This is a genomic window from Roseburia sp. OM03-7AC (assembly GCF_003462625.1).
Lineage (GTDB): Bacteria > Bacillota > Clostridia > Lachnospirales > Lachnospiraceae > Roseburia_C > Roseburia_C amylophila.
This window is the reverse complement of the sequence record NZ_QTZJ01000013.1, coordinates 1-41,293: the sequence shown is the minus strand read 5'-3', so window position 1 is coordinate 41,293 and position 41,293 is coordinate 1. Positions and strand designations below refer to the sequence as shown.

Genomic DNA, 41,293 nt, shown 5'->3' with positions numbered 1-41,293 from the left:
ATGTGGCTCAATTGGCAGAGCAGCTGATTTGTAATCAGCAGGTTATCGGTTCGAGTCCGATCATCGGCTTTATACAATTATATATTGTATAGAAATGGGCAGATTCCCGAGTGGCCAAAGGGGACAGACTGTAAATCTGCTGCAAATTGCTTCGGTGGTTCGAATCCACCTCTGCCCATTCTTCTTTTTAGAAGATAATTGAATAACGCGGGATGGAGCAGTCTGGAAGCTCGTCGGGCTCATAACCCGAAGGTCACAGGTTCAAATCCTGTTCCCGCAACTCTTGCCCAGTTAGCTCAGTTGGTAGAGCAGAGGACTGAAAATCCTCGTGTCTCTGGTTCGATTCCGGAACTGGGCATTCTCAGAAAACCTGAGAAATGGGATATTAGCTCAGTTGGTAGAGCACTTGACTTTTAATCAAGTTGTCCGGGGTTCGAATCCCCGATGTCTCAGTCGTTGAAAATGGCGGAAATGCTGATAAATACAGTATTTCCGCCATTTTTGTGAGTAATCGGAAGTAGTGCTAAGTAAGCCTAAATATTCATCTTCACCCCATCTTCAAGGGCATTTTTGAATCCCTTCGTCTTTATTTCATTAAAAAAAGAAAGTCAAAAAGTAATTCATAAAAGAAAGCTAAAGATAAGCTATATACATGCGAAACAATAATAAGTATAATATGATATATAAATTGTTGTGGGTAAATAGAAGTTAAAAACAAGAAGAGCGCAAAAAACGGAGGTATTTTTATGAGAAAATTTAAAGCAGTGGATGCAGTTTGTATTATGGTACTTGCGGGAATTGTAGGTTTCTTTATGGGGGATTTTTTGGACAATTCAATGGGAGGAGCTATTTTATTTTCGATGGTTGCGGGATTTGCCTGCGTTGTTCATGCAATCGGTGATAGAGAAGAGTGAATGAAGAGGAAGAGTGAACGGAAAAGAAGAGAGAACGCAAAGGAAGTGTAAATGAAAAGGAAGATTAAAAATAGAATGAAAAACAAGATTACAGGGAAAATGAAAAGATTTGGCATAGTATGTATTTTAGTTATGGGGCTATTGCTTACTGGCTGTAATAATAAATTTGCAAAAGAGCAGTACGATTCAGATATTCAGATAGCAGAGGGTGGGGACCGGTATGCTAAAACAAATAGTGTATTGAATAATTATGGAAATAATGTGACATACACCGTTGGAAAATTTGATGGCAGGGAGACACTCTGGGAAGCGAATTGCAGCAGCGCGACGTGGGTAGATATAACGCTTGTGTTTACGCTGGATGAAGGAAAAGCAAAGCTGGTGCAGATTGATGAGGATGGAAATGTGTCAACGGTGGTGGAATGTACGCCGGATTCTGAAGTGAATGAACTGACTACCTATTCTATTCAGTTGAAAGAGGGAAAAAATCGACTGAAGTTCGTAGGATATGATTGTAAGAATGTGACATTTTATATGGAAATCAAAGAATCATAAAAAATTAAGTATTATTTCCTCCGTTCTGTGATATGATACTGCTGTACGAAGAAGACAGAAAAAATGCGACCTGGAGGAATGATTATGATAACATATATGAATGCGTCACGAAGAGATATGGAGAATCTGATGAGTACCCGGCTGGAGATGCTGCGGGAAGTAAATGATTTGTCAGAGGATTATACATTTCCGGATAATCTGGTCGACAGCAGCAGACTGTATTTTGAAGATGGTAATCAGACGACAATTCTGGCAATGGATGGAAGAAAAGTAGTTGGCTGTGCGTCGGTCAGCTATATTGAGGTCATGCCGACATTTGCCCATCCTACCGGAAAACGTGGACATATTATGAATGTATATACAAAGAAGGACTATCGTGGACAGGGGATTGCCCACCATATGATGGAACTTCTGATAAATGAAGCCAAATTGCGTGGCGTGACAGAACTGATTCTGGATACAACGGAGAGTGGCAGAGCCTTGTATCATGCCTGCGGATTTACCGAATCTAAAGAATGTATGGTTTTAACAATAGAGCGGGAATAATAAAAATTTCATAGAAACCCATGCACAAGGAGGACAAGTATGAGAAAAATCTTGGTAACTGGTGGCACTGTATTTGTGAGTCGGTTTATTGCAGAGCATTATGTGGCAAAAGGTGATGAGGTTTATGTGTTAAATCGAAACACCAAACCGCAGTCGGCGGCTGTAAAACTGATTCAGGCAGACCGGCATGCGATCGGTGATGCACTGCAGGGACTGCATTTTGACCTGGTAATTGATACCGCATATACCAGGGAAGATGTGGAGGATTTGCTGAATGCATTGGAAAGTTACAAAGATTATGTTCTTATAAGTTCAAGTGCCGTATATCCGGAATATGCGCCGGCACCATTTACGGAAGAAATACAGCTTGCAGAAAATGTGCACTGGGGTGCATATGGAACAAATAAAATAGCGGCTGAGGCAGCACTGATGCAGAGAAATCCGAAGGCATATATCCTTAGACCGCCTTATTTATATGGACCGATGAATAATGTATACCGGGAAGCCTTTGTATTTGACTGTGCATTGGAAAACCGGAAATTTTATCTGCCACAGGAGGGCGGCATGAAGCTGCAATTTTTCCATGTGGAAGATTTGTGCAGATTTATAGATATTCTAGTGGAAAGACACCCAAAGCAGCACATTTTCAATGTTGGAAATAAAGAGAGCATATCCATTCGTGACTGGGTGACACTGTGCTATCAGGCGGCCGGAAAGCAGGCAGAGTTTGTGGAAGTTACAGCGGAGGAAGAGCAGCGTAATTATTTCAGCTTTTATAATTATGAATATGCACTGGACGTTGCGAAACAGCTTGCACTTATGAGTGGGACGAAGCCACTGGCGGATGGATTAAAAGAAGCTTATGACTGGTATGTGGTAAATCAGGATAAGGTAAATAAGAAACCATATCTTGCATACATAGAGGAACATCTGGTATAAAAACAGGGAATTTCTTTCGATTAGAGCTCCTGTGGTTGCAGAGAAAAGAGCAAAATAGTATAATAAACGAAATAAAAATCTGTGACAGGCGCAGATTTACAAGACACAGGATAGAACGGAGAAAAACATGAGTGTATTTCAGGTAGAATTGAAGAAGGTAGTTGATGACAGTTACGAAATCGAGATAGGCTACCAGCTTGAGAACCGGTTAATAGAAGATTTGAAAAACGGTTTGGTTGGAAAGATTAAGAAATTTGCAGTAATTACTGATAGCACTGTAAAGGAACTTTATGCAGATCACATTGTAACATTGTTGCAGGAAGCCGGATATCAGGCAAAAGAATTTGTCTTTGCGGCAGGAGAGACCAGCAAGACCAGAAAGACGAAAGAAGAAGTAGAAGATGCCATGTTAGAGGCAGGTTTCCGGAGAGACTGCTGCATCATTGCCGTTGGTGGTGGTGTGGTAACCGATTTGTCTGGATTTCTGGCAGGAACCTATGGCAGAGGAGTGCCATTCATTAACTATGCTACGACACTTTTGGCGGCGGCAGATGCATCTGTTGGTGGAAAAACCGCAGTAGACACACCACTGGCAACGAATCTGATTGGACTTTTTAACCAGCCGGAGAAAGTATATCTTGACATTGCAGCATGGAAAACACTGCCACAGCGACAGTTATCCAGTGGTATGGCAGAGACAATCAAGCATGCCTGTATGGCAGATAAGGAAATGTTTGAATTCCTGGAAAAACATATGGAAGATATTTTTGCGGGAGACAGAGAAGCCTGTGAATACATCGCAAAGAAGAACTGCCAGATTAAATATGCTGTGGTAATGAAGGATGAAAAGGAGCAGGGCTTAAGAGAAATCTTGAATCTGGGACATACGGTAGGACGTGCCATTGAGACAGTCAGTGACTACAGACTGCTTCATGGAGAAGCACTTTCCATTGGAATGGTAGCTATGACAGAACTGGCACACCGACTTGGTTACATGACAGAAGAAGAAAAAACAGCAGTAAAGAATCTGTTAGAGAAAGCGAAGCTGCCGGTAGAGATTCCGGAATACATTGACCGGGAAGCCCTGGTTAAGAAATTATATACGGATAAGAAAGTCCGGGACGGAAAACTCCGTTTCGTTGTAGAAAAAGGAATCGGTGGAATCGTAGAGTTTGAGGAAGGCGTATTTGCCACACCGGTGGACGAAGCCGTTGCAAGAGATATCATTATGAAAATGAAATAGTGAGCGATGAAAGTTAATGATAAGCTGATTGGCTTATCATTAATTATCATATAATGAGCGCAAAAGGGAACAAGCCCCTGTCAGATTGACAGGGGTATTTTTTATGTCAGTGGTCTGGTGCTTTCTCCCTGGATGATAACAGGAAGCGTTGTATAGCTTTGGATGAGAAGTTCCGGGTTCTGAAGCTTACGGATCATCATGGAGCCAGCCTGCACACCGGTATCATAGACATTGATATCTACAATGGTAAGCTGTGGGTCGATGATGCTGGAATATGGGTAGACGTCAAAGGTAAGTATGGCAATGTCATCCGGGATGGAAAGCTGCCGGTCTTTGACTGCCTGGATGACACCTAATGCGAGGGTGTTATTTTCACATACAATAGCGCGAGGCGGTACAGGCTGTGTCAGCATATCAGAAGTAACGGAATAAGCGTGCTGACGGCTGGAATCAGTATTTCCGATACGGGCAGCCGGAATGTGAAAGCCTCTGTCTAACATTCCTGCCATGAAGCCTTTCTGACGCTGGGCGGAAATATAATCAGTTTTGCGTTCTCCAATAAAGGCAACATCTGTATAACCACAGGCTATCATGTGGGCAGCGGCATATTCACCGGCAAGGGCGTGGTTGGTATCTACCCAGCACAGCCGGCTTTCAAATCCCGGATGACCGATGATAATATGTGGGAAGCCGGCATCCAGGATGAGATTTGCAATCTCTTTATTAATAGCGGAGCCATGGATGATAAGACCATCTGAAGACCGGCTGGTGATTACTTCACTGACTTTTTCACCAGGATAATGCTCCTCGGATGTATTAACCAGGGTCAGAGAGTAGTTATTTTCGGATAAAGTATGATGCACGCCACACATGATATCAAACATATGCGGATTCCGATAAGCAGTATCTTTCTCCAGATTGGTAAGATAGACAATATTGGAAGTGGCACCTTTTGCAAAGCTTACAGCCCGGGAGTTAGGGGTATAATGAAGCTTTTCAATTGCTGCATGAACCTTTTCCACAGTGGCTGGGGATATGGTGGTCCAGTGATTTAAAACTTTAGAAACAGTGGATTTGGAAACACCGGCTTCATTGGCAACATCATTGATGGTAACAGACATAAAATACCTCCTGAAAAAATGTATAAATTTACAAATATAGTATAGCGGTTTCCTAACAAAGTCAATCATTTTTGACAAATAGACATTGTAAACAAGGGAAAAAAGTGATAAATATAGACTTAGCAAGAGGAACCAATTGCAGAAAAAAAAGAAAATAAAGAAAACGGTTTCCTAAAGAAACCGGAAAACGGAGGTATTTTTATGAAGAAAAGGGTGTTGAGTCTGTTGCTCTGTACCGCAATGACAATCGGCACATTATCCGGTTGTGGAAAAGAAGCAGGAAATGACGAAGGAAAGACTACAGAAGTACTTGGAAATGATGCAGAGGATGAAATGACAGAAGTAAAAATCTGGCATGATGGGGATGAGAATATCATGCAGACCATTGCGGATTGTGCGAATGAGAAACTGGCAGAGGATAATATCAAGGTTACCTTTGAAAAGAAGAGCGGTCTGACCGACCAGCTTCAGTTATATGGAAATGATGAATCCAACGGACCGGATATGTATCTTTATGCACATGATTCATTGGGAACATTTGCAGAAATGGGGATTTTAGCTCCGATTACGGATGTTATCAGTGAGGATGTAATGGCGGATTTATTACCGATGACCGTAGAAGCAGGTAATTATAAGGATACCCAGTACCTGATGCCGGTTTATTATGAGACATTGCTCTTTATGTATAATAAGGCAAAATGGGAAGGTGATGTGCCGGAAACAACAGATGAACTGTATGATTATATGGTAGCGCATACCGATGTGGATGCAGGAACTTATGCGCTGGTAAATCAGCATTCTACCGCATACAATGTGGCACCGGTGATCAATGGTTTTGGTGGATATATTATTGATAAAGATGCAAATCCTGGATTAAATACACAGGAAACCAAGGATGCTATCGCATACAATCAGAAATTTGCAGCATTGGAGGCAGATGGAGATTACAACACTGTAACTGCATTATTCAATGAAGGCCAGGCAGCAGCAATCATCGGTGGACCATGGCTGGTATCCGGAATCAAGGCAGCGGGCATTGACCTTGGTATTAAATCCTTGGCGGATTTTAAACTTCCGAATGGAAACGGACTGGCACCATATTCAGGTGTACAGAGCATTGGTGTCTTAAAATATGCAGCAGAAAATAAGAAAGAAGCAATTGCAAAAGTATTAGAGACAATTGCAAGTCCGGAAGTAGGTATTGCATTGGCAAATAAATCAAACTGTGCACCGGCAAACAGCAAAGCATATGATGACGCAGATGTTGCTGCAAATGAGATGATTATGGCAATGAAAGCAACTGCAGAAACTGCACAGCCTATGCCAAACATTCCGCAGATGAGCGTTATGTGGGGTCCGGCAGAAGCATTTTTGGCGGCAGTCAACAAATCCGGGGAGGATATTGATACTGCAGCAGAAACTTATCAGCAGGAGGCATTGGATGCTATTGCAGATATGCAGTAAGAAGGAGTTTATTTAGAAGCAATAAAGAGGAAAATTAGGAAGAGAAGTGTGTATATGAAGAATAAACGGAAATTAACGCCATGGCTTTACAGTATGCCGGCACTGATATTGATTGGAATGGTTATCGTATTCCCAATTATTTATACGGGCTATATATCACTGACCAATATGAATCTTTTTCACTGGTCAAATTATGAATTTATCGGACTATCCAACTATAGCAGGGCATTATTAAAGGCAGACTCCGGTTTCCTTGGAGCACTGTTTACAACATTACTTTGGACCACATTAAATATGGTGATACAGGTAGTTGTGGCATATTTTATTGCATTGGGATTTCAAAGAGAAGATTTAAAGGGAAAACGTGTATACAAGACTCTTTTGATGTTCCCGTGGGCAATGCCTGCTTATGTGTCCATTCTTTTGTGGAGGGTAGGCATTTATAACACAGAGTTTGGTCTTCTGAATAAGATTCTGGTGGCACTTGGCTTTGGAAAGGTAAATTTCCTTTCCACCAATGTGCCGGCATTTCTCTCCTGCATGACCTTAAACCTGTGGATGGCATTGCCGTTTATGATTATGATGATAGACGGTGCACTGTCCAGCATTGACCGCAGCTATTATGAAAGCGCAGAACTGGATGGAGCAGGTTTCTGGTCAAAGAACATCCATATTACCGTTCCGGCAATGAAAGGAATTATTGCACCGGCGGTTATTATGACGACATTTACCACATTTAAGCAGTTTGATATCGTATATCTTCTTACGATGCAGAAGGGAGCATATTCAGGGGCAACCTTACAGACCGTAATTACTTATGCACAGCAGAATGCGTTTGTTTCAAATAACTATGGGCTGTCCTCTGCGGTATCCATTATTATCTTTTTCCTCATCATGGTATTTTCGCTCTTTACCAATCGAGGGGTAAAGGAGGAAAATTATGACTAAGAAAAAGAGAAAACAGATTTTACAGCTTAGCGGATTACATATTTTTTATATTATACTGTGTCTGCTGGCACTGGTACCGATTTTATATGCGTTGAATCTTTCCTTTGAAAGGGGAAGTGGAGCATTGTCCTCCGGATTATCTTTGGTTCCAAAGGAATTTACACTGGATAATTATAAAAATATACTGACGCAGAAGCCATTTTTGCGGTGGTTTTATAACTCTGCCGTATTAAGCTTCTTTACAATGGTCATTGCTATCGGATTTGCCATGGTGTCATCTTATGCATTTTCAAGATACCGTTTTAAGGGAAGAAATGGCATTTTAAAATTACTGCTTCTCTTAAATGCATTTCCACAGATCCTGTCCATGTTTGCATTATTCCGTCTTTTAAAACAGATGAATATGCTGGACACGAAACTGGGACTGGTGATTATTTATGCGGGAAGCATGTGCATCTTCTCTATCTGGAATATGAAAGGGTATTTTGATACCATTCCGATAGAAATCGAAGAAGCATCGAAAATTGACGGTGCATCGGATTTCCAGCTGCTGTGGAAGGTAGTAATGCCGCTGGCTCGTCCGGCAATCATTGTAACTTCTGTGATGGTACTTATTTTTGTATGGAATGAATATCTGTTTTCCACAACATTTCTACTGAATGAAAACAGTTATACACTGGCAGGTGGATTATATCAGTTACAGTCCAACGATTACACCAGAAGCTGGGGAATGTTCTCCGCAGCCGCTATCCTGGTATCTGTTCCGGTGCTGATTATTTTCTTCTGTATACAAAAGTATATGGTATCCGGTCTTACTGCAGGTGGTGTGAAAGGATAGAAATAAAATGGAAAAAGAAGCAATTTTGCATATTCCACTGTCACAATTTGCTTTTGCAGAAAAAGAAGACCGGCTGGTAATAAGAATCCGTTGTAAAAAGGGCGATTTAAAACGGTGCGTGCTGCTTTGGGGAGACCGGGTGGCGATGGAAGAGCCACTTCCGGTGAAACAAAGTGAAATGGAATATGTGGCATCCGATATGCTTTATGATTATTATGAAGTTAAGATTACATCTCCGTATACCAGGGTATGCTATTATTTCCGGTTAGAGGACGATATAGAAAGCCTTTATTATTATGGAAGAGGATTTGCAGAGAAACTGTCCTGTGGCAGGGCAGAATATTTTCAGTTTCCATATATTAGAAGAGAGGATATTTTAGATATCCCGGAGTGGGCAGAAGACATTGTTATGTATCATATTTTCCCGGACAGTTTTGCAAATGACAGACGGGAACTGACGGAAAAAGCGACAAGGCATATGCTTTTGCCGGATGAAAAAAGCGACAGCGATGGAAAAATTTTACCGGACCGGATTTGTAAGAATCATCTGGGTGGTACACTGAAAGGAATTTGTGAAAACCTTGACTATATCGAAAAGCTTGGAATTAACTGCATTTATCTGAATCCGATTTTTGAAGCAGCGTCTTATCATAAATATGATACCATTGACTATTTTGAAATCGACCCCTGTCTTGGAAATAAAGCGGATTTAAAAGAACTGGTGCAGCAGTGCCACAAGAGAGGAATCCGGGTTATTTTAGATGGTGTATTTAATCATTGTGGAGCAGATTTCTTTGCATTCCGGGATGTGCGGCAGAAGGGAAAAGCATCAAGATATTATAACTGGTTTTATCACCTGCCGGAAACGATACAGTACGCTGATCCGCCGAATTATGAGGCGTTTGCCTATGTAAAGGAAATGCCAAAGCTTAATACCGGAAATCCTGAAGTGGTGGAGTACCTTTGCAATGTTGGAACTTACTGGATTCGGGAAGCAGATATTGACGGCTGGCGCTTGGATGTGGCAAATGAAATCAATCATGAATTCTGGAGAGCCTTCCGCCATGCGGTGAGAGCGGTAAAAGAGGATATATTTCTAATAGGCGAAATCTGGGAAGAAGCAGGCATCTGGCTTCAGGGAGACCAGTTTGATTCTACGATGAATTATACTTTTTCTTATCTGTGCCGGGATTTTTTTGGAAAGGGAGAACTTTCGGTCAGTGAATTTGATGCCCAGATGCAGCAGATGATTTACCGCTACCCATGGCAGGTGAGCCTGGCACAGATGAATTTTCTGGATTCCCATGATATTCCGAGATTTTTAAGCTATTGCAATGGAAATAGAAAGAGAATGGAGCTGGCATTTTTCTATCTCTTTATGGGAGTGGGCGTGCCATCGGTATTTTATGGGGATGAGGTATATATTGATGGTACGGAAGAATCAGAATACAGGGCAGCCATGGACTGGCAGAGAGCATCCGGACAATCAGATGAAACTGAACCACAGTCTTTATTGCCGTATCAGGATAATTTAATCGGAAAATTCAAGGAGTGGATAGCACTTCGGAGAGAGCATCCGGCATTACGCAGGGGAAATTATCGCACCATCTATTGTAATGATGTTACCGGTGTTTATACATTTTCCCGCTGCTATGAAGAAGACCGGGTGCTGGTAGTGCTGAATACAGGCCCTGACAAAGTGGAACTTACTTCGGCAGAAATACAGGAGCTGCAGGAAAAAAATATAGAACTGTCTCCTTATGAAGGAAGACTTGTGGCATTCTGAAAAAGACAAGTGACATTACAAAATACTTGTGTTATACTTGGAAAAACAAAGTGATGCAGGGAGGGTGTTTACTATGGTTGTTTTAATTGGAATTATTATATTTGCAGCTGTTATTGGATTTTATGCCTGCTTCGGACGTAGAATCAATGAAAATATTGGCTCTGGATTCGGAAAAGAGTATATGAAAGACAAATGGGGAATGGACGAATAATGAAAGAATGCCGGATGGTTTACCATCCGGCATTTATATATGTCATATACATTCTTTCCTTCGGAAGGATGATATGAAATCAGACTTTCTTGATGCTGCTGCGACGTTTTGCTTTCTCCTCGTAGAGGATTGCATCAGAGTGCTTGAGAATGTCTGTCAAGTCCATCTGCGGATTGCAGTAGAATTCGTAGATGCCGACAGAGATTTCTACATAGAAAGGTTTATCGCATACGGTATTAAAAGCATCACTCTCTGTTTTCAGATTCTTTAAAAGCTGTTCTTTGAAATCCGGTATATCTGTTAAGATAAAGGATACAAATTCATCTCCACCGAGTCTTGCAGTAATGGCATCTTTCGGCAGGCATTTCCGGAGCCGTTCAGATACGGTACGCAATGCAAAATCACCGGCAAGATGTGAGAAACAGTCATTGATTTCTTTTAAGTGGTCTAAGTCACCAAAGAGAAGATAAGCCTTTTTGCCGGAATTGGATTCTATGGCATGGGATGCCCGTTCCATAAATCCACGGCGGTTCAAAAGCTGGCTTAAGTCGTCATATTCGGAGATATAGCTTAAGATGCTGTTCTGCTCCTGAATGACTTTCATGGAATCCTGCAATTCTTTTTGAATCTGACGTTCGCTGGCATTTAACTGAATGAAATGCAGAAGTGCACCAATCTGGAGACTGCAAATCTGCATAAAGGAAATATCTTTCTGTTCCACTTCGCAAAGCAGCAGACCGAACTGTTCATCTCCGGAAAAGAGGATAAATGATGTATAGCAGTGGCTGTGTTCCTTTGGAAGAAAACTGGAAAATCCATTGGCAGTCGTTACTTTTGGACGTTTGCCCGGTTCATGGTAGACTGATTTTTCATCATGGTAATATGCTGCCAGATAGATTTCGTCCGGATACTCTGCAAGCTCATTTTCCTGATGAATGACCGGTTTGTCAAAGAAGAAAAAGAAGGAACTTTTGACATTCATCAGATGCAGCCGCTCCATGATATGTGTAATCGTTTCTTTGAAATTGGCACCGGAGTTAATCAAATCTCTTGTAAAGGAAGGTACAAACCAGGCTTTCCGGTTAGAATCCATGATTTCTTTTTCCAGCTGGAAGACATCCGCAGAATGAACGTATTGCTGGGTAAAGGATAAAATGCCGGAAAGCTGTGTCTGCAGCAGTTCCTCCTCCGAGAAGTTAATCAGTGTACGGAGTAATGAAGTAAGTTGCTCTAGGAGCATTTCTCCGGAAATATGGGGATATGCAGTAAGCTTTCTCAGATAACGAATCAGAGGCTCGTTGGAGAAGTCAGTTCCCTTCCGGATAAAGATTTCTTCATATATATTTTCAAAATATGCATGTAGAACTTCGGTATAGTAATTACGATCTTTTTCGTATGAAATGGAAGAGAATAATTCCTCAGCCATAGCATCGACCTGCTGGTGTATAAAATCGTGCAGCTGCTCCATGCTGATATGACGCAGTGTGGTAAAGCCGGTGTGCAGCTGGCAGCCGCAGGAGCTTCTCTGGTGAAAAATGGCTGACATCCGGCAGGATTGTGGCTTCTTTCCCTGACAGAGCATAAGCGCATTCTGTAATGCCTGGTAGCTGAACTGGAAGCTGCTGTGGGAAACACTGGTCAGTGGTGGCTCCATGGTTTTTGCGTGGTCAATGTCGTCAAAACCGGTAATGGCAATGTCATGTCCCACCAAAAGGTCTCTTGCAGCACAGACGCGGTATCCTGCCTTTGCCATATTATCATTTGCAAAAGCAATTGCCTCTAATTCCGGGTTGTGGTCTAGGATATATTCCACCTGCTCGGTGACAAGCTCTGAGTAGTTGCCGTAGACGACCATATCATTCGTGACCGGAAGCTGATGTTCCGCCATAACATCGCGGTAGGCTTTCAGCCGTTCATTGGAGTCTTTGTTGTTAGCTGGTCCTGCTACAAAAGCAATCTTACGATAGCCATGGACATTCACAAGATGTTCGATACATTGCCGCATACCGTTGTAGTTGTCAGCAATCAGATATGGAATGTCCGGATCGTCTGGTGTGTCCTCTAACATCAGAAATGGAATATCTTTATAATGGGAAAGAAAGTCTGCCTTTACCTGGTTACTTTTAAAAATAGAAAGAGAACCATAGGTAATAATGAGTGCGTCCGGTCTGGTAAAATGCACATAATCATAAATCGTATCAAACTGATAATTATAGTCTCCATCAAAACTGCAGGATAAAATATCTTTACAATATTGTGGCATCTGAGGTCCCATCAGAAAAATAATATTGATATCTTCTTCTCTGGCACAGGTATAGAAGCCCCGAAGTAAGTCTTCTGAGTAGCTGGACTGGGTGTCACCTAACATAATTGCAATTGTTGGTCTCTGGTTGTTCTCCATAATGTGCCTTTCTCTGGTAAAAAAAGTTGTTTCGGAATTGTAAAAGCCGTTCTTATGATTAACTTAAGTATAACATAAAACGATTAAGTAGAAAAGAAAATAAAAATATTACTGGACAAAAAATGTGATATATGCTAATATAGTTGAGCGTGTGAAAGAACTGAATAACGATGCGTGGCTCAGCTTGGTAGAGCGCTGCGTTCGGGACGCAGAGGTCGCAGGTTCAAATCCTGTCGCATCGACGAAAAAAACGAGTACACTGTTAGGTGTGCTCGTTTTTTATATGAAGATTTCTACCCCAATATTGTCTGGAATCATCTTGTCATGTTATAATGAACGTAAGCAAGTCAACATATAAGCGTGATTGGCGAGCTGCAATTGTTTATCAGGAGTTGATTTTCACTTGATAAATGAAAAGGTTGGAAAATAATACAATAAAGGAGAAGACACAATATGAGTATGGAACCGGATTTTCTTACTTTGACAATCGGAAAACAGAAAAATATTGCATTGATTGCCCATGATGGGAAAAAGGCAGAACTGATTCAGTGGTGTAAAGACAATGCAGAGACTTTAAAGAAACATTTTCTGTGTGGAACAGGAACAACTGCAAAGATGATTACAGACCAGACGGGACTGCCGGTTAAGGGCTATAATAGTGGCCCGCTGGGTGGCGACCAGCAGATTGGTGCCAAGATAGTAGAGGGAAAAATAGACTTCGTTATTTTCTTTTCAGACCCGCTTACTGCAGCACCTCATGACCCGGATGTAAAAGCGCTGCTTCGTATTGCACAGGTATATGACATCCCGATTGCAAATAATAAGGCAACTGCAGATTTTATGATTCATTCCGAGTTGATGGATGAAGAATATAATCACAATGTGATTAATTTTAATAAGAATATCAGACAGCGGGCATCGACGATAAAGTAATGTCAGCTAAACTACGAGAAACACGCAAAGCGTGTTTCTTACATAAAAAGGAGAGGCGGTGTGAATACTCACACCGCCCCTTTTTCCTTTTAATTATCCTGGTATTATCCCTCAATGGAAATATATTTCTTTTCTTCCACTGCAGGTTTTGCTTCTTTCTTCGGAACGGTCAGAGTCAGGATGCCATTTTCAAAACCGCCTTTGATGTCATCCTGAGTAACGCCATCTCCGACATAGAAGCTACGCTGGTAAGAGCCATAGTAACGTTCTTTACGGATATATTTGCCATCTTTGCCTTTTTCGTCCTTGTTGTCCTGGTGTTTGGCATTGACGATGAGGTATCCGTCTTTCAGCTCAGCCTGGATATCTTCTTTCTTAAAGCCCGGAAGTTCAAATTCCAGTTCATATCTGTCGTCAAATTCCTTAACGTCAGTGTTCATGGCAGCACGGTTGTCTGCTGCAGGAGCATTGTAAGCTCCGAATGGAAATACATCATCGAATATATCATCTACAAAGTTGTTTGAAAAAATACTTGGTACTAACATAAGTCATTCCTCCTGAAAATAATTGTTGTAATTAATAATAATGTTTTTTATTTCTGTGAGCTTCTCTGGCTTCTTCAACAGCCTCATGGTCGGCTACATTAATTTTTGCTTTTACTTTCTTCTTCTTTAATGGATGTTTTGGATTTTTATCTGACATAATAACATGCTTCCTTTCTTTTACATCATCAGATATCTGAAATACAATGTCTGAAATTATCCTTCAATTGCAATATATTTGTGGTCTTCTACTGCAGGTTTTGCTTCTTTCTTCGGAACGAAGAGTTTTAAAATACCGTGTTTAAATTCGCCCTTGATATCTTCTTCGGTAACGGCATCGCCAACATAAAAGCTTCGGCTGCAGGCTCCGGAATAACGTTCCTTACGGATGTACTTGCCGGATTTCTTATCTTTATCATCCTCATCCAAGCCTTTGGCGGCACTGATGGTCAGGTAACCATTTTCTAAGGAAGCACTTACTTCGTCTTTCTTAAATCCAGGTAAATCAATGACCAGTTCGTAACCATTGTCCTGCTCCTTTATATCTGTCTTCATCAGACGTGCGGCTCTACGACCGTAAAGTTTTTTCTCAGTTTTTTTCATATCCATGTTATCGTCCATCCATGGAAAATCCTCAAAGAAGTCATCAAATAAATTCTCTCCAAAAATACTAGGCATCAACATAAGTCATCTCTCCTTTTTTAAATAAATCTATCTATGCTTGTTTACCTTGTTTCTTTGGAACTGGGATGTTTTAGGAACCTCTTTTTGTTCCTCTCCTTTGTTCTGACTACGTTATAGCACCAATTATTAGCACTGTCAAGAGGTGAGTGCTAATAAAATTGTGAAAAATTTGTGAAAAAACACAAATTGTGCAAAAACAAAGAAAAAACATGGAAATGCACTGTAAAAACAAATGAAATATATGGAGATATAATGCAGAAATATAGGGGGAAATAAGGGGTAGCATGATAAAAAGGAAAGAATATTGCAGGAACTATGAGACTGTGTTATGATTTCTATAACTTTGCGTCATGGAAATTATGAGTTTAGGAGAAAAAACAAAATGAAGACACAGAATGAGAAAAGAAGTACATTTTCGGGGAAGATAGGGTTTGTATTATCAGCAGCAGGCGCTTCTGTGGGACTGGGAAACATATGGAGATTCCCATATCTTGCGGCAAAGTATGGGGGAGGAATCTTTCTGCTGATTTATATTATACTTGCACTGACTTTTGGATATACGATGATTATGGCGGAGACTTCTATCGGAAGAATGACGAAGAAGAGCCCGGTGGGAGCATATCATACCTTTGGAAAATCCCGCTGGCTCTCTTTCGGTGGCTGGATAAATGCGATTATTCCGGTTTTAATCGTGCCATATTATTCTGTAATTGGCGGCTGGGTAATGAAATATCTGGTGGAATATATCAGGGGAAATGGCAGTAAGCTTGCATCGGATGGATATTTTTCCGATTTCATTTCCAGCGGGCTTTCCACAGAAATCTGCTTTGCTTTTTTTGCAGTATTTACGCTGGGGATTATCTTTGCCGGAGTCCGGAATGGTATTGAGCGGGTATCCAGATTTATGATGCCGGTGCTGGTTGTTCTTTCTATATTAATAACGGTTTATTCCGTAAGCAGACCGGGAGCATTAAAAGGAGTTAAATATTTTCTGATTCCAAATCTTGAAAATTTTTCATGGATGACGGTAGTAACAGCCATGGGACAGATGTTTTATTCCCTGTCCATTGCCATGGGAATTCTCATTACTTTTGGTTCTTATATGAAGAAGGAAGTTTCTATTGAGGAGTCCACGAAGAACGTGGAAATCTTCGATACAGCGATTGCCATGATGGCAGGGCTGATGATTATTCCGGCAGTCTTTGCATTTTCCGGTGGAAATCCGGAAACACTGCAGGCGGGGCCATCATTGATGTTTATTACGATTCCAAAAGTATTTGACAGCATGGGACTTGGAACCGGAGTCGGAATTTTGTTTTTTGTACTGGTGCTGTTTGCAGCAATCACAAGTTCTATTGCATTAACGGAAAGTGCAGTATCGACTTTTGAAGATGAACTGGGCTGGGAAAGACGGAAAGCAACGGTAATTGTCGGCATTGTAATGCTTCTTCTGGGAAGTCTTTCCACACTGGGATATGGACCATTGGCGAATGTAAAAATTATCGGAATGCAGATTCTTGATTTCTTTGATTTCCTGACGAACTCCGTGATGATGCCGATTGCAGCTATTGCAACCTGCCTTCTGGTATCAAGAGTGGTGGGAGTGCAGCGGATTGAAGAAGAAGTAACCCGGGGCGGCAACCCGTTCCGCAGGAAAAAGATATTTACGGTGATGATAAAATACCTTTGTCCGATCTTTGCAGCGATTATTTTAATCAGTTCCATAGCAAATGCTTTTGGATGGATTCAGATGTAATTAATGACAAATTAAGAAAATACAGAAATGCAACTACGAGAAACACGCTTTGCGAGTTTCTCGAGTTATCGCGGTGCTCGTCAAATCTGCATGCAAGCATGCGATTTTTCTCGCTACTCGCGTAATCAAAAAGAGCGTTCTTTCCTAATTAGGAAAGACGCTCTTTTTGGACAGAACCATATTATGAATTTGCCATATTCTTAACGGCATTCAATGCCTTCTGGACTGGTGGCAGACAGATAATGATTAATGTAATAAGTGCTTCTGCACCAAGGTATGCACCGTTGTAAGCAAGAGAGTATACCACTGCATTCGGGAATTCTTCCGGAGCATACATGCCGAAGAAAATCCAGCCGGAAAGGAATGCGAAGAAGTATCGGCCTAATACACCAGCGATATAACCTTTGATAAGTCCATGTTTGGATTTGCTGAAAAGTCCGGAAAGTCCTAATGCACCAAAGGCGAAGAGGTAGTCCACTAACATCTGTGGAACACTGATGATGTAAGGGTCCACGACTAACTGCAGAATTCCGTAAGCAAAAGCTGCGGTTAAGCCGGCACCCAGACCGTACCAGTAACCAATCAGAACGATGAATAACATGCTCAGTAAAGTAACGGAACCGCCCATTGGCATATCGAAAAGTTTAATCATGGAAGTTACCATGGCAAGGGCAATTGCCATAGCCGAAAATGCAAGCTGCTTTGCACTGAATTTCTTCTTTCCACCGAAGATAGCACAGCCAATCAGAAGAATGGCAATCATGATGATAACGAGGGCTGTAAAACCTGCGGTGGTAAGCTGGTAAGATGAGCCGTCGTATGTTGCAAAAATTGACATAAAAAAATCCTCCTTAAAGATGATACTCTGCCAGGAGGTTGAACTATGTGCTTCCTTACGCCGGTATTATCCGGTTCAAGTAATAAGGGTCAACGCAGATGCGTTTCTCAGCCAAAGGCGCCCCTAGCAAAGTGATGTTTTGTTTTCAGTTTGTAATGGTAACAGTGGTAGTATAAAATGTCAAGTGTTAATTTTCTGAAAAAGATTTTCTAAAAAATGAAAAAATCCGCTGGAAAATATAAAGAAAAAGTAACTTCCGGTCGATAAAAGGTTTAGAAATGTCTTTTTCTGCGCTTTTTTAGAAAAAAAGGTTACTCTTGAATCTGAAAAGCAAAAGGAATATAGTAAAGATAAAAAGATGAGGAAACAACAAGCAATAAGGAGAGGTTCTATGCGTAAGTACAAGGATGTTGGAAAAAGAATACTGGTATTAGTTTTAAGTATTTGTATGATTGCAGGCGTGCTTCCGGCGATACCGGCAGAGGCGGCGGATGCATTTCCGGGCAATGGAAGCATTACATTAGGAGCGGATGCAAATGGTGCAACTCCAACCGGAAATGATACCTATACTTATACCGGACAGGAGGTTAAGCCGGCAGTTACGGTCCAGATTGATGGAGAAACTTTGAAAGAAAAAGAGGATTACTTCGTTTATTACCGTAATAATACCAACGCAGGAACAGCACATATTGATATCGTTGGTATCGGAGACAGCCACAGATGGCAGACCACCAAGAGCTTTACGATTGCACGGCAGAAGTTAAGCTATATCGGTGTTAATTATAAAGGGGTGGAAGGAACCGGTGAAGACGGATATGTATATTATACAGGAAGTGATGTATTACCGACGATTACAGGGGTGTATGGTATCATAAGCGGTACTTCTACCATGGTAAACCTTTCAGCAGATGATTATAACGTAGAATATACTGCAGGAAGCAATACTTCTGTTGGAACACATTCCTTTAAAATTGTATTAAAGAGCAGCAGTAACTATACATTTTCCGGAAGAATTGAAGAGAACCGTTACAATATTTACTATAATATTGGAGCGGATTCTGTAACTGTTTCCAATGGACTGAGCAATTCTACTTATACCGGAACTGCACAGAGACCGGAATTTACACTGGTAGACAGTCAGAATTCCGCAGGAATCAAGGCATCTGACTATACCACAAGCTGGGCAGACAATACCAATGCCGGAACAGCGAAGATGACAGTAACAGCGAATTCTTCTTCTCTGTACCGGGGCAGCAAAACCTTTAATTTCCTGATTGGCAAGGCAGATTTAAGTGCAGCAGGCATCAGTGTTTCCTTAAAGAGTGATAAATATTATTATGTAAAGAATAGTAAACCGGATATGACCAATGAGGTAGTAGTGAAGTTGAATGGCGTGGAGATTCCTGCCGGCAACTACAACGTGGCATACCTAAATGAAACTACTGCAGGACAGACCGGAACCAATAACCTGATTATTACCGGAACCGGAAATTTAACCGGAAACGCATTTATCAACTTTAAAATCTATGACAAGCTTGGTAAAGCAGTATTGGATAAAAATGAACTGGAATACAATGGCAAGAAAAATGTGCCAAACATTACCGTCTCCAATACATCCGGTGATGTTATCAGTGATTCCAGATATAAGATTACTTATTATAAAGATGCGGAGTATACCAAGACTGTACCTGAACCGACTTCTATTGGAAGATATTATGTGAAGGTAACCGGACTGGATTACTACGAAGGAGACCTTGGAACCAAGGCAGAGCCGATTTATTTTGATATTGTAGCAAAATCTTTAGATAAATGTACCTTTAAGCTGGCAATCAACGGAAAAGAAGCAGGTGTCATTAATAAAGATACCAGTTATTCCAGCTTTTTTGATGGTAAGAGCAAGGTATTATCCCTGACAGCAACCGATGATGAGGGGAATGCTTTGAAAAAAGGAACGGATTTTGACTATGCTGTTTATCGTGATCCGGAATGTACTGAACGGGCAGACGATAAGGAAGACACTACGGGCATACAGGAACTGATTCATGCAGCAACCTATTATCTTAAGATAACCGGTCTGGATGGCAGTAACTATGCCGGAGGCGAAAGAGTATATACTTATATGATTAAGCCAAAGAACATCAGCCCGGCAGATATTGTAATTACAGACCAGACTTATACCGGTAGTGCTGTTGTGCCGGATCCTGCAAATATTACCGTTTATTATAAAGAAGGTAGTAAAAATGTCACCTTGGACAGCCAGTATGTAGAAGTGGTTTCCTGTGAAGATAACATCGAAATTGGAACCAACAATGCAAAGGCTTATATCAGACTGACTGGAGATTATGCACTGGCAGAGGGTGGCGTGAACCGTGGAACCTTCAGTATTGTGCCAAGAAAATTAAATGAATGCGAGTGTAATATCGTTGAAGGTTCTGCAAACTATGATCCGACACAGGTTACCTTTGAATACAATGGAAGTATGCAGGTGCCGGCAATCCGTATTACCGATAATAATGGTGCCAAAGGCCTGGTACAGGGTGAAGACTTTAAGGTTACTTATTTTACGGATTCTGCTTACAAGAATGTCATTGCAGAGCCGGTGGACGCAGGCACTTATTATGTATTAATCAGCGGACTTGGAACTTATGCTAATTTAGACGGAAGTATCCGTACTTCCTACAAGATTACTCCGAAGAGCATGAGTTCATTAACTATAATGGCAAGTAACTGCGGTTATACAGGCAATCCGGAAGCTACAACCTTAGCAGTAATGGATGGTAATCGCACTTTGACAGAGAGTGTCGATTATGAAATCGAAGGTTATTATGAAGATGAATTATGTACAACTGTTTCAGAACATAAGAATTCCGGAAAAGTATATGTCAGAATCAAAGCAGTAGATGGCAGAAATTATACAGGAATGGCAGTGACCTTCTACTTTATCGGAGCAAATATTGCTACAACCGTACAGGCATTTAATATATCTGGTGGAACCTATAACCGGAATTCCCATAAGAATGAGATGATTCAGGCAATTGAGACAAAGATGATGGATGCGATTCCGGATCCGTCATCCTATAGCATTTCCTTCTATAGTGATGCGGCACATCAGAATGTTGTAAGCACTGAGACAAATGAAGCATTTATCAATGCGGGAACTGTTTATTTTGCTGTATCAGGAAGAGGAGGCTATTACGGAGAGATTTCCGGATATGCTGTTATTGAGAAGAAAGATATTGCAGAACTGAATGCAAGAGTAAATGGAACTTATACATATAATGGAATTGAGCAGAAAGTTGTAATTTCTACTACCGCAGACGGAGATGGTGTTGTATTACAGTACCCTACCACCAATGGCTATATTCTGACCGATAAGGAATACAGTATTGAAAGCAGTGAAAATGCAATCAATGCGGGAATTGCAACTCTGACCTTAAAGGCGGCAGAAAACAGCAACTATACAGGAACAACAACCGTAAGCTATACCATTAATCAGAAGGATATCAACGAATTAAGCAAACTCCGGGTAGATGTAAATAGTCCGGTTTATGCCAATAAAGTACTGACTCCTTCCGTAAAAGTAAGCTATGGAGATTCTTCCAGCTTATTGTCAACGAATAAGGATTATCAGTTTGAAGTATATTCGGATAAGGATTATCAGAATGTAGCAACAGCTGCAGAAAAGACCAATGCAGGAACAACTTATGTAAGAATCCAGGGTATCGGAAATTACACCGGTGTGCTGGAAAGTGCAGATTATACTGCAGATAAGATTGCAGGCTCTAATCAGTTTATTATTCAGCGGAAGAGTATTGATGGTGTAGGCGTATCTTTGCAGGGAATGAGTTACATTTTTAAAAAGAATATTCCGGATTTCACAGTAACACAGAGTTTTCCGAATGAGTCCGGAATTGGAGAATATTCATATACACTGCAGCCTGGCGTAGATTATACCTATACTCCGACCCAGGTAGATAAATTTAAAGTAGGACAGCAGGATATTACCATTGAAGGAACCGGTAACTTTAAGGGAACCAAGAATAGTTACTTCTACTATGATGGAGATATGAATAATTCTGCTGACCAGATTGAAGTGAAGTTAAGCTATGATACCATTGAGTATGATAAGGCACAGGCAGCATCCGGCGGAATGAAACCTACCGTCACCGTGTATGTAAAAGGCAGCGATACCCAGGAACGTCTGATAGCGGGAACACATTACAGCGTGTCTTATAGAAATAATACTGTTCCAGGGCAGGCCAGTGTACTCATTACCGGAATTGAGAAGAATCACTGGGTAGGCAGCTATGTTGCGAATTTTGCAATTACCGGTAAAATTGAAGATGCTGAGATTACGATTCCGGCACAGAAATATACTGGAAGCGAATACAATACAACCACACAGCCAATTGAAAATATGACTGTAGTATGTGATGGCAAGACTTTGGCACTTGGAACAGACTACAACATTAAGAGCATTGTAAATGGTAAATCTGTTTCACTGACTGACCCGATCGTAACGATTGAGGGAACCGGAACTTATTTCAGTGGTGAGAAAACGGCGAAGTTTGCGATTAAATACGACCTGGGCAGTGATGATTTAAGCATTGACTTAGGTGGAGATGTATTCTCCTATACCGGACAGGAAATCAGACCGGTTCCGGTTGTGAAATATGCATTAACCGGTTCTACCTTTGATACCTTGGAAGAAGGAAAAGATTATACGGTAACTTATCGTAAGAATACTGCAGTTGCAGCAGCAAATGGCGAGAACGGACCATGTGTAGTCATTCAGGCAACAGCAAACGGTAAATTGATGGGAACCACCAAGGCGAAAGCATTTACCATTGATTCCATTCATATGGAAGATTATGAGATTACCGGAATTGCGGACAGCTATGTTTATACCGGTAAGCTGATTAAGCCGGATTCTCTGGTCATTAAGAAGATTGGCGGTTCAGAAGTAATTGACCCGGCAAACTATAGCGTATATTACCAGACGGATGCAGATAATCCATCCAGTGCACCGGCAGGTGCAACCGAAACCATTACTGTAATCGGTAAGGGCAATTACAAGGGAACACTGACTAAGACCTTTACTATTACAAAACGTGATTTGTCTACGGTAAGCAAGACAATTGCTGACGTAACCTACAATGGTGAGGCGCAGGAACCTGAAATTAAATTAACATTTAATGATGAAAATAACAAAGAACAGACCCTTACGTTAGACACGGATTATGTGGTGGATGAGTATCGCAATAATATCAATGCAGCGAACGCCGGCGGGGCAAATGCACCATATGCAGCAATCCGCGGTGTGGCAAGCTGTACCGGAACTGCAACGGTAGAGTTTAACATTTTAAAGAAAAATGTTGAAGATTTAGTATACTCTAAAATAGAAGATCCACAGTATGTACCGTTAAAAACCAAGTATGAACCGGAATTAAATGTTTATATGACATCCACCAGTGCCGAACCACTGGTTCGCAATGTGGATTATACGGCAGCTTACTTTAATAATGAAGCTGTAAAAGATGCAAATGGAACTTCCGGACCGTTTGTCCAGATTACTCCGAAGGATACCACCAACTATACCGGAAGCAAGACAATTCCGTTCTCTATTCTGGCAAGGGATCTTTCTTCTGAAAATATCAGTGCGGCGTTATCCGATGCTTCTGATACAGGATTTGACCCGGCAAACCGGAACTATCCTTATATTCAGGGTACTACTTATACACCGAATATCAGCCTGAAAGATAATTCGGAAAATGGAATTGTAGCACTGGTAAATGGAACAGACTTTACTTATGAATATTCTACCAATAACAGTCAGGTGGGAACCGCATGGATTAAAGTAACCGGACAGGGTAACTACAGTGGAACACGAATTGAGAAGTTTACCATCGGTACCTTACTTTCCAATGATACTTTAACGGTAACCGGAATTTCCGATACTGTATATAACGGTCTTGATACCAAGCCGAAGAACATTCAGGTGAAGTTCAATAAGACCGGAAGCTATCTGACAGAAAACGAAGATTACATCGTAAAATACTATATTGATAAAGATTGTACGACGGAAGCAAGTGCCATTGACCTGATTCATGCTGGAACAGTATATGTTGGAATCGTTGGTACGGAAAATGACCAGACCGGATATGTAGGAACAGCTGTATATCCATATCAGATTGCAAGAAAGTCACTTACTTCTGCAGATATTGAGATTACCGGAACCGATAACGTAGATTATACCGGAAGCGAGATTAAACCGGTACTTACTTTAAAAGATACTTCTACCGGATTAACCATTGATTCTTCCCAGTATGAAGTAACTTATGAGAACAACACTGCAATCGGAACTGCAAGTGCAACGGTAACTGCAACCGAAAGCGGTAACTACAAAGACAGCATTACGGTATACTATAAGATTACCAAACATGATATTGGAAATGCTGTGGCAGAAGCAATCCCAGATCAGAAGTATACCGGCAATTACATCCGCCCGGCACTGACGATTTATGACAACGGAAAGCTTTTGGTAGAAGGGAAGGATTATCAGGTTGTCAATGGCAACAACTTAAGGGCAGGAGAGTCATGGGTAGTAATTAAAGGACTTGGCAACTATGATGAGACCAAGCGCGTTTACTTCAATATTGTGGCAAGCCTTGAGGATGCAATTATTGACAGTGTTCCGGAACAGCTTTATACCGGAAGCCCGATATGTCCGTCTATCCATGTGGCATGTGGTGGCAATACCTTAACGCTGAATGAAGATTATGAAACAACGTATGCAAATAATGAGCTGGCAGGCGATGCATCCATTACTGTGCGTCCGCTGACCCAGTATTATACCGGAACAATTGTTAAGAAATTCAAAATCAGCAACAGCTTATCCAAGGCAACAGTTACCGGAATCCCTGCTTCAGAGCAGTATACCGGACAGACTTATAAGCCGGTTCCGGTCGTTAAGATGGGAAGCAAGGTATTAACAGAAGATGTTGATTATACGGTAAGCTACAGTAACAATAGAAATGTGGGAACTGCCAGGGTAATCATTTCCGGTATTGGTGTATACTCCGGAGAAAAAGTTGATACCTTTGTAATTAAAGAAAAGAGCATTGAAAATTGTACGGTTCTGGCAGTTGCATCACAGACTTATAATGGAAGACTGCTGACTCCGCCGGTTGTTGTCAAAGATGGGACAACAATGTTGAAAGAAAATGTAGACTACAAGCCTTCCTATCGTGACAATTATTCTGTAGGAACAGCTTATGTAACCATTACAGGAATTGGAGACTATAAGGGCAGCGTGACAAAGTCCTTTGCTATCACAGAACCAGTGCTGACTTCTGACGTAATCGTTCAGAGCAGGAATGCAGCAGCAGGAACCTTTGATATTGTTGTGGATGGAGTCCCAAGTTATGTGACTTCTGTTAGTGTTCCGGTCTGGACAAAGGCTGATCAGAGCGATATTGTATGGTATAACGCATCCAGAGTAGATGCAGATACCTTTATCGTGCATGCCAATATTGCAAATCATAAGAATAATGTGGGTGTATATAATATCCATGTATATGTAAGTGGTGGCGGATATAAAATGCGGTGTGCATATGCAACGACTACCGTATTTGGTGCAGGCTATGAAAGGGTCTTTGACTTAAATTATTACATAAAGAATAACCCTGATGTAGCAAAAGCATTTGGCGGCAATACAGAAGCAATTTTTGCACATTTTGTAAATAATGGTGAGGCAGAAGGCCGTCAGGCAATTGCAAACTTCAATGTTGCATCTTATCGTGCCCGGTATGCGGATTTAAGAAGTGCATTTGGAAATAATCTGAAAGCATATTATAATCATTATCGCATCAATGGATATGCTGAGGGTCGGGTAGCAACCGGAAGTATAGAACTGCAGAATCCGACAACCGTATACAATGGCGTGGATTACAAGCTGGTATATGACTACAATTACTACATCAACAAATATCCGGATATTAAAGCGGCATTTAATGGTGATGAAAATACAACCTTACGTCACTTTGTGGAATGTGGTATGAATGAGGGGCGTCAGGGAAAAGCATCCTTTAATGTAGCAGCTTACCGTGCTAATTATGCAGACTTAAGAAGTGCATTTGGAAGAAATCTGAAAGCATATTATATGCATTATATTGGCAGTGGCTATCGGGAAGGACGTAAAGCAACAGGAAATGGCGTGCTTAAGAATCCTGTAACCGTATACAATGGAGTGGATTACAGTCTGGTATATGACTACAATTATTACATCAGCAAATATTCTGATCTTAAGGCAGCGTTTTATGGTGATGATACAGCCGCATTGAGACATTTTGTGGAGTGTGGTATGAATGAAGGAAGACAGGCAAAAGACTCCTTTAATGTGAAAAAATATAAGAATAGATACAATGATCTTCAAAACGCCTTTGGAAATGATTTAAAATCCTATTATATGCATTATATTGGAAGTGGTTATAAAGAAGGACGTAAAGGAAATTAAAAAGTGTGAAAGAAAAGGGATTCTGTTTCGGATGAAAGGAAGGAGCAGAATCCCTTTTTGCTTTACAGGAAATTGCTTTCCTGTAAAGTAAAAAACTCGCAAAGCGTATTTCTTGTAGATTGCAGCCGGTCATACATAAAAAGCAGCCGGCAACAGGTCTGGTATGTAAAAAAATACAATAAATACGCATAAAACCAGAGCTTGACAATTGTAATCCAAAAATAAATCTCTTATACTAAAAACGTAAAATAAGCGTTGAAATTGTATTGATTCAGAAAAACAAGAGGGACGAAGAAATGGCAGCAGATACCAGAGTGGCTGTAATCGGCATTGTAATAGAAAAGGACGAATCCGTCGGAGCATTAAATGAAATTTTACATGAATATGCAGCTTATATTATCGGAAGAATGGGAATTCCATACCGGGAGAGAGGCATAAATATCGTAAGTATAGCAATCGATGCACCGCAGGATACCATCAGTGCACTGACCGGTAAAATCGGAAAATTACCGGGAATCAGTGTAAAAACAGCATATTCCAGTGTGGTGACCAGACATGAAGAATAGAGGAAAAGAGTTATTTGATAAGCTGTATCAGGATACACAGCTTACAGAGGCAGAATATAAAAAATTATTAGAACTGCATATCGATAAAGAAATTGCAGAGTACGGCTTTGAACTGGCGAGAAAAAGACAGAAAGAGACATTTGGAAATGAAGTCTATACCAGAGGACTGATTGAAATATCCAATTACTGTAAGAATGACTGCATCTATTGCGGCATCCGAAGAAGCAATCAGAATGCAGAACGCTACCGCCTGAGGGAAGAAGAAATCTTATCCTGCTGTGAAAGCGGTTATGCATTAGGCTTTCGTACCTTTGTCCTGCAGGGGGGCGAAGACGGCTATTATACAGATGATTTACTGGAAGATTTGCTTCATAAAATAAAGGCTGCTTACCCGGACTGTGCCATAACACTGTCCTTAGGAGAACGGAGCCGGGAGAGCTATGAAAGACTTTATACGGCAGGAGCAGACCGCTATTTATTGCGTCATGAGACCGCGAATGAAGCCCATTATGGGAAGCTTCATCCGGCAGAAATGTCTCTTGCAAATCGGAAACAGTGCCTGTATGCTTTAAAAGAAATCGGTTATCAGGTAGGATGTGGCATTATGGTTGGCTCCCCATATCAGACCATAGACAATCTGGTGGAAGACCTTGTCTTTATGAAAGCATTCAATCCGCATATGGTAGGAATCGGCCCGTTTATTCCACAAAAGGATACACCATTTGGAGAGATGGAGCAGGGAAGCCTTGAGATGACATTGTTTTTACTGGCAATTACCCGTCTGATGCTGCCGAAGGTACTGCTTCCGGCAACTACAGCGTTGGGAACCATCCATTCAAGGGGCAGGGAGCTTGGCATTTTAGCAGGAGGAAATGTGGTAATGCCGAATCTGTCACCGGTAAAGGTGCGGAAGAAGTATGCCCTTTACGATAATAAAATCTGTACCGGGGAAGAGGCAGCGGAATGCCGTGGATGTCTTGGCAACCGTATGGAATCCATTGGATATAAACTGGTGGTCTCAAGAGGAGATTCGCCATTTATATAAATAAAGGAAATACAAGAGGTATTTCTTAAATCACCATATAATAACCAACGGGAAAGAGCTTCTGACCCGGAAGAAAGGAAACATTATGTATAACAAAGCATCATTAAAGGCAGAAGAATTTATCTGCCACGAAGAGATTGAAGAGACTCTGGCATATGCTGAGGCAAATAAGGACAATCTTGCCCTTATTGACGAAATCATTGCAAAGGCAAAATTACGGAAAGGGCTTACTCACAGAGAAGCATCAGTATTGCTGGCCTGCGAGAACGAAGAGAAAATCCAGGAAGTATATGACCTTGCAGAACAGATTAAGAAAGATTTCTATGGAAATCGTATCGTAATGTTTGCACCATTATATCTGTCCAATTACTGTATCAATGGATGTGTATATTGTCCGTACCATGGAAAAAATAAGCATATTGCCCGGAAGAAACTGACACAGGATGAAGTACGTCAGGAAGTAACGGCATTACAGGATATGGGACACAAGCGTCTGGCAATTGAAGCAGGCGAAGACCCGGTGAATAACCCAATCGAATATATCTTAGAGTGTATTAAGACCATATACAGCATTAAGCACAAAAACGGTGCAATTCGTCGTGTTAATGTAAATATTGCTGCAACAACCGTAGAAAATTACCGGAAATTAAAAGAGGCCGGAATCGGAACTTACATTCTTTTTCAGGAAACTTATCATAAAGAAAGCTATGAAAAATTACATCCAACCGGACCAAAGCATGATTATGCATATCATACCGAAGCCATGGACCGTGCCATGGAAGGTGGCATCGATGATGTTGGCTTAGGCGTACTTTTTGGATTGGAACTTTACAAATATGAATTTGCAGGACTTCTGATGCATGCAGAACATTTGGAGGCAGTGCATGGAGTAGGACCACATACCATCAGCGTGCCACGAATCAAACGTGCAGATGACATTGACCCGGATGTATTCGATAATGGAATCAGTGATGATATTTTTGCAAAAATCTGTGCATGTATCCGTGTGGCAGTTCCATATACCGGAATGATTATTTCTACCAGAGAGAGCCAGGCGGTACGTGAGAAAGTTATCCGCCTTGGTGTATCCCAGATTAGTGGTGGTTCCAAGACTTCCGTTGGTGGATATGACCATCCGGAGCCGGAAGACGAACGTTCCGAACAGTTTGATGTCAGTGATACCAGAACACTGGATGAGGTAGTGCACTGGCTGATGGATATGGGTTACATTCCAAGTTTCTGTACGGCATGTTACCGGGAAGGCAGAACAGGAGACCGTTTTATGAGTCTTTGTAAGAACCAGCAGATTTTAAATTGCTGTCATCCGAATGCGCTGATGACATTGAAGGAATATTTGATTGATTATGCTTCTGAAGATACCAGAAAAATCGGAGAAGCGTTGATTGCTAAGGAGATAGAGAAAGTACCAAATGAAAAAACAAGAGAAATTGCAAAACGTCATCTGAAAGAAATTGAGGAAGGACAGCGCGATTTCAGATTCTAGGAGGTCTTTAGCGATGTCATTGAATGAAACACCAAGTGCAAACCGGATACATATCGGTTTTTATGGCAAAAGAAACAGCGGAAAATCTTCTCTGATTAATGCATTTACCGGACAACAGGTAGCAATTGTATCGGATGTGGCGGGAACGACAACGGATCCCGTCTACAAAGCGATGGAGGTACATGGCATCGGCCCCTGCGTATTTATTGATACAGCCGGGGTTGATGATGTGGGTGAGTTAGGAAAAATGCGTGTGGAGAAGACGGAAAAAGCTGCAGAAAAAACGGATATTGCAGTATTGCTGTTTTCAGGAGAAGAATATAGCGCAGAGTTAGAATGGTTCCGTTATTTTAAAGAGAAACATACGCCGATTTTGTGTGTATTGAGCAAGGCGGATACTCTGACCGGTTCAGATGCTATAGCTGCACAGCTTAAGGAAGAGACAAAACAGGAAATTCTTGTTATCAGCTCGAAAAGCAAGGAAGATATAGAAAAATTTAAAGAAGAATTAATAAGACTTGTGCCGGATGATTATGGTGAAGAAACCATAACCGGAGCACTGGTAGAAGAAGGAGATTTGGTCCTTCTTGTTATGCCGCAGGATATCCAGGCACCAAAGGGCAGACTGATTCTGCCACAGGTACAGACCATCCGTGATTTGCTGGATCATAAATGTCTGGTAATGAGCTGCACAACGGATAAGTTAGAGGATACGCTGGCGGCGCTGGCGCGACCACCGAAGCTTATTATTACTGACTCCCAGGTTTTCCGCACAGTATATGATAAGAAGCCGCAGGAAAGTCTTCTGACCTCATTTTCCGTATTGTTTGCAGAGTACAAGGGAGATTTCGCTTACTACAAAGAGAGCGCAGCAGCCATTAGCAGTCTTACGGAAGAATCAAAGGTACTGATTGCAGAATGCTGCACCCATGCACCACTGAAAGAGGATATCGGCAGGGAGAAAATTCCGAATATGCTGAGAAAACGTATCGGAGCAGGACTGACAGTGGATATCGTCAGCGGAACAGATTTCCCAAAAGACTTATCTAATTATGATTTAATAATTCAGTGCGGAGCCTGTATGTTTAATAAAAAATATGTCATGACGAGAATTGAACGTGCAAAAGAACAGAAAGTTCCAATGAGCAACTATGGTGTTGCCATTGCATATCTGTCTGGAATTCTTGATAAAATCAGCTATTAGAAATGATGAAAGGAAGCGTAACTATGTCAATCGAACGCGCACGAGCATATTTAAAAGAATTTGGAATGGAGGAGCGGATTATGGAGCTGGCAGAATCCAGTGCGACAGTGGAACTGGCAGCAGAAGCACTTCATTGTGAGCCGGAGCGTATTGCAAAGACGCTTTCTTTTCTGGTGGGAGAACAGCCGATTCTGATTGTAGCTGCAGGAGATGCCAGAATCGACAACCACAAATATAAGACAACCTTCGGAACCAAAGCAAAAATGATTCCGGCAGCGGCAGTGGAAGACTATATCGGACACGCCGTTGGCGGAGTCTGCCCTTTTGGAATCAAAGAGGGTATAAAAGTATATCTCGATGAAAGCCTGAAAAAATTTGAAACAGTATTTCCGGCATGTGGCAGTGGAAACAGCGCCATTGAGCTGACAATCCCGGAACTGGAACAGTGTTCCGGATATCAGGAATGGGTGAATATCTGCAAGGAGGAACAGCAAGCATGACACAATTATTACTGGCAATTATTTATCTCGCATTTATCAGTCTGGGACTGCCGGATTCCCTTCTTGGTTCCGCCTGGCCGACCATGTATCAGCAGTTTGGCGTGCCGATTTCCTATGCGGGAATTATTTCCATGATTATATCCGCCGGAACAATTGTATCCAGCCTGCAAAGTGACAGACTTACGAAGAAGCTTGGAACCGGAAAAGTAACTGCAATCAGCGTAGCTGCAACGGCGGTGGCTTTGTTTGGATTCTCTTTTTCCCACTCCTTCTGGGCATTGTGTCTGTGGGCAATTCCCTATGGTCTTGGTGCAGGAAGTGTAGATGCGTCTTTAAACAATTATGTGGCATTACATTATGAAAGCCGCCATATGAGCTGGCTCCATTGTATGTGGGGTGTTGGAGCAACGGCAGGTCCTTACATCATGGGAATCGCACTTTCCATGGGGCAGGGCTGGAATATGGGCTATCGATATATTGGAATCATTCAGGTTGTGTTGACTGCAGTGCTTGTTTTCAGTCTTCCATTGTGGAAAGGGCGGAAAAGTCCGACCGAAAATTTGCAGAATGCAGAAATGGAACAGTTACTGGAGAATGCATCAGAAAAAGCTGACACAACAGCAGAAAAGGCTTTGTCACTCCGTGAAATCTTAAAAATTGCAGGAGCCAAAGAAGTGATGCTTTGCTTCTTCTGTTACTGCGCACTGGAGCAGACCGCCGGATTATGGGCAAGCAGTTATCTGACTTTACATAAAGGTGTGTCAAGCGAAACAGCAGCAATCTTTGCAAGTCTCTTTTATATTGGAATAACGGTTGGGCGCGCCATAAGTGGCTTTATCACAATGAAATTAAATGATACACAGATGGTGCGGCTGGGACAGAGTATTATTGTCCTTGGAATAATGGCAATGGTGCTTCCAGGAAGCAATGTATTGGCACTGGCAGGTCTGATTCTCATAGGACTGGGCTGTGCGCCGATTTATCCTTGTGTCATTCATTCCACACCGGCACATTTTGGCGCAGACAAATCCCAGGCAATCATTGGTGTGCAGATGGCATTTGCCTATATTGGAATATTGGCGATGCCGCCGCTGTTTGGCGTGCTTGCCAGCAGGATTTCTGTGGCACTGCTGCCGTGCTATTTATTTGCAATACTGGTTGTAATGGTAGTCATGCATGAACTTTTAACAAAGAAAACGGCATAAGCGTCGGAAAAAGTACAGCAGAGGAAATGGGAGCGTGTTATGTTTCAGTTACTTGAACTAATCGAAAATGAAGAGGACAGGGAATTTTGCAGGAAGTTGAGTGAGCAGTTTGACTCTGCAATGTACCATGTGGCATATGGAATTTTAAAGAATTCTGCAGATGCGGAAGATGCTGTGCAGGAAAGCTATATTGCAATTATAAATAATTTAAAATAAATTATATATATCTTTTTAACTATCTTTTTATATCTTCTTAAATGTCCGCAAAGCCTTATTTTATCGGCTCTACGGGCATTTTGCTTTTGTGGTAAACCTCACATATCTAGGTCTATCTTTTTATATTTTCGCTATCAAGCGTGGTTAAAATCGTGGTAAATACTTCTATGCGATTAAACGCTGAACCTCTGATTTTGCAGTATCTATGGACGCATGAGCGTACCAGTTCATTGTGATACTGATGTTTGAATGCCCCATGATATATTGTAAATCTTTTGGGTTCATGTTCTTGCTTGCCAGTCTTGTGCAGAACGTATGGCGTAGCGTATGCGGTGTGATATGTGGCAAGGGATTGTCCTTGTGGTGCTTGTTGTATTTCTTTACCATACGGATAAATAAGGCGTTGTAATCAATGGCAACTTTCGGCTTGCCTTTCTGATTGACAAACAGAAAATTGCTCCGTCCGTCTATCACAAATGGTTCTGCCTTTGGGCGTTTCTTCATAACCCTTTGAAATGCCTGTATCGTTTCTCTGCTTAATGGCACTTGCCTTATTCCGCTTTTTGTTTTAGGCGTTTCAATATAATAGCCTTGTTCCTTACTCTTTAATAACTGGTGGTCGATAATCACAACTTCATTCTTGAAATCAATATCGGCTACTGTCAGTCCGCACAGTTCCGAGATACGAAGTCCTGTTTTTAATAATATCAGCACATCATCATAATGCTTATGATACACATTGTCCGTCTTGATAAATGACAATAAGGCTTGTTCCTGTTCCTCTATCAATGCGACTTTCTCTTTGGTATCATTTTCTAGAACTTCACTTAACTTGAAATCAAAGGGATTTTTCCTTACGCAATCGTCTTGTATAGCAATATAGAATGACGCTTTTAACGAGCGTTTATGGTTGTTAATGGTATTGTAGGAAAAGCCTTTGTCTTTCATGCGTAACGCCCATTCTTTAGCGTCAGAGGGTTTTATCGTATCAATGCTCCTAGCACCTAACTTATCCTCTTTCAATAACCGCATGAGTTGTTCCCGTTGTTTTTGTGTGCTTTTCTTCACATTTGCCCTCTGTAAGTTCTGTTTGGCATAGAGTTGGCAAAGCGTCATTTTCTTGCCTGTGCTGTCGATACCGTCCTCAATATCCCGTCTTATCTGCTGTTCCAGTTCACGAAGTGAGGGTTTTTCTCGTTTTCCCTTTGGTGTCGGGTCTGTGGGTGTCAATCTCCAAGCGTACACATATTTTGTGTTTCCAAATGCGTCCACATATTTATATAAGTATTTTCCGTCTGTTCGTTGGCTCTCTCCAGTATGCAGGATACGTCCTTTACTATCCCGTCTTTTTTCTTTCATGGTGTCTGCTCCTTTCCTTGTTGGAAAGAGCCTTGATATGACTTGTGTTCATCATAACACATACAAGGCTCATTTGCATTAGATTGCGTCCAATTTATCAATGACCTTTTCAAACTGTCGGCGTTTAATCTGTATGCGGTTGCCATTCATAATGAGCCAGCCAGCGTCCTTGTTTTCCTCTGCCAAGCGTCTTAACTTGTTTTCTCCGATACGGAAATACTTTGACGCTTCTTCAATGGTAAGGGTGTATTTTTCCCATACGGGAATATCGTTGTTATTCATCAGATACCCCCTTTCCCATGTTTCGTGTCATACTGGATATAGGGGATAAGGTCGGTGCGGTCTATCCTCTGTAAGTGGGCGGTTAATTTACTGGAAAGGGAACTGCTGTATCTTGCCCTGTCAAGCATAGTTCCCACTTTTTCCAGTCCACCTAATGCATCATGTTCTTCTAAGAAATAAAAACTTTTGACAGCAGAAATCACGCCACCCTCTGTAAGCCATTGCTGTGTTTCCTCAAGGGAATTTTGCTGTTTTGGTACTTGCAGTTTCAAGACTTCCACAGCCCCTAAAAAGCGTTCCCAAAACCGACACGTTTTCCATCTGCTTTTATTACTTTCGTTTCTGTTTGGCACGACAAAGCGTAGGTTGTTTGACAATAGCCCGAAAGCCAGTTCTCCCAGTTCCAGCGGTCTGTCTTTGAATGTCATGGCAAAAGCATGAGCCTTATCATCACGCAGTTGCATTTCTGTCCGTTTCCAACTGCCGACTTCCTCAAGTGTCTTATTATGTTTTGAACAGACTTCCTTATCCTTATCATAAAAGCGGTAGGACAATCCCGATTTACCAGCACCGATATAAACTGTCTTTGCGGTATCGAAATCGTCAAACTTGCTTTCGTCAAAGTGGTAGCCCTCACTATTCGAGATAAATTCCTCTTTTTCGCATTTCTTCTTTATCTGCTCTATGGTAAAGAATGGCTTTTCGTTCTTATCATCAATGGCAATATCAAGCCTTGTGAAGTGGAAATTATCCAGTCCGTATCTTCGCTCACAACGTCGGAACATATCCCCAAAGGTATAATTCCTACTGTCGAGAATACGGAAAATATCATCACAACCTCTGCCAGTCATAACAAGATAACAGCCTAGCCCCTGTGGGTTATCCTCTGTCTTTCTTGCGTCCCCCGATACATAAATATCTCCAATCTGCCAGCGTGCTTGATAAGTCTTGAATTTTATCATTGCTGGATAAACATTGAAAATGTCAGTCGGTAAATCTAAAATGTGCATGATTACATCTTCAGCGGTTGCCGTTTCAAATACAATGCTGATGTAATCAATCTTAACGGATAAATTTTTGTGTGTAGTTATAGTGCATTTCTCCTTTCGTATGCCCCGTTTTTTTGCGGGGTAAAAATTGTGTTTTTTCCTTTATTTATCACAGTTTCTAGGTACTATGACATGTATACGCAGGGCGGTGTTACATATACGCCCTTTACGAACGCCTAAAGGCGTTCCCTTTCTTCCTGTGTCTGATCCGTTCTTAACGCTCACGAGCCTTGTAAGGCTCGTGGCTAAACGGAACAGCCCCAGTCAGAAACCTTATTTTCGGTCTGATAGTCCATGTTTATTCATGCTATCAAAGTGAAAATATATCTTTTCTATGCTTACTCAAGCGTGTGATTGACCCTAGCGTGCTTAATCACTCTATCTGATACGATAATAACGCCATTAGAATTACTTGTCAAGAAGTTTTTGTTGACTTTTAGATACATATTAAGTATGATATGCTTATAAACACCAAAAAAAGCAACGAAAGGAGCGGTTATACTAAGTTATGGAGCATTATGAAAAGAAAATCAGTTTCTTAGGAGAGAACATACAGACCATAAGAAAACATAGAGGAATGAAACAGCAGGAACTTGCGGATAAAATCGGTATCAATATGCAGAGCCTTTCCAAGATTGAACGAGGTGTGAATTATCCTACCTTTGATACGCTGGAAAAGATAATGGACGTGCTGGGTGTAACGCCCAATGAATTATTGTCGGGAGAATGGAAGTATATCGACCACACCGAGCCATATATCATGGATATTATCAAACGGGAACAGGACTTCAATGTTTCTTTAGATTATCTGTCTGAAAATGAATTTTTCGATAATGAAAACGAATACAGATTTTACATGGAAACCATATTGATTAGATACATCAGCAATTATCTTTCTAATGAGGTTGTAGAAATTGAAGAACTTATGGAAATCAAACAGTTGATACAGCGTCAAAAAATAGAACGCATGATGAAAGTACATAAGGAAATGCGAGGGTTAGACCGATACAGAGAACAGCCGAAAGAATACAAATATCACAACCCTTATGATGACTGGATATTCCGTCAACTTGCAGATATAGATAACAGAAAAAATATTCCTAATACTTCTCCACAAGTAGACTTTAATGAGGGAGATTATGAAGATTATCTAAAGGCGAAATGGAACAGAGGTCTTTAATTTCCTCTTGCATGGAAGATACAGCAAACAAAAAGCCCAGTAAAGAGTGCAAAGCACCACCAATGGTGGCAAGGCTCTTGACAGGGCTTTTTCTTTTCTGTGGTGGGTAATCAAGAGGAAGAAAGAAAAAGTGTGTATGTTCAATGCAGAAAATATTTAAAGGGTATGTTGATTTTTATTGTGGCAGATATATGGAACTGTTATAATATGGATATGGAGAAACAAGCAAATTAGAAGTTGAGGTGATGAAACAAAGCGGGAAAAGTTATAGATACTACAAAGGTTGTAGCAGATACGACGGCGTTTGTTTGTAATATTGCTAGTTTGGGAAATGTAAAAGACTATAGGGTGACAACCAGAAACGATAACATTAATTTTAGATACAATAAAGATAAATGGTATAAAGGTTACAGCTTTACATGGTCAAACATAAAAAGAAATATATTGCATGACATGGGAAGAACTGCGACTACAGGTGAATTCAAGGATGGTTCTTTTAAAATAAAACTTACAACTTCTGATAAGGTTAGTAAGTATTCTGTATTTTTTAAAGATAAAAAATTTGAATTAGGAAAATTTACATTCAATTTTAGTAGGGAAACCTATAGTATTCCTGAAAAGTTAGTGAAGTTTTTTAATGTTACGAAAACGACAGATAACACAATGAATTTCTTGAAAAATGTTGATGGGCTATATGATTTTTATACAGAGTCAGATAAGAATGTTGATGGTTCAATAAAGGCTTTGAAAAATGTTACTGGAATTGGTAAAAATTCGAAAGTCTTTTCAATTTTTGACAAGTATGGAACAAAAACTGTAAAAACAATTGAAGACGTTGTTGGTTTGATTGGAGGTTAATATGAGTATTTCGGTTGACAGTGGTCTAAAAAAGAAAATTCAAATAGAGAATCGTAAGAATAGAAGAGGCATTTATTATTTGTGGCTCTTTGAGAAGATTTCTTTTGCATTGGTTATTGCTTATGCGATATTATTTCCAATTTATTGTATAGTAACAGGTAATTTAGTTTCAACAAATATGAGAACTGGAAAGCTTAGTTATTTTTTAGTGGCAAGTGAAACATCTATTTACACATCAATGGGGTTGACGGCTGTGTTATTAATCTACGTACTTAGAATGCGACTTGAACACACGTTTATAGGTGGTCGTATTGACGAGATGATAGAAATTGTTGATGATAAATTATTTTACATATTTAGAATAAAATATCAAACACCTGCAGATAAAAGAAATATTGTTGTGATTGACTTGAACAGAATAAATAATTTGAGTTATGATGATAAGCTGTTCGAAATAAGCATTGATGGAATGATGGTTGAGAAAATTGTTAATACATCTACTGATATTCACAAAATAAATATAACTGAGATGGTGGATAGTAATATAAAGATAAATGATTATTTTACACCTTCATTGTACGAGGTATTAAAATCAAAGATTAACTAGGAGGATGTTTTTATGGATACTGAAATGATAAATGACAAAGTGAGTCAGGGAATTATGCTTATTTCTGCTGAAAAATATGATGCCGCAAAGCTGTTGCTCGAGGATATTATTGCGGAAGCACCACGAACAATGGAAGCATATATTCATCTTGGAAATGCATGTGCAAATCTTGGAAAGTACGATGAAGCGATTGAATCATTTAAAAAAGCATTATTAGTGGACCCTAATTATGTTGAAGCATATTTTTCTATCGGAAGTATTTATGTGTTGATGAATGAAAAAGTTAAGGCTATAGAGTTCTATAATAAGGCTGAAGAAAATGGATTTATATCCTGGTATATTGTAATTGACCCATCTAACTGGTCATCTACAATATACTTCCATGATGTTTATCATAATGGGGACAGTAACAATACTCTCGAGTGTACTGGTATTCTTTTTGATGCAGTTATAAATTGCAAAAGATAATTGCTAATCAGACAACTTCCAGTTTGACAATTTCATATCCATACACACAAAGCAGTTAGTCTTAGGATTGACTGCTTTTAAAAAGACACCATTTAGGTGTAATGGTGTCTTTTGGGTGTTATTATAATGGTCATATCAAGGCTCATTCAATCGTGGTAAATTCGTGGTAAAATGAATGATTTTCTATACTGCAAAATACTTGAAAGTATAGTGTTTATGCGGATAATCAAAAATTAGATATAAAATTTAGATAAAATTTCTCGTGAAAACTGTCATAAAGCGTGGAATTATATTGTTACTATAGTTAGGAGCAGAGCAATTAATGTATATCGTAGGCGGAACCGCGAAAGCAAGATGGACGAGGATACGATTGAAAATCTGCTGCAGGAGTCTCAGGGAGACGGAGAATTCTTTGAACTTCCGGATGGCAGCAGCATGTCAGAACTTATCGGCAGAATGAAATATCCATATAAGGACGTATTATATTTACGATATTATAATGAATTGAGCTATGAAGAAATTGCAACTGCTCTTGACACAACAGTTGACAATGCAAGACACATTTCCAGCAGGGCAAGGAAGAAACTGCAGGAAAAGTTAGAGAAGGGGAATTCATTATGACAGAACAGGAACTGAAGGATGCCATCACATCGGCGTGTGAGGCAGATTATAAGCACGCAATGGCTGCACCAAAGCATCGCTTTTCAAGGACATTTCGAAAGAAAATAAAAGTGCTGCTGCAACCGGACATGGGAAAACATACGATACCGGCACTTTATCCGGTGCATGGCAGACGGCGCGTCATTGTGGTTGTGGCAGTGCTGGTATTGCTTCTTGGAACAACCGTAACGGGCAGAAGTTTTTTCCAGAGTCTGCTCGGAAAATGTATTCTGACCGGGTATACCGACCATGTGCAACTGAATCTGGGCGAACCGGAGAATCTGGAAATGGTGGCAATAGAGGACAACGAGAAGAACACAATGGAGATTGGTGCTGAACCGGATTCAGAGGAAGATTTTGAATTTGTCTGCAAGAAACCGCAGTGGGTGCCGGAAGGGTATACCTTGGAAAGGGAAGAGTATAAAGAGGATTTTCAGTTATATCAGAATAATTATGTAAATAATGATGGAAAATATGCATTATATCAGCAGATGCGTAATGATAGAGTGGATAATATAGGAATCAGTTCCAATGGGGGTGAACAACAGGAAGTTATGATTGAGAATTTTAAAGGATATTTTATCCCGGATGATGTGCTGGATGAAGAGAAAGGAAATCTTGTTTGGGAAGATGGAACGTATCTTTATATGATGGTAGGAGATTTGACAAAAGAAGAATTAATCAGGATGGCAGAAACAATAAAATAGTAAGTGAAATAAAAAATTATCACCCAAAATTAAAAAAATGGAAAAAATTGTCATAAAACCTCTTTTTCATTTGTTACATAAGTAGAACAGGTGGAAAGGAGGTTTTACGATGGAAAGAAAAATATTAAAAAAGAAAATCCTGGGTATTTTTTGCACGCTATGTCTTTGTATATGCATGATGAATGGCAGTACAGTAGTGTATGGTGCAGGTGTGGATAGTTGTGTAGATAGAATTGCAGAAGGAAGATATGCGAATATTTCTATGTACCATACGAACTTAATGAAAAGTGGCTCTACTTTTACGGCGTATGCCAGTGTATATGCAAAGGTAAAGGCATCCATATCAATTACCATGACATTGCAGAGACAGTCAGGTACAAGCTGGTCAGATGTAACAAGCTGGTTTGATTCCACAACAGGCTCTGGCTTGGAGTTGTCTAAAAATTACGTCGCAGGCACAAGAGGAAATTATCGTGTACGTGCAGTTTATACTGTGAATGGTGAAACAATAACAACATATAGCAGTACAGTCACCTATTAGCAGCAAAGGGAGAAAGTTATTTCGAGATATAAGAATGAGCAAAAAATACGGGAGAAAAGCACGAGAGGCATGAGCAATATTTATATCGACGGTAAAATCGGTATATCAGAGGATGAAAAATGAACATATTCACAATCAAAATCATAGCATTAATCTTGATGCTGATGGACCATATAGGCGAGTTCTTTCCGGACTCGCCTATATGGTTTCGGTGGCTGGGAAGATTAGCGGCACCGCTGTTTTTCTATGCACTGGCGGTGGGGTTCCAACATACAAGAAATCGAAAGAAATATTTGTTGCGCCTATATCTGGCAAATGTCGGAATGGTATTTTTTAATCAGATTATGTGTATGCTGCAGAGAAAACTGGACTATGTGGCGTATCAACCGAAAAATCATAATATATTTACAACCCTGTTTTGCGCGGGAGTGCTTATCTGTATATGGGAAAGCCGGAAAGAGAAGAAAAAGTTTTTTACATACATTGGGATATATATCTTCTGGCAGGCTATGGTGATGGGACTTGCAATTCTGGCAGAGGCGTTTGATTACATATGGCGCGGTAATGCGCTGTTGCAAACAGTCTTACGGACAAATTATATTTTCCCACTACTGGGTGGAATCTGGGATGCGGAAGGCGGCGTGTTCTTTATTGTGCTGGGAGTATGGCTGTATTGTGCAGTAGAGAACAAGTGGAAGCTTGCACTGCGTTATATCCTGTTCTGTGGGGCGTATATGTTTATGTGCCAGGGAGATATCCTGTATCGGATTATGAGCAGGTTTTCTTTTTGGGGCTATCATAAATTAGCGGATGTCATATATTTTGGCAGTTCATTTGTGGGTATTCCTCTTGGAACATCGGATTTATCCCTGCTTACGGAGTTCTATCAATGGATGATGATAGGCGCATTGCCAATCATGCTTGCATGTAACGGAAAGCGTGGCAAAAGCCTTAAATGGCTGTTTTATGCGGCATATCCGCTGCAATTTCTGGTATTGTATGGTATAAGTTATTATAAAATATTATAAATAAGAAAGGTATATCGGCTGTGTACCGACCCCTAAAAGTTAGACCCAAAAATCTAACGATTGGAGGTCGGTATTTTTAT

Annotated in this window: 37 protein-coding genes, 5 tRNA genes and 1 riboswitch; of the genes, 33 read left to right on the top strand and 9 right to left on the bottom strand. The window is 40.7% G+C overall.

The window, feature by feature from the left end; all coding sequences use genetic code 11:
- The first annotated feature begins 96 nt into the window (after window positions 1-96).
- The 9 genes from DXB39_RS13990 to aroB all read left to right on the top strand — a co-directional run bounded on the left by DXB39_RS13990 (window position 97) and on the right by aroB (window position 4,197).
- Window positions 97-178: transfer RNA gene (locus DXB39_RS13990), tRNA-Tyr, on the top strand.
- Window positions 179-206: 28 nt separating this feature from the next.
- A tRNA-Met gene (locus tag DXB39_RS13985) sits at window positions 207-280 on the top strand.
- Between the two features lie 5 nt (window positions 281-285).
- A tRNA-Phe gene (locus DXB39_RS13980) sits at window positions 286-358 on the top strand.
- A 21-nt stretch (window positions 359-379) separates the two neighbouring features.
- Window positions 380-452, top strand: a tRNA-Lys gene (locus tag DXB39_RS13975).
- A gap of 294 nt (window positions 453-746) precedes the next feature.
- Window positions 747-914 carry a hypothetical protein gene (locus DXB39_RS14815; RefSeq protein WP_156454672.1) on the top strand — a complete coding sequence of 56 codons (168 nt, stop codon included), beginning with the start codon at window positions 747-749 and terminating at the stop codon, window positions 912-914.
- Between the two features lie 51 nt (window positions 915-965).
- Window positions 966-1,469, top strand: a complete 504-nt coding sequence (locus DXB39_RS13970; protein ID WP_022242824.1) for a hypothetical protein — start codon at window positions 966-968, stop codon at window positions 1,467-1,469.
- Window positions 1,470-1,553: 84 nt separating this feature from the next.
- Window positions 1,554-2,015 (top strand): GNAT family N-acetyltransferase, encoded by a 462-nt coding sequence (locus tag DXB39_RS13965; protein WP_117842333.1) that lies wholly within the window; start codon window positions 1,554-1,556, stop codon window positions 2,013-2,015.
- Window positions 2,016-2,054: 39 nt separating this feature from the next.
- On the top strand, window positions 2,055-2,954 hold the full coding sequence (locus DXB39_RS13960) for an NAD-dependent epimerase/dehydratase family protein (RefSeq protein ID WP_117842332.1): 900 nt from the start codon (window positions 2,055-2,057) through the stop codon (window positions 2,952-2,954).
- A 127-nt stretch (window positions 2,955-3,081) separates the two neighbouring features.
- Window positions 3,082-4,197 (top strand): 3-dehydroquinate synthase, encoded by a 1,116-nt coding sequence (aroB, locus tag DXB39_RS13955; RefSeq protein ID WP_117842331.1) that lies wholly within the window; start codon window positions 3,082-3,084, stop codon window positions 4,195-4,197.
- A 101-nt stretch (window positions 4,198-4,298) separates the two neighbouring features.
- Here aroB and DXB39_RS13950 read toward each other — a convergent pair whose 3' ends face one another.
- Entirely contained in the window at window positions 4,299-5,318 is a 1,020-nt protein-coding gene (locus tag DXB39_RS13950) for a LacI family DNA-binding transcriptional regulator (RefSeq protein ID WP_117842330.1), read from the bottom strand.
- A gap of 201 nt (window positions 5,319-5,519) precedes the next feature.
- Here DXB39_RS13950 and DXB39_RS13945 point away from each other — a divergent pair, with 201 nt between their 5' ends.
- The 5 genes from DXB39_RS13945 (at window position 5,520) to DXB39_RS14810 (ending at window position 10,565) form a co-directional block, all read left to right on the top strand.
- The gene (locus DXB39_RS13945) at window positions 5,520-6,782 is read left to right on the top strand and encodes an extracellular solute-binding protein (protein WP_117842329.1); all 1,263 of its coding nucleotides are present in this window, start codon (window positions 5,520-5,522) and stop codon (window positions 6,780-6,782) included.
- Window positions 6,783-6,836: 54 nt separating this feature from the next.
- The gene (locus DXB39_RS13940) at window positions 6,837-7,730 is read left to right on the top strand and encodes a carbohydrate ABC transporter permease (protein ID WP_117842335.1); all 894 of its coding nucleotides are present in this window, start codon (window positions 6,837-6,839) and stop codon (window positions 7,728-7,730) included.
- Window positions 7,723-8,568, top strand: a complete 846-nt coding sequence (locus DXB39_RS13935) for a sugar ABC transporter permease (protein ID WP_117842328.1) — start codon at window positions 7,723-7,725, stop codon at window positions 8,566-8,568. The genes DXB39_RS13940 and DXB39_RS13935 overlap by 8 nt, the downstream gene beginning before the upstream one ends.
- Before the next feature lie 7 nt (window positions 8,569-8,575).
- Window positions 8,576-10,354 carry a glycoside hydrolase family 13 protein gene (locus DXB39_RS13930; protein ID WP_117842327.1) on the top strand — a complete coding sequence of 593 codons (1,779 nt, stop codon included), beginning with the start codon at window positions 8,576-8,578 and terminating at the stop codon, window positions 10,352-10,354.
- A 73-nt stretch (window positions 10,355-10,427) separates the two neighbouring features.
- Window positions 10,428-10,565 (top strand): hypothetical protein, encoded by a 138-nt coding sequence (locus tag DXB39_RS14810; RefSeq protein ID WP_158566000.1) that lies wholly within the window; start codon window positions 10,428-10,430, stop codon window positions 10,563-10,565.
- 79 nt (window positions 10,566-10,644) lie between these two features.
- Here the strand turns inward: DXB39_RS14810 and DXB39_RS13925 are convergent, their stop codons facing one another.
- Window positions 10,645-12,966, bottom strand: coding sequence for a GGDEF domain-containing protein (locus tag DXB39_RS13925; RefSeq protein ID WP_117842326.1), 2,322 nt, complete (start codon window positions 12,964-12,966; stop codon window positions 10,645-10,647).
- A 168-nt stretch (window positions 12,967-13,134) separates the two neighbouring features.
- Here DXB39_RS13925 and DXB39_RS13920 point away from each other — a divergent pair.
- Together DXB39_RS13920 and DXB39_RS13915 are read left to right on the top strand one after the other, a co-directional pair.
- Window positions 13,135-13,208, top strand: a tRNA-Pro gene (locus tag DXB39_RS13920).
- A 217-nt stretch (window positions 13,209-13,425) separates the two neighbouring features.
- A complete protein-coding gene (locus DXB39_RS13915; RefSeq protein WP_117842334.1) occupies window positions 13,426-13,899 on the top strand; it encodes a methylglyoxal synthase in 474 nt (157 codons plus the stop codon).
- Window positions 13,900-14,003: 104 nt separating this feature from the next.
- Here DXB39_RS13915 and DXB39_RS13910 read toward each other — a convergent pair whose 3' ends face one another.
- From DXB39_RS13910 to DXB39_RS13905, 3 genes are read right to left on the bottom strand one after another with little or no spacing between them, the layout of a single operon-like run.
- On the bottom strand, window positions 14,004-14,444 hold the full coding sequence (locus tag DXB39_RS13910; RefSeq protein WP_117842325.1) for an Hsp20/alpha crystallin family protein: 441 nt from the start codon (window positions 14,442-14,444) through the stop codon (window positions 14,004-14,006).
- Window positions 14,445-14,475: 31 nt separating this feature from the next.
- The gene (locus DXB39_RS15170) at window positions 14,476-14,601 is read right to left on the bottom strand and encodes a hypothetical protein (protein WP_255415056.1); all 126 of its coding nucleotides are present in this window, start codon (window positions 14,599-14,601) and stop codon (window positions 14,476-14,478) included.
- Window positions 14,602-14,657: 56 nt separating this feature from the next.
- Window positions 14,658-15,125 (bottom strand): Hsp20/alpha crystallin family protein, encoded by a 468-nt coding sequence (locus DXB39_RS13905; protein WP_117842324.1) that lies wholly within the window; start codon window positions 15,123-15,125, stop codon window positions 14,658-14,660.
- Window positions 15,126-15,507: 382 nt separating this feature from the next.
- Here DXB39_RS13905 and DXB39_RS13900 point away from each other — a divergent pair, with 382 nt between their 5' ends.
- A complete protein-coding gene (locus DXB39_RS13900; protein WP_117842323.1) occupies window positions 15,508-16,881 on the top strand; it encodes a sodium-dependent transporter in 1,374 nt (457 codons plus the stop codon).
- A gap of 181 nt (window positions 16,882-17,062) precedes the next feature.
- Here DXB39_RS13900 and thiT read toward each other — a convergent pair whose 3' ends face one another.
- Window positions 17,063-17,719: an energy-coupled thiamine transporter ThiT gene (gene thiT, locus DXB39_RS13895; RefSeq protein WP_117698327.1), complete on the bottom strand. Its 657-nt coding sequence runs from the start codon at window positions 17,717-17,719 to the stop codon at window positions 17,063-17,065.
- A 35-nt stretch (window positions 17,720-17,754) separates the two neighbouring features.
- Window positions 17,755-17,854: riboswitch (TPP riboswitch) on the bottom strand.
- Window positions 17,855-18,110: 256 nt separating this feature from the next.
- Between thiT and DXB39_RS13890 the strand changes: the two genes are divergently transcribed.
- From DXB39_RS13890 to DXB39_RS13855, 8 genes are all read left to right on the top strand, one after another.
- The gene (locus tag DXB39_RS13890) at window positions 18,111-26,234 is read left to right on the top strand and encodes a GBS Bsp-like repeat-containing protein (RefSeq protein ID WP_158565999.1); all 8,124 of its coding nucleotides are present in this window, start codon (window positions 18,111-18,113) and stop codon (window positions 26,232-26,234) included.
- Window positions 26,235-26,530: 296 nt separating this feature from the next.
- The gene (locus tag DXB39_RS13885) at window positions 26,531-26,800 is read left to right on the top strand and encodes a TM1266 family iron-only hydrogenase system putative regulator (protein WP_022242806.1); all 270 of its coding nucleotides are present in this window, start codon (window positions 26,531-26,533) and stop codon (window positions 26,798-26,800) included.
- The gene (hydE, locus tag DXB39_RS13880) at window positions 26,790-27,845 is read left to right on the top strand and encodes a [FeFe] hydrogenase H-cluster radical SAM maturase HydE (protein ID WP_117842321.1); all 1,056 of its coding nucleotides are present in this window, start codon (window positions 26,790-26,792) and stop codon (window positions 27,843-27,845) included. Before DXB39_RS13885 ends, hydE begins: the two co-directional genes overlap by 11 nt.
- Window positions 27,846-27,930: 85 nt before the next feature.
- A complete protein-coding gene (gene hydG, locus DXB39_RS13875; RefSeq protein WP_117842320.1) occupies window positions 27,931-29,349 on the top strand; it encodes a [FeFe] hydrogenase H-cluster radical SAM maturase HydG in 1,419 nt (472 codons plus the stop codon).
- A 13-nt stretch (window positions 29,350-29,362) separates the two neighbouring features.
- Window positions 29,363-30,553, top strand: a complete 1,191-nt coding sequence (gene hydF / locus DXB39_RS13870) for a [FeFe] hydrogenase H-cluster maturation GTPase HydF (protein WP_117842319.1) — start codon at window positions 29,363-29,365, stop codon at window positions 30,551-30,553.
- A 23-nt stretch (window positions 30,554-30,576) separates the two neighbouring features.
- Entirely contained in the window at window positions 30,577-31,053 is a 477-nt protein-coding gene (locus DXB39_RS13865; RefSeq protein ID WP_117698332.1) for a YbaK/EbsC family protein, read from the top strand.
- On the top strand, window positions 31,050-32,258 hold the full coding sequence (locus DXB39_RS13860; protein WP_117842318.1) for an MFS transporter: 1,209 nt from the start codon (window positions 31,050-31,052) through the stop codon (window positions 32,256-32,258). The genes DXB39_RS13865 and DXB39_RS13860 overlap by 4 nt, the downstream gene beginning before the upstream one ends.
- A gap of 39 nt (window positions 32,259-32,297) precedes the next feature.
- Entirely contained in the window at window positions 32,298-32,474 is a 177-nt protein-coding gene (locus DXB39_RS13855) for a sigma factor (protein WP_117842317.1), read from the top strand.
- Window positions 32,475-32,639: 165 nt separating this feature from the next.
- Here DXB39_RS13855 and DXB39_RS13845 read toward each other — a convergent pair whose 3' ends face one another.
- The 3 genes from DXB39_RS13845 to DXB39_RS13835 form a co-directional block, all read right to left on the bottom strand.
- The gene (locus tag DXB39_RS13845) at window positions 32,640-33,833 is read right to left on the bottom strand and encodes a tyrosine-type recombinase/integrase (protein ID WP_021422701.1); all 1,194 of its coding nucleotides are present in this window, start codon (window positions 33,831-33,833) and stop codon (window positions 32,640-32,642) included.
- Window positions 33,834-33,911: 78 nt separating this feature from the next.
- A complete protein-coding gene (locus tag DXB39_RS13840) occupies window positions 33,912-34,115 on the bottom strand; it encodes an excisionase (RefSeq protein ID WP_002610247.1) in 204 nt (67 codons plus the stop codon).
- Window positions 34,115-35,176 carry a replication initiation factor domain-containing protein gene (locus DXB39_RS13835; protein ID WP_278336379.1) on the bottom strand — a complete coding sequence of 354 codons (1,062 nt, stop codon included), beginning with the start codon at window positions 35,174-35,176 and terminating at the stop codon, window positions 34,115-34,117. The genes DXB39_RS13840 and DXB39_RS13835 overlap by 1 nt, the downstream gene beginning before the upstream one ends.
- Window positions 35,177-35,672: 496 nt before the next feature.
- Between DXB39_RS13835 and DXB39_RS13830 the strand changes: the two genes are divergently transcribed.
- The 8 genes from DXB39_RS13830 to DXB39_RS13785 all read left to right on the top strand — a co-directional run bounded on the left by DXB39_RS13830 (window position 35,673) and on the right by DXB39_RS13785 (window position 41,213).
- Window positions 35,673-36,344: a helix-turn-helix domain-containing protein gene (locus DXB39_RS13830; RefSeq protein ID WP_004612630.1), complete on the top strand. Its 672-nt coding sequence runs from the start codon at window positions 35,673-35,675 to the stop codon at window positions 36,342-36,344.
- Window positions 36,345-36,692: 348 nt separating this feature from the next.
- Window positions 36,693-37,202, top strand: a complete 510-nt coding sequence (locus DXB39_RS13820; protein WP_118469528.1) for a hypothetical protein — start codon at window positions 36,693-36,695, stop codon at window positions 37,200-37,202.
- Between the two features lies 1 nt (window position 37,203).
- Window positions 37,204-37,809: a hypothetical protein gene (locus DXB39_RS13815; protein ID WP_117538836.1), complete on the top strand. Its 606-nt coding sequence runs from the start codon at window positions 37,204-37,206 to the stop codon at window positions 37,807-37,809.
- A 12-nt stretch (window positions 37,810-37,821) separates the two neighbouring features.
- The gene (locus DXB39_RS13810) at window positions 37,822-38,277 is read left to right on the top strand and encodes a tetratricopeptide repeat protein (protein WP_117538837.1); all 456 of its coding nucleotides are present in this window, start codon (window positions 37,822-37,824) and stop codon (window positions 38,275-38,277) included.
- 255 nt (window positions 38,278-38,532) lie between these two features.
- A complete protein-coding gene (locus DXB39_RS13800) occupies window positions 38,533-38,898 on the top strand; it encodes an RNA polymerase sigma factor (RefSeq protein ID WP_117842316.1) in 366 nt (121 codons plus the stop codon).
- Window positions 38,895-39,644 (top strand): DUF4367 domain-containing protein, encoded by a 750-nt coding sequence (locus DXB39_RS13795; RefSeq protein ID WP_117842315.1) that lies wholly within the window; start codon window positions 38,895-38,897, stop codon window positions 39,642-39,644. Before DXB39_RS13800 ends, DXB39_RS13795 begins: the two co-directional genes overlap by 4 nt.
- 109 nt (window positions 39,645-39,753) lie before the next feature.
- The gene (locus tag DXB39_RS13790) at window positions 39,754-40,185 is read left to right on the top strand and encodes a hypothetical protein (RefSeq protein WP_117842314.1); all 432 of its coding nucleotides are present in this window, start codon (window positions 39,754-39,756) and stop codon (window positions 40,183-40,185) included.
- Between the two features lie 119 nt (window positions 40,186-40,304).
- Complete coding sequence (locus DXB39_RS13785; protein ID WP_117842313.1) at window positions 40,305-41,213, top strand: TraX family protein; 909 nt, start codon at window positions 40,305-40,307, stop codon at window positions 41,211-41,213.
- Window positions 41,214-41,293: the final 80 nt, after the last annotated feature.

Excerpts from the sequence above, each read along its gene's own strand:
- DXB39_RS14815 (WP_156454672.1), top strand. The coding sequence starts at position 747 with ATGAGAAAATTTAAAGCAGTGGATGCAGTTTGTATTATGGTACTTGCG.
- DXB39_RS13970 (WP_022242824.1), top strand. The coding sequence starts at position 966 with ATGAAAAGGAAGATTAAAAATAGAATGAAAAACAAGATTACAGGGAAA.
- DXB39_RS13965 (WP_117842333.1), top strand. The coding sequence starts at position 1,554 with ATGATAACATATATGAATGCGTCACGAAGAGATATGGAGAATCTGATG.
- DXB39_RS13960 (WP_117842332.1), top strand. The coding sequence starts at position 2,055 with ATGAGAAAAATCTTGGTAACTGGTGGCACTGTATTTGTGAGTCGGTTT.
- aroB (WP_117842331.1), top strand. The coding sequence starts at position 3,082 with ATGAGTGTATTTCAGGTAGAATTGAAGAAGGTAGTTGATGACAGTTAC.
- DXB39_RS13950 (WP_117842330.1), bottom strand. The coding sequence starts at position 5,318 with ATGTCTGTTACCATCAATGATGTTGCCAATGAAGCCGGTGTTTCCAAA.
- DXB39_RS13945 (WP_117842329.1), top strand. The coding sequence starts at position 5,520 with ATGAAGAAAAGGGTGTTGAGTCTGTTGCTCTGTACCGCAATGACAATC.
- DXB39_RS13940 (WP_117842335.1), top strand. The coding sequence starts at position 6,837 with ATGAAGAATAAACGGAAATTAACGCCATGGCTTTACAGTATGCCGGCA.
- DXB39_RS13935 (WP_117842328.1), top strand. The coding sequence starts at position 7,723 with ATGACTAAGAAAAAGAGAAAACAGATTTTACAGCTTAGCGGATTACAT.
- DXB39_RS13930 (WP_117842327.1), top strand. The coding sequence starts at position 8,576 with ATGGAAAAAGAAGCAATTTTGCATATTCCACTGTCACAATTTGCTTTT.
- DXB39_RS14810 (WP_158566000.1), top strand. The coding sequence starts at position 10,428 with ATGGTTGTTTTAATTGGAATTATTATATTTGCAGCTGTTATTGGATTT.
- DXB39_RS13925 (WP_117842326.1), bottom strand. The coding sequence starts at position 12,966 with ATGGAGAACAACCAGAGACCAACAATTGCAATTATGTTAGGTGACACC.
- DXB39_RS13915 (WP_117842334.1), top strand. The coding sequence starts at position 13,426 with ATGGAACCGGATTTTCTTACTTTGACAATCGGAAAACAGAAAAATATT.
- DXB39_RS13910 (WP_117842325.1), bottom strand. The coding sequence starts at position 14,444 with ATGTTAGTACCAAGTATTTTTTCAAACAACTTTGTAGATGATATATTC.
- DXB39_RS15170 (WP_255415056.1), bottom strand. The coding sequence starts at position 14,601 with ATGTCAGATAAAAATCCAAAACATCCATTAAAGAAGAAGAAAGTAAAA.
- DXB39_RS13905 (WP_117842324.1), bottom strand. The coding sequence starts at position 15,125 with ATGTTGATGCCTAGTATTTTTGGAGAGAATTTATTTGATGACTTCTTT.
- DXB39_RS13900 (WP_117842323.1), top strand. The coding sequence starts at position 15,508 with ATGAAGACACAGAATGAGAAAAGAAGTACATTTTCGGGGAAGATAGGG.
- thiT (WP_117698327.1), bottom strand. The coding sequence starts at position 17,719 with ATGTCAATTTTTGCAACATACGACGGCTCATCTTACCAGCTTACCACC.
- DXB39_RS13890 (WP_158565999.1), top strand. The coding sequence starts at position 18,111 with ATGCGTAAGTACAAGGATGTTGGAAAAAGAATACTGGTATTAGTTTTA.
- DXB39_RS13885 (WP_022242806.1), top strand. The coding sequence starts at position 26,531 with ATGGCAGCAGATACCAGAGTGGCTGTAATCGGCATTGTAATAGAAAAG.
- hydE (WP_117842321.1), top strand. The coding sequence starts at position 26,790 with ATGAAGAATAGAGGAAAAGAGTTATTTGATAAGCTGTATCAGGATACA.
- hydG (WP_117842320.1), top strand. The coding sequence starts at position 27,931 with ATGTATAACAAAGCATCATTAAAGGCAGAAGAATTTATCTGCCACGAA.
- hydF (WP_117842319.1), top strand. The coding sequence starts at position 29,363 with ATGTCATTGAATGAAACACCAAGTGCAAACCGGATACATATCGGTTTT.
- DXB39_RS13865 (WP_117698332.1), top strand. The coding sequence starts at position 30,577 with ATGTCAATCGAACGCGCACGAGCATATTTAAAAGAATTTGGAATGGAG.
- DXB39_RS13860 (WP_117842318.1), top strand. The coding sequence starts at position 31,050 with ATGACACAATTATTACTGGCAATTATTTATCTCGCATTTATCAGTCTG.
- DXB39_RS13855 (WP_117842317.1), top strand. The coding sequence starts at position 32,298 with ATGTTTCAGTTACTTGAACTAATCGAAAATGAAGAGGACAGGGAATTT.
- DXB39_RS13845 (WP_021422701.1), bottom strand. The coding sequence starts at position 33,833 with ATGAAAGAAAAAAGACGGGATAGTAAAGGACGTATCCTGCATACTGGA.
- DXB39_RS13840 (WP_002610247.1), bottom strand. The coding sequence starts at position 34,115 with ATGAATAACAACGATATTCCCGTATGGGAAAAATACACCCTTACCATT.
- DXB39_RS13830 (WP_004612630.1), top strand. The coding sequence starts at position 35,673 with ATGGAGCATTATGAAAAGAAAATCAGTTTCTTAGGAGAGAACATACAG.
- DXB39_RS13815 (WP_117538836.1), top strand. The coding sequence starts at position 37,204 with ATGAGTATTTCGGTTGACAGTGGTCTAAAAAAGAAAATTCAAATAGAG.
- DXB39_RS13810 (WP_117538837.1), top strand. The coding sequence starts at position 37,822 with ATGGATACTGAAATGATAAATGACAAAGTGAGTCAGGGAATTATGCTT.
- DXB39_RS13795 (WP_117842315.1), top strand. The coding sequence starts at position 38,895 with ATGACAGAACAGGAACTGAAGGATGCCATCACATCGGCGTGTGAGGCA.
- DXB39_RS13790 (WP_117842314.1), top strand. The coding sequence starts at position 39,754 with ATGGAAAGAAAAATATTAAAAAAGAAAATCCTGGGTATTTTTTGCACG.
- DXB39_RS13785 (WP_117842313.1), top strand. The coding sequence starts at position 40,305 with ATGAACATATTCACAATCAAAATCATAGCATTAATCTTGATGCTGATG.